The organism is Bartonella sp. AC10YNML (assembly GCF_042196825.1).
GTDB lineage: Bacteria > Pseudomonadota > Alphaproteobacteria > Rhizobiales > Rhizobiaceae > Bartonella.
In genome coordinates this window covers 1-57671 of sequence record NZ_JBHIRA010000002.1, presented here as the reverse complement: position 1 = coordinate 57671, position 57671 = coordinate 1, and the positions used below count along the sequence as shown (strand labels likewise).

47 protein-coding genes, 3 tRNA genes and 2 pseudogenes (1 of these 52 running past the window's edge) are annotated in these 57671 nt (G+C 36.9%); 43 read left to right on the top strand and 9 right to left on the bottom strand.

The features are described from left to right. Both bafA and ndk read left to right on the top strand, forming a co-directional pair. On the top strand, positions 1 to 269 hold the end of the coding sequence (gene bafA, locus ACFINA_RS01440; protein WP_375614958.1) for a BafA family autotransporter. Its footprint begins 2299 nt before the window's first position; only the last 269 of its 2568 coding nucleotides appear in the window; its start codon lies beyond the left edge, outside the window; it ends in the stop codon at positions 267 to 269. A gap of 267 nt (positions 270 to 536) precedes the next feature. Next, positions 537 to 959 (top strand): nucleoside-diphosphate kinase, encoded by a 423-nt coding sequence (gene ndk / locus ACFINA_RS01435; RefSeq protein ID WP_375614957.1) that lies wholly within the window; start codon positions 537 to 539, stop codon positions 957 to 959. A 317-nt stretch (positions 960 to 1276) separates the two neighbouring features. Here the strand turns inward: ndk and pgsA are convergent, their stop codons facing one another. From pgsA to ACFINA_RS01420, 3 genes are all read right to left on the bottom strand, one after another. Further along, a complete protein-coding gene (gene pgsA, locus ACFINA_RS01430) occupies positions 1277 to 1858 on the bottom strand; it encodes a CDP-diacylglycerol--glycerol-3-phosphate 3-phosphatidyltransferase (RefSeq protein ID WP_273723320.1) in 582 nt (193 codons plus the stop codon). Between the two features lie 72 nt (positions 1859 to 1930). Further along, positions 1931 to 3910, bottom strand: coding sequence for an excinuclease ABC subunit UvrC (gene uvrC, locus ACFINA_RS01425; RefSeq protein WP_375614956.1), 1980 nt, complete (start codon positions 3908 to 3910; stop codon positions 1931 to 1933). A gap of 391 nt (positions 3911 to 4301) precedes the next feature. Next, positions 4302 to 5165, bottom strand: a complete 864-nt coding sequence (locus ACFINA_RS01420) for a 23S rRNA (adenine(2030)-N(6))-methyltransferase RlmJ (protein WP_375606270.1) — start codon at positions 5163 to 5165, stop codon at positions 4302 to 4304. Between the two features lie 1642 nt (positions 5166 to 6807). Between ACFINA_RS01420 and tatA the strand changes: the two genes are divergently transcribed. The 9 genes from tatA (at position 6808) to ACFINA_RS01375 (ending at position 15541) form a co-directional block, all read left to right on the top strand. Further along, positions 6808 to 7110, top strand: a complete 303-nt coding sequence (gene tatA, locus ACFINA_RS01415) for a twin-arginine translocase TatA/TatE family subunit (protein ID WP_375606269.1) — start codon at positions 6808 to 6810, stop codon at positions 7108 to 7110. A 55-nt stretch (positions 7111 to 7165) separates the two neighbouring features. Then, entirely contained in the window at positions 7166 to 7570 is a 405-nt protein-coding gene (locus tag ACFINA_RS01410) for a twin-arginine translocase subunit TatB (protein WP_375610177.1), read from the top strand. Continuing rightward, positions 7567 to 8349: a twin-arginine translocase subunit TatC gene (gene tatC / locus ACFINA_RS01405; RefSeq protein WP_375606267.1), complete on the top strand. Its 783-nt coding sequence runs from the start codon at positions 7567 to 7569 to the stop codon at positions 8347 to 8349. The genes ACFINA_RS01410 and tatC overlap by 4 nt, the downstream gene beginning before the upstream one ends. Before the next feature lie 61 nt (positions 8350 to 8410). Next, on the top strand, positions 8411 to 9688 hold the full coding sequence (gene serS, locus ACFINA_RS01400; protein ID WP_375610178.1) for a serine--tRNA ligase: 1278 nt from the start codon (positions 8411 to 8413) through the stop codon (positions 9686 to 9688). Between the two features lie 133 nt (positions 9689 to 9821). After that, positions 9822 to 10481: a protein-L-isoaspartate(D-aspartate) O-methyltransferase gene (locus tag ACFINA_RS01395; RefSeq protein ID WP_375606265.1), complete on the top strand. Its 660-nt coding sequence runs from the start codon at positions 9822 to 9824 to the stop codon at positions 10479 to 10481. A gap of 155 nt (positions 10482 to 10636) precedes the next feature. Next, positions 10637 to 11818 carry a peptidoglycan DD-metalloendopeptidase family protein gene (locus ACFINA_RS01390; RefSeq protein WP_375606264.1) on the top strand — a complete coding sequence of 394 codons (1182 nt, stop codon included), beginning with the start codon at positions 10637 to 10639 and terminating at the stop codon, positions 11816 to 11818. Between the two features lie 684 nt (positions 11819 to 12502). After that, positions 12503 to 12955 (top strand): preprotein translocase subunit YajC, encoded by a 453-nt coding sequence (gene yajC, locus ACFINA_RS01385; protein ID WP_375606263.1) that lies wholly within the window; start codon positions 12503 to 12505, stop codon positions 12953 to 12955. Between the two features lie 462 nt (positions 12956 to 13417). Beyond that, positions 13418 to 13804, top strand: a complete 387-nt coding sequence (locus tag ACFINA_RS01380; RefSeq protein ID WP_375606262.1) for an Mth938-like domain-containing protein — start codon at positions 13418 to 13420, stop codon at positions 13802 to 13804. An 876-nt stretch (positions 13805 to 14680) separates the two neighbouring features. Then, a complete protein-coding gene (locus ACFINA_RS01375; protein WP_375610181.1) occupies positions 14681 to 15541 on the top strand; it encodes a phytoene/squalene synthase family protein in 861 nt (286 codons plus the stop codon). Positions 15542 to 16358: 817 nt separating this feature from the next. On the opposite strand, the gene ACFINA_RS01370 is transcribed toward ACFINA_RS01375, so the two are convergent. After that, on the bottom strand, positions 16359 to 18248 hold the full coding sequence (locus ACFINA_RS01370) for a peptidyl-prolyl cis-trans isomerase (protein ID WP_375614955.1): 1890 nt from the start codon (positions 18246 to 18248) through the stop codon (positions 16359 to 16361). Between the two features lie 154 nt (positions 18249 to 18402). Between ACFINA_RS01370 and tpiA the strand changes: the two genes are divergently transcribed. The 15 genes from tpiA to ACFINA_RS01295 all read left to right on the top strand — a co-directional run bounded on the left by tpiA (position 18403) and on the right by ACFINA_RS01295 (position 33391). Then, complete coding sequence (gene tpiA / locus ACFINA_RS01365; protein WP_375614954.1) at positions 18403 to 19167, top strand: triose-phosphate isomerase; 765 nt, start codon at positions 18403 to 18405, stop codon at positions 19165 to 19167. Positions 19168 to 19249: 82 nt separating this feature from the next. Beyond that, positions 19250 to 19702: a preprotein translocase subunit SecG gene (gene secG / locus ACFINA_RS01360; RefSeq protein ID WP_375614953.1), complete on the top strand. Its 453-nt coding sequence runs from the start codon at positions 19250 to 19252 to the stop codon at positions 19700 to 19702. Between the two features lie 127 nt (positions 19703 to 19829). After that, positions 19830 to 21458 carry a CTP synthase gene (locus ACFINA_RS01355; RefSeq protein WP_375614952.1) on the top strand — a complete coding sequence of 543 codons (1629 nt, stop codon included), beginning with the start codon at positions 19830 to 19832 and terminating at the stop codon, positions 21456 to 21458. Between the two features lie 36 nt (positions 21459 to 21494). Further along, entirely contained in the window at positions 21495 to 22331 is an 837-nt protein-coding gene (gene kdsA / locus ACFINA_RS01350; protein ID WP_375614951.1) for a 3-deoxy-8-phosphooctulonate synthase, read from the top strand. A gap of 69 nt (positions 22332 to 22400) precedes the next feature. Continuing rightward, positions 22401 to 23672 carry a phosphopyruvate hydratase gene (gene eno / locus ACFINA_RS01345; protein WP_375610187.1) on the top strand — a complete coding sequence of 424 codons (1272 nt, stop codon included), beginning with the start codon at positions 22401 to 22403 and terminating at the stop codon, positions 23670 to 23672. A gap of 112 nt (positions 23673 to 23784) precedes the next feature. Then, entirely contained in the window at positions 23785 to 24192 is a 408-nt protein-coding gene (locus tag ACFINA_RS01340) for an NINE protein (protein WP_375614950.1), read from the top strand. Between the two features lie 380 nt (positions 24193 to 24572). Beyond that, positions 24573 to 24983, top strand: coding sequence for a TM2 domain-containing protein (locus ACFINA_RS01335; RefSeq protein WP_375614949.1), 411 nt, complete (start codon positions 24573 to 24575; stop codon positions 24981 to 24983). A 377-nt stretch (positions 24984 to 25360) separates the two neighbouring features. Then, a complete protein-coding gene (locus ACFINA_RS01330) occupies positions 25361 to 25804 on the top strand; it encodes a TM2 domain-containing protein (protein WP_375614948.1) in 444 nt (147 codons plus the stop codon). 184 nt (positions 25805 to 25988) lie between these two features. After that, a complete protein-coding gene (locus ACFINA_RS01325) occupies positions 25989 to 26300 on the top strand; it encodes a septum formation initiator family protein (RefSeq protein ID WP_012754998.1) in 312 nt (103 codons plus the stop codon). 136 nt (positions 26301 to 26436) lie between these two features. Next, positions 26437 to 27477 (top strand): pyruvate dehydrogenase (acetyl-transferring) E1 component subunit alpha, encoded by a 1041-nt coding sequence (gene pdhA / locus ACFINA_RS01320; RefSeq protein WP_375606251.1) that lies wholly within the window; start codon positions 26437 to 26439, stop codon positions 27475 to 27477. Positions 27478 to 27493: 16 nt separating this feature from the next. After that, positions 27494 to 28861 (top strand): pyruvate dehydrogenase complex E1 component subunit beta, encoded by a 1368-nt coding sequence (locus ACFINA_RS01315; protein WP_375606250.1) that lies wholly within the window; start codon positions 27494 to 27496, stop codon positions 28859 to 28861. 14 nt (positions 28862 to 28875) lie between these two features. Further along, a complete protein-coding gene (locus ACFINA_RS01310; RefSeq protein WP_375606249.1) occupies positions 28876 to 30219 on the top strand; it encodes a pyruvate dehydrogenase complex dihydrolipoamide acetyltransferase in 1344 nt (447 codons plus the stop codon). Between the two features lie 217 nt (positions 30220 to 30436). Next, complete coding sequence (gene lpdA, locus ACFINA_RS01305) at positions 30437 to 31897, top strand: dihydrolipoyl dehydrogenase (protein WP_375614378.1); 1461 nt, start codon at positions 30437 to 30439, stop codon at positions 31895 to 31897. Between the two features lie 67 nt (positions 31898 to 31964). After that, the gene (gene lipA / locus ACFINA_RS01300) at positions 31965 to 32927 is read left to right on the top strand and encodes a lipoyl synthase (protein ID WP_375614947.1); all 963 of its coding nucleotides are present in this window, start codon (positions 31965 to 31967) and stop codon (positions 32925 to 32927) included. A gap of 2 nt (positions 32928 to 32929) precedes the next feature. After that, the gene (locus ACFINA_RS01295; RefSeq protein WP_273791149.1) at positions 32930 to 33391 is read left to right on the top strand and encodes a type II toxin-antitoxin system RatA family toxin; all 462 of its coding nucleotides are present in this window, start codon (positions 32930 to 32932) and stop codon (positions 33389 to 33391) included. 599 nt (positions 33392 to 33990) lie between these two features. Here ACFINA_RS01295 and ACFINA_RS01290 read toward each other — a convergent pair. The 3 genes from ACFINA_RS01290 to rirA are packed head-to-tail and all read right to left on the bottom strand — an operon-like array spanning position 33991 to position 36134. Continuing rightward, on the bottom strand, positions 33991 to 34479 hold the full coding sequence (locus tag ACFINA_RS01290; protein WP_375610192.1) for a CinA family protein: 489 nt from the start codon (positions 34477 to 34479) through the stop codon (positions 33991 to 33993). After that, positions 34476 to 35666: a bifunctional 2-C-methyl-D-erythritol 4-phosphate cytidylyltransferase/2-C-methyl-D-erythritol 2,4-cyclodiphosphate synthase gene (locus ACFINA_RS01285; protein ID WP_375614998.1), complete on the bottom strand. Its 1191-nt coding sequence runs from the start codon at positions 35664 to 35666 to the stop codon at positions 34476 to 34478. The genes ACFINA_RS01290 and ACFINA_RS01285 overlap by 4 nt, the downstream gene beginning before the upstream one ends. Before the next feature lie 24 nt (positions 35667 to 35690). Continuing rightward, a complete protein-coding gene (gene rirA, locus ACFINA_RS01280) occupies positions 35691 to 36134 on the bottom strand; it encodes an iron-responsive transcriptional regulator RirA (protein WP_375606245.1) in 444 nt (147 codons plus the stop codon). Between the two features lie 173 nt (positions 36135 to 36307). Here rirA and ACFINA_RS01275 point away from each other — a divergent pair, with 173 nt between their 5' ends. The 8 genes and pseudogenes from ACFINA_RS01275 (at position 36308) to ACFINA_RS01240 (ending at position 47491) form a co-directional block, all read left to right on the top strand. Then, complete coding sequence (locus ACFINA_RS01275) at positions 36308 to 38575, top strand: ATP-binding protein (protein WP_375614946.1); 2268 nt, start codon at positions 36308 to 36310, stop codon at positions 38573 to 38575. Position 38576: 1 nt separating this feature from the next. Beyond that, entirely contained in the window at positions 38577 to 39935 is a 1359-nt protein-coding gene (locus ACFINA_RS01270) for a sigma-54-dependent transcriptional regulator (protein ID WP_375606243.1), read from the top strand. Positions 39936 to 39939: 4 nt separating this feature from the next. Further along, the gene (trkA, locus tag ACFINA_RS01265; protein ID WP_375606242.1) at positions 39940 to 41316 is read left to right on the top strand and encodes a Trk system potassium transporter TrkA; all 1377 of its coding nucleotides are present in this window, start codon (positions 39940 to 39942) and stop codon (positions 41314 to 41316) included. 10 nt (positions 41317 to 41326) lie between these two features. Further along, positions 41327 to 42134 (top strand): annotated as a pseudogene (locus tag ACFINA_RS01260) (hypothetical protein). 146 nt (positions 42135 to 42280) lie between these two features. Then, complete coding sequence (gene clpP, locus ACFINA_RS01255; protein ID WP_375614945.1) at positions 42281 to 42913, top strand: ATP-dependent Clp endopeptidase proteolytic subunit ClpP; 633 nt, start codon at positions 42281 to 42283, stop codon at positions 42911 to 42913. 183 nt (positions 42914 to 43096) lie between these two features. Next, positions 43097 to 44371: an ATP-dependent Clp protease ATP-binding subunit ClpX gene (gene clpX, locus ACFINA_RS01250; protein WP_375606240.1), complete on the top strand. Its 1275-nt coding sequence runs from the start codon at positions 43097 to 43099 to the stop codon at positions 44369 to 44371. A gap of 183 nt (positions 44372 to 44554) precedes the next feature. After that, a complete protein-coding gene (lon, locus tag ACFINA_RS01245) occupies positions 44555 to 46981 on the top strand; it encodes an endopeptidase La (protein WP_375606239.1) in 2427 nt (808 codons plus the stop codon). Positions 46982 to 47212: 231 nt separating this feature from the next. Next, entirely contained in the window at positions 47213 to 47491 is a 279-nt protein-coding gene (locus tag ACFINA_RS01240; RefSeq protein ID WP_273791158.1) for an HU family DNA-binding protein, read from the top strand. 1183 nt (positions 47492 to 48674) lie between these two features. On the opposite strand, the gene trmFO is transcribed toward ACFINA_RS01240, so the two are convergent. Next, positions 48675 to 50087 (bottom strand): methylenetetrahydrofolate--tRNA-(uracil(54)-C(5))-methyltransferase (FADH(2)-oxidizing) TrmFO, encoded by a 1413-nt coding sequence (gene trmFO, locus ACFINA_RS01235; RefSeq protein WP_375614944.1) that lies wholly within the window; start codon positions 50085 to 50087, stop codon positions 48675 to 48677. Between the two features lie 133 nt (positions 50088 to 50220). Between trmFO and ACFINA_RS01230 the strand changes: the two genes are divergently transcribed. The 6 genes from ACFINA_RS01230 to ACFINA_RS01205 all read left to right on the top strand — a co-directional run bounded on the left by ACFINA_RS01230 (position 50221) and on the right by ACFINA_RS01205 (position 56193). Further along, positions 50221 to 50303 (top strand) — tRNA-Leu (locus tag ACFINA_RS01230). A 134-nt stretch (positions 50304 to 50437) separates the two neighbouring features. Then, positions 50438 to 51865 (top strand): trigger factor, encoded by a 1428-nt coding sequence (tig, locus tag ACFINA_RS01225; protein WP_375609616.1) that lies wholly within the window; start codon positions 50438 to 50440, stop codon positions 51863 to 51865. 127 nt (positions 51866 to 51992) lie between these two features. After that, the gene (gatB, locus tag ACFINA_RS01220) at positions 51993 to 53492 is read left to right on the top strand and encodes an Asp-tRNA(Asn)/Glu-tRNA(Gln) amidotransferase subunit GatB (protein ID WP_375614943.1); all 1500 of its coding nucleotides are present in this window, start codon (positions 51993 to 51995) and stop codon (positions 53490 to 53492) included. A gap of 181 nt (positions 53493 to 53673) precedes the next feature. Continuing rightward, positions 53674 to 54072, top strand: a complete 399-nt coding sequence (locus ACFINA_RS01215) for an NADH:ubiquinone oxidoreductase subunit NDUFA12 (RefSeq protein WP_375614942.1) — start codon at positions 53674 to 53676, stop codon at positions 54070 to 54072. Between the two features lie 91 nt (positions 54073 to 54163). Then, a complete protein-coding gene (locus ACFINA_RS01210; RefSeq protein WP_375610204.1) occupies positions 54164 to 54589 on the top strand; it encodes a DUF2155 domain-containing protein in 426 nt (141 codons plus the stop codon). A gap of 872 nt (positions 54590 to 55461) precedes the next feature. Next, entirely contained in the window at positions 55462 to 56193 is a 732-nt protein-coding gene (locus ACFINA_RS01205; RefSeq protein ID WP_375606234.1) for a rhomboid family intramembrane serine protease, read from the top strand. On the opposite strand, the gene ACFINA_RS01200 is transcribed toward ACFINA_RS01205, so the two are convergent. Next, positions 56190 to 57020, bottom strand: coding sequence for a TrmH family RNA methyltransferase (locus ACFINA_RS01200; protein WP_375614941.1), 831 nt, complete (start codon positions 57018 to 57020; stop codon positions 56190 to 56192). The two genes, ACFINA_RS01205 and ACFINA_RS01200, sit on opposite strands and share 4 nt — an antisense overlap. Positions 57021 to 57225: 205 nt before the next feature. On the opposite strand from ACFINA_RS01200, the gene ACFINA_RS01195 reads away from it, so the two are divergent. The 3 genes and pseudogenes from ACFINA_RS01195 to ACFINA_RS01185 all read left to right on the top strand — a co-directional run. Next, positions 57226 to 57309 (top strand) — tRNA-Tyr (locus ACFINA_RS01195). Positions 57310 to 57340: 31 nt separating this feature from the next. Beyond that, positions 57341 to 57414: transfer RNA gene (locus ACFINA_RS01190), tRNA-Gly, on the top strand. Positions 57415 to 57595: 181 nt separating this feature from the next. Further along, positions 57596 to 57671, top strand: a pseudogene (locus ACFINA_RS01185) (elongation factor Tu); the annotation flags it as partial.

Sequence of the window (57671 nt, the reverse complement as noted above, 5' to 3'; positions counted from 1 at the left end):
GATATGAATTTGGTTCTCACATGGATTCCTCATCGTTTGCGTATATTACAGCAGCATGGTTGCGTGAGAATAAAGATGACAATCAAACGTTAATTAATCAACGTCATCCATTTACCACGGACTTATCGGGCAATGCAGGTAAGTTAGGATTAGGTTTAAGCAGTTTTGTGAGTGAGAAGTTAAAGTTATATGGTGAGGCCCATTATGTTAAAGGACATAAAACAAAACAGTCCTTTCAGGGTATTTTAGGTGTACGCTATAGTTTCTAACGATATGGTTATTTTTTGATTGATTTCAATGATAATTTTGATAGGAAGCATTTAAAATTATGGAAGAAGATTCAATATTTATTAAGAGTCGGTAGCGCATTTTTATGATGGGATGAGCAATTGCAGGATTTTTATTAAAGTTTTCTTTATAATTTATTCTATATTTTTGAGAATTTGTGTAGATTTTTGCAGAGCCACTTGGCAAAGGGTTCCTTGCTCGCTATAGGAATGGCTAGAGAATATTATCAATGAAATAAAGGTGGTTAAATGGCTTTAGAGCGTACTTTTTCGATGATTAAACCAGACGCAACCCGTCGTAATTTGACTGGCGCAATTACTAAAATGCTTGAGGATGCGGAGCTACGTGTTATTGCGTCTAAACGTGTCTGGATGAGCAGACGTGAGGCTGAAAAATTTTATGCTGTTCATAAAGAACGTCCTTTTTTTAGTGAATTGGTTGAATTTATGTCTTCTGGTCCAACCGTTGTACAAGTTTTGGAAGGTGAAAATGCAATAGCTAAAAACCGTGAAGTAATGGGGGCTACGAATCCTAGTGATGCAGAAGAAGGGACAATTCGTAAGGTTCATGCTTTATCGATTGGCGAAAATTCTGTCCATGGATCCGATAGTGCTGAAACGGCAAAAACAGAAATCGCCTTTTGGTTTCCTGAGGTAGAAATTGTTGGTTAATAAAGCGTATATAAGAAGCAAAAATCCGAAACACTATATTTCGGTTTTTTGCTTATGAGGTTATAGATTTTTTTGAAAGCATATGGAGCCATTAATCATTTTTTTAGCTTTTAATATTGCAGCTGCTTTTACGAAAATATAAAGCCTATTTACTCTTTTCTGAAGAGTTTTTATCTACACGCTACCCTTACTTGTAATGTGCAAAAAAGTGTTTTATTGATTTATCATTAATAGATTTAAAATAAATCAATCTTATGCTATTCTCATCTCTTATTTAAGTACAAAAAGATAAATCATTTTATAAAATTCCATACTATTCATAGGATAACGTGTTTTAAACCTGCACGAAAATAATCCCACCCTGTCCACAATGTAAGGAGGGCAGAAATCCACAGCATAGTAATACCAAACTCTACTGTGTAAGGGAAAATTTTATTACCGGCTGGTCCAGCTAAAAGAAATACAATAGCGATCATCTGTACAAAAGTTTTCCATTTTGCAAGACGAGAGACAGGAACACTAACTTTTAACTCAGCCAAATATTCACGTAATCCTGACACAAGAATTTCTCTGCAAAGAATGATAATAGCTGCCCATAGAGTCCATCCAGCGATGGTACTGTCTGCGGCAAGCAAGAGCAAACAAGCAGAGACGAGAAGTTTATCGGCAATTGGATCTAACATGCGACCAATATTGGATGTTTGTTCCCAAATACGAGCAAGGTAACCGTCAAGAAAGTCAGTAATGGATGCAACGATAAAAATGGAAACAGCAATCCAGCGGGTGATATCACTTGATTGTAGCCGCCCTTCTAAAAAAAAGCATGCAACAACCATTGGGACTGCAACAATTCGTGCATAAGTTAAAATATTTGGAAAAGAAAAAGTATGATTTTTCATGGAGCCATTTTTAATTCTTGTGAAAGAGAATATATTTCCTAAACGTAACAAGGCGAAGGTTATGAAACAAGCTTATTTTTCATGAAAATGGTTATGAATTTTTTGTGCAATTGTCATAGAGATTCCCGTAACTTTTTTTAAATCTTCAAATGAGGCACTAGCAACAGCTTTGGCACTTCCAAAATGATGAAGCAACGCACGCTTTCTTGTCGGACCGATATTTTCGATTTCATCAAGTGGGTTTTTGAATGTTGCTTTTTTTCGTTTTATCCTATGAGTTCCAATCGCAAAACGGTGTGCTTCATCACGCAGACGTTGCAAAAAATAGAGGATAGGATCACGTGGAGGAAGTGTAAAGGGCGGAATACCTTTTATAAAAAATCGTTCACGTCCCGCATGACGGTCAACACCTTTGGCGATTCCAACAACTGTGAAGAGATCATTTAATTGTAATTCAGCAAGTATTGCATGTACGCTGTTGATTTGTCCTTCACCACCATCGATTAAGATAAGGTCAGGCCAAATGGGAAAAAGATCATCATCTTTTATGTTATGACTTCTATTTGGCAGATCATGCTCTTTGATAAGGCGTGAAAATCTTCGTTTAATCACTTCTTTCATCATACCAAAATCATCGCCAGGCGTGATATCTGTTGAGCGAATGTTGAATTTTCGATATTGATTTTTAATAAATCCCATTTGACCAGCAACAATCATAGCCCCTACAGCATTTGTTCCCATGATATGAGAATTGTCATAGACTTCTATCCGGCGTGGAGGAAAAGGTAGTTGGAATGTTTTAGCAAGACCTTGAAGCAATTTTGTATGGGTGGCTGTTTCAGAAAGCTTATGTTCAAGTGCTTCATGAGCATTGAGATAGGCACGATTAACAAGAGTTTTCCGTTCACCTTGTTTGGGTAAAGAGAGGGATACTTTGTGGTTTGCTTTGAGACTAAATGCTTCTGTAAGAAGTGCCTTTTCTTCAATTTCTTCAGATAAAAGGATGCTTTTGGGAAGTGGTTTATCATCATAAAATTGGGCAAGAAAACTTGCTAAAATTTCAGTACGGGAAAAAGAGGGATCTGCTTTAGGAAAATAAGCACGGTTTCCCCAATTTTGCCCCATGCGAAAAAAGAACACTTGAATACAGGTCATTCCTTCTTTTTGCGCAATCGCAAAAACATCCGCTTCTTTTATCGTTTGAGGATTTATACCTTGATAGCTTTGTATGTGAGAAAGGGCTGATAGGCGGTCACGATAGGAAGCTGCTTGTTCAAAATCAAGATTTTCTGCAGCTTTATGCATAGCTTGAACCATATCGCTTTTAATAGATTGATCTTTTCCCGAAAGGAACGCTTTTGCTCCTTTCACCAGTTCTTTATAATCACTGTCGCTAATTTCATGAGTGCAAGGTGCAGAACATCGCTTAATTTGATAAAGCAAACAGGGGCGTGTACGGTTTTCAAAAACTGAATCAGTACAAGTTCGTAATAAAAAGGCGCGTTGTAAAACATGAACTGTTTGTGTCACTGCACCAGCAGAAGCAAAAGGACCAAAATAGTGAGCTTTTCGTATTCGAGCACCACGATGTTTGTAAAGTGCAGGCACTCGATGATCATCTGTAATCATAATATAAGGAAAACTTTTATCATCACGCAGGAGTACATTAAAATGTGGATGCAATCTTTTGATGAGATTGGCTTCTAAAAGGAGTGCTTCTGTTTCTGTATGGGTGACGATAAATTCCATATGATATGTTGCACGAATCATGCGGGTAATACGATTATTGTGTCCTTGTTCACGTGTATAGTTTGAAACACGTTTTTTGAGATTACGGGCTTTGCCAACATAGAGAATATCACCATTTTCACCAATCATCCGGTAAACCCCTGGCTTATGCGGAAGGTGTCTAACAAACTCTTGTATGAACTTGATACCTTGGAGCTGATTTTTCTCATTGCTTTGATTGGCATTATGCCATGTAACATTAGAGAGAAAAGAAAGTTTTTCCCGTTCATTTTGCGGACAATTTGTATTATTTTTCAGGACCATTCCGTTTATTACGAATATGTTGTTTGTTTAATATATGAAATATTCTTTTTTATTAAATAATGATTATTTATGTCTTTATAATTTTTTTTATAAATATATCTTATAGCATAAGAGTATGATTTTAGAGAGCCGATCTTTCATAAAAAAATATGAGAGTTGTTATTCTAAGACAGCTTTATGAATTTGGCCAATTTATCCATTAAAATGATTGAAATAAGAAATCCATGATGATTAAGAGGATAGGCTTTCTAAAAAAATAATTCACGCTGATCGTTATTAGCTTATCATGATAATATGTTGATATTATCCAAAGAATCAAAGAACTTTATCATTTAATGCATTTGTATTTTACAACATGATATTTGATTTAGGAAAGATATCAGAAAAAGATCTAAAATAATAGATGTTCTTTTTGAAGCCACTTATGCGTTATTTTGGCATTTTCATCTTGTCCAAGACGGTTGATAAGAAAGGGGCTGAGTTTTTTCATTTCTTCTTCCAAAAGGTAGGGAGGGTTAATAATAATCATACCGCTTCCATTCATTGTAGGTGATGTTGATTTTTTTCGGATACGCATTTCAAGCTGGAGAATTTTAGGAATTCCTGTTTGATAAAGCGCGTGAAGAAAACTTTCAATTTCTTTGTCATATTTAACAGGATACCATAAAGCGTAGATTCCTCCAGAAAAGCGACGATAGGCTTTCGTTAATCCCTCAATAAGGCGGGAAAACTCTCCAGCTTTTTCAAAGGGAGGGTCAACAAGGATAAACCCACGTTTTTCTTTTGGTGGTACATGAGCATTTAAGGAAAGCCAACCATCTAAATGCAGAACTTTTGTCTGATAATCTCCTGCAAAGTTTTTTGCTAAAATATGATAATCTTCATTGTGCAATTCTATTGCGGTGAGGCGATCTTGTTTCCGTAATAATTGACGAATAAGAACAGGAGATCCAGGATAAAATATAATTTCTTTTTCCCCTTTATTGAGGGCATCAATGATGTCACACCATGGACAAAGAAGTGTTCTTAAATCTTCTGGGATAGGAGTTGAAAAAAGTCGTTGGACACCTTCGCGCCACTCTCCTGTTTTATGTGCTTCTAAAGAAGAAAGGTCATAAATACCGATTCCAGCATGCGTATCTATAACGCGAAAAGCTTTTTCTTTGCGTTTGAGATATTCTACAATGCGAGTGACAATAATGTGTTTAAAAACATCAGCAAAATTGCCAGCATGATAAATATGCCGATAATTCATGGAGTAAACTCTATCATATGTGTAACTGTACCGGATTATTAGCATAGAATAATAGAATTGATATCCATAAAAATACTCTTGTAGAAATCAAACAATGCCCTCACTTCCAAATTATACACTACAGAAAAAATATTAATGTCATGGGAGCATTTATTCACAGGGCTATTTTTATATTATGAGCTTAATCGTTAAAATTTTAAATTTTTTATATGAGAGATAGACAAGAAGAGATCAAACATCTCAATAGAGATATTTATGTTGTAAGAGAATTTTTTTATGATCGCGGTCTCTTCCAGGAATACTATAAAAAAACCTCAATCAACGAGAATATTAGTGAAGTTTGTTGAAAAATTGAAGAGTACCTTTCAAATTCATTCATAAATTTTCTTGTTTAAAGATTAAAGAATTTCAAATACTTGATAAAAACATTGTTACATTTATAAGTTTTTTAGCAAGCGTAAAATTATGGATAGAGCAATAAAGTGCTGGTGTTATAGTGATAGATTTTTGTAAAAGTATGAATGAATCTCATTGCTTTAAGCAGAGCCAAAGCTTTACATTATACACGCTAAATGGCTAGGTTATTGTGTATGATGCTAAAATAAAACTTTTGAGAATTGATATGTGCTCTGCAAGCTATCTCAATAAAATGAGGAATTTTAAACTAAAGCAAATAGGTTTATCTATCTCTAACACTGTATTATCGAGCGGCTTTATAAGGTAATCTTATAAAAAAGGCTAGGATAAGAAATTCTTTTTACATGGATTATGCTTCGATGCCATGCTTTTGATTGAATGTAATTTTCTATTAATGCCCATTCTGGTTTCAATACTGAGATAGGTTAAACACATGATATTATGAGAACGCATGCCCAGAATCCAGAGACTTGTAATAGTTAGAGCATGCCGTGGCTTAGAGAGCTGGTTATATGGAGGTATTTTACTGAATAAAGGCACAAGCTGGTACCTTTTTTATTTTTTAGCAGTATTGCCATACCTCTTGGCACTTGCGTTGGTTCATAAAGTACATTTTTACTCTTTCCGCTAATAGTTTTTATTTACACGACAGATATTTAATTGAATACGATGATGGCTCATATTTCGTATTGTGTATGGAATAATGGATGATAAAATTCCCACCCCAACGCAAAGAATAAATGTTGTGCGTAAGATGATCGTTTTTGAAGAGACTGATGATGTGTTAAGAAAGTTTTTTAGAGATTTTTCTTTCTGATTTTTTTAATTGAATACGTAAAATGTTTTACAGCATTATGATTTTTATCAGTAACGGATAATTTGGCGGAAATATTTGTAATGATACGTACAACATTGTTTAAAAGGAAAGACGTTGGCTATAGTCTTTACAGGAAGATGAGTAACCTAAGAGATCAGATGAAGTTATTTTAGAAAAGTTTTTAAGTGTTTTGAATTTTGTATGAAGCGGTTTATCATTGTTGAATGGTTTGTGTTATAGTACGCTAAAAAGCGATAAGAGGATAAAAAGCTCTTTTTGCAATAAAAGCGTGTAATTGCTTTTAAGTTAAGAAGAAAATATATAAGTAAGATATTATATTTGATACATTCTTCAGAGGAAGCATGAATAAATGAAATCAAATTTAAAAGCATAAAGTTAGAGAGAATAATGGGTAATATTTTTTCACCAACGCATTTAATTATAATTTTATTGATTATCTTTGTGCTTTTCGGTCGCGGTAAAATTTCTGAATTAATGGGCGATGTTGCTAAAGGAATTAAAGCCTTCAAAAAAAATATGAAGGAAGAAGATGATAGCATTGAGGATAAAGTTGAAATGGCTCCTACTTCCCAAATGATTGATGTAGAATCTCAACAATCTCAGCCGTTATCGGTAAAACATGCAACAGTGCGCAGAAAGGTTTCTTCTGCTTCTAAAAAACGCAAAACATCTGTTGCTAAAAAACAGTAACAAAAACGCAATCATCATTGTGCAATATTTTTTGATGAGAAAGTCGAATTAAGAGATGTTTGGGATTGACGGACCAGAGTTTATCGTAATCTTACTTGTTCTCATCATTGTCGTTGGACCAAAAGACTTACCTAAAATATTAAAGACAGTAGCAAAGATAAGAGCGTATGTGTATTCAACAGCAAATGAACTTCGTCATCAGTTTGATAATTTAATAAAACAAATCGAGCGCGATGATTTGCAAAAAGTATGTTCGGATATTAGCGATTCAAGTAAGAAGTTGGCAGAAACTTTTGATCCCACTCAAAATATATTAGAGGATATCCACGATAATTGGGATGTTAAGGAAACACACTATAAATCAAAAAAAGATAAAGAAATTTTGGAATGCGATCAAAACGTAACCAATAAAGATACGACAGTATCTATCGCTTCTAAAGATAAAGAAGATATGTCATGAATGTTAAGAAAGATGAAGTTGATGCCCATATGGCACCACTTTTAGAACATTTAATTGAACTTCGTCAGCGAATTATTGCTGCCTTGGTTGCATTTATGATCGCTTTTATGATGTGTTTTCTTGTTAAAGATTATATCTTAAATTTTTTACTATGGCCATATCAGTGGGCAATGAAAATAGCAGGGGGTAATCCTGAGGGAATTCGTTTGCAATCAACGCAAGTATGGGAAACTTTTTTAACGAAGATGAAGCTTTCTGCTTTTGGGGGAATTATTTTATCTTTTCCCTATACGGCTTTTCAGTTTTATAGTTTTATTGCACCAGGGCTTTATAAAAATGAGCGGATGGCTTTTTTACCATTTCTCATTGGGGGGCCTATTTTATTTTGTATTGGAGGAGCGTTTGTTTATGGTCTATTCGCGCCAATAATACTATGGTTTAGCCTTTCTCAACAATTTCTTCCAGATGTTCATTTAAAAATAGAGTTTATAGTGCGTATTTCTGATTATTTGGGCTTTATGACATCATTTATCCTAATTTTTGGTTTGATTTTTCAATTACCTCTTGTCATCAGTCTTTTAACAAAAATTGGATTTTTAACATCTCATGATTTGGCGTCTAAACGAAAATGGGCTATTTTGCTCTCTTTTATCATTGCGGCAATCATAACGCCGTCGGATTTTTTTACGATGTTTGCAGTGGCTTTACCAACGATAGCACTTTACGAGATTTCAATTTTAATTGCTTACAGTATAGAAAAGAGAAGAAAATCCGCTTAAGAAAAGTGTATAATCTTATGCGATAAGGAATGAATAAAAACAATATAAATGAGGAATTTTTATGCTTGATATTAAGTGGATTCGTGACAATCCTGAGAAATTAGATAAAGCACTCGTAAGTAGAGGTCTTGAGCCACAAGCTAAAAGGTTAATACAACTTGATCTTGCACGTCGGTCGCATATTGCTAAGGTGCAATTGGCGCAGGAACGTCGCAATGCTGTTTCAAAGGAAATAGGACAGGCTTTGGCTGTATCTGATCAGCAAATGGCTGAACGTCTTAGAGCTGAAGTTGAAGAGATTAAAGCTTTTCTTTCCTCTGCAACAGTGGAAGAAAAGCAACTGACGGAGAGTCTTGAGAAACTTCTTTCAGCACTTCCAAATATTCCATTAGATGATGTTCCAGAAGGTAAAGATGAAAGTGATAATGTCGTCATTCGACATTTTGGTACACCTCCAACATTTAATTTTACACCAAAGGAACATTTTGATCTTGGTCAAGATCTCAAACAAATGAACTTTGAGCGAGCTAGTCGTTTGTCTGGAACACGTTTTACAGTGCTTTCAGGGGCGTTAGCACGGCTAGAACGAGCATTAGGACAATTTATGCTTGATGTGCATGTGAATGAGCATGGTTATACAGAAGTCTCAGTACCTCTTCTTGTTCGTGATGAGATTGTTTACGGAGCAGCACAATTGCCGAAGTTTGCAGAGGATCTTTTTCAGACAACAGATGGTCGATGGCTTATTTCTACTGCAGAAGTACCATTAACTAATTTGGTTAACGATGAAATTCTTGAAATATCAGATTTACCACTGCGATTTTCTTCTTTATCTCCTTGTTTTCGTTCAGAGGCTGGAGCAGCCGGTCGTGATACGCGCGGTATGTTGCGTCAGCATCAATTTTGGAAAGTTGAAATGGTCTCGATTACCAGTGAAGAGCAGTCTTTAATTGAATTGGAACGTATGACTGAATGTGCAGAAGATATATTAAAACGGCTTGATTTGCCTTTTCGCACAGTGGTTCTTTCTACGGGTGATATGGGGTTTGCAGCGCGTAAAACCTATGACATCGAGGTTTGGCTTCCTGGTCAAGAATGTTATCGTGAAATTTCTAGCTGTTCAGTTTGTGGAGATTTTCAAGGTCGTCGTATGAATGCGCGCTATCGTAAAGACGGCGATAAAAAATTGCATTTTGTTCATAGCCTTAATGGTTCTGGTACGGCTGTTGGACGTTGTCTTATTGCCGTACTTGAAAATTATCAACAGGCTGATGGATCAATTATTATTCCAGATGTTTTACAACCTTATATGGGAGGCATGCGCTGTATTACTGCTTAATTTTACGAAAGGAGAGACAATATGCGTTTATTGCCAAGAGGTGATGATACACAGGCGCAAGTTTTTGCCATTTTAAAAGAAGCAGTTTGTCAGTATGATAAAAGTGCACCTTCATTGGAGATTGAATGATACTATGGGGCAAAAGGGTATTTTACAATTTCGTGAGGAGTTAGCCGCTCTTGTACTGAAAATGCGTAGCAAAGGCATTGATGACGTGCGATTTTTTTCTGCATTAGAGAAAATTCCGCGTCAACAGTTTGTTGCTGCTCCTTGGTTCAATAGTGCTTATGATAATAAAGTTATTCCCCTTGAGTGTGGTGAATATATGGAACGTTTGGAAGAACAACTCTTAATTCTTTCGGCATTATCGTTGAAAAAAAGGCATCGTGTCTTAGAAATTGGTACAGGATCTGGTTTTTGTACTGCTCTTATAGCATGTCTGAGTGACCGTGTGACAACGATTGATCGTTATAAAACGCTTGTTGATTTAGCACGACAAAAATTTCAAACTTTAGGAATTGAAAATATTGTTATACGGCAAATTGATGGAAGTCATAGTGTGACAGGCTTAGGATCATTTGATCGCATTCTTATTTGGCCATCACGTTTTGATGAACCCAAGGAATTTTTAGAACTTTTAGCTGAAAATGGAATTCTCATTCAGGCGATAGGACCTGACGAAGGGGTACAAACGGTGACGCGCTATACAAAAATCGGTAGTCGATTTGAGTGTTTAGAACTGTTCCAAGTGCGTTACCAACCTTTTATTAAAGGCATTGCAGAGATACTTTAATTTTTAAAAGCTAAGAAATTTCTGCAAATTGCCTACGTTAAATTCATTTTGATCTTATATAAAGATATTTATGAATAAAACATCTCATTTTAACTCTTCGGTAATTTAAAAAAGCTTTAATGGAGTGAGTTGATTATTGATGAGTGAGCAAAACGATGTGTCTAAAAGCTTTGGATAATATTTTCCAGCATAATTTTCAGAGAATAACTTTGTTAGCGGTGGTAACTATTGTTGCTGGTTGTAGTTCTGGTACACAGCGTTTTTCCGATACGTTCTCTCATCGTACGGTATCATCTCAATCAAATATATCAAGTACTATGTATACAGATCCGCGAATGCTATCATACGGTAGTGGTATGATACAAAGCACTGAATTGCCACCTGTGGAATCAAGCGATGATTCGTGGGGAGATGATAATTCCCCCTATAATTTTCCACATCAAGGTAGGATAACTTCTTCTGATGGTCGCGTTATGGGCGCCCCTCCACGTAATCTTGGAACACTTTCTCGTTCAGAAATGGATAAATCTCCTATTTTTCGGCGGAATTCTTATATTGTTCAGAGTGGAGATACACTGCTCAGTATTGCACGACAAGTAGGGGTTAGTGTTGAGGCATTAAAATTAGCAAATGGTATAAACGGCAATTCCATTTATATCGGTCAGGTCCTTGTTGTTCCAAGCAGGCGTACATTAGCAGCTTCAAATGCACACAATAATAACGATTGGGCAGTGTCAACAACAGAATCTGCATCCCAATCTCAAGTGATGTCCTCTATAAAAAACAAGAAGTCCTCTCCTATATATAAAGCCCCTGTAACAACGCCACTCTCTGCAAAGATGAACAAATCAAGTTCTGAGAAAAAAATTTCTAGACAGATGATGCAATTGAAACATGAGACTGGTTTGTCAAGTACTGTTACGAATACAGATAATATGATGACTCCGCAAGCCACAGGAATTTCTAAGATGCGTTGGCCAGTACGAGGGCGTTTATTAAGCCAGTTCGGTCAAAAAAAGGGAACAGTAATGAATCGAGGAATAGATATTGCAGTGCCTGAAGGGTCTTCGGTAAAGGCGGCAGAAAATGGTGTGGTTATTTATGCGGGAGATGGACTAAAAGAGCTTGGTAATGTTGTGATGATTCGACATGAAAATGATATTATCACTATTTATGGATGTAATAGTAAGCTTGTTGTTAACAAAGGACAAAGGATAAGGCGCGGTGATGAGATTGCTAAATCTGGTGTTTCAGGAAATGTTAAAACGCCACGTGTCTATTTTGAGATGCGTAAGAATTCATTACCTGTTGATCCCCTTAAATATTTAGAAAACTAATTTATTGATGACTTTTACATTTGAATAGTCTTACAGTTTATAGAAAATTCATGAAAAATAATTGATTTTCTTAAATCAATAACATTGCAGCAAAAAATCATTGGTTTCAGGAAAGTAGTTCGTTGGGGTCGTTAGGTATTACCATCTTTGTATTTATGAAAGTGTAAGACAATAGTATCATACTATTTGTCAGCTTTGAGTGTTCCAATTTCTCTTGCATTTGAGAGAAGCATGAAAAAAATATTTCACGCCTTTCTTAAAAAGTTTTTATCTACAGGCTCATTTCATATGTGTGACGTGCAAGAAAATCGTTTTGATTAATTCAGAAAGTTTGAAATGAGAGCGTTTTATTGTATTTAGATCTGTCATTTGATATCAAAAACGATAAATTATCTATATAAATTAAGTTTGTTCATTAGAAAAATTATCTTGTATAATTTATTGAGTTAGTGAAAAGATTTGTATTGTAGGATATACAATAGGGGAAAGTGAATCTATTTTTTAAGATTTTTCTCATTGTATTTTGGTATTCTGCCTCTTAAGGATTTATTGTATTTTTGTAAAGCTGTGATTAGATTATGTAGTTATTGCTTTTTATGATAAATTCTTTAGGAATTTTTTCTGTATCGGAATTTCATTTTAATAGAGTGGGAAATAACTGAGGTTTAACTATAGGAGATAAAAATGTTTATTACGAACGCTTATGCTCAAATTGCAGGCGATGTTTCCGGTGGAATTTCATTTGCTAGCGCTGTCCCATTCATTTTAATTTTTGCAATTATGTATTTTTTTATCGTTCGTCCACAGCGTGCCCAAATGAAAAAACGCCAAGAAATGCTTAATGCAGTACGTCGTGGTGATACAGTTATAACGGGTGGTGGTATTATCGGCAAGGTTACGAAGGTTCACGACGAGAGTGATGAATTAGAGGTTGAAATTGGTGAGAGTATGAATATTCGTGTTATTCGCTCAACATTAGCTGATGTGCGCATTAAAGGTGAGCCGATTGCAGAAAAAAAATCAAAACTTAATGCTAAAGCAAAAAGACCACAAAAGTCTAAATCTAAAACGGCAACGAAAGAAGATATGAGTATCTCTAAAGAGAAAAAAGCTATATCAAAGGAAAATGCATCTTAAGGTGTAATGGCAGTTTATTACATTTTTTAAGCATTTTTATAAAAAGCTTGGCAAGATCAAGACAATTTCATTGAAAAATGGGCTTTTATAGTGGCTACAGAAAATGGAGTTTTTGTTTTCTTTAGATTATTAAAATAGTTGTTTTATTTATAGAATATTACGCAATTTTTTTCTGTTTTTTTAACAAGATCATTGTTTTTATAAAAAGAGATTTGTGAGTAAATAAGCTGAGGAAACTTTTTAAAAAATAGATTTATTTAAGCAAGTATAGCATTTTACTGCGGTTTATTCCCAAATTTTCATATATTTGTTGTATGATAAGATTAGGGTATTATATAAAAATTTTCACTTCAATACTAGGCTATGTTTAACATATCAATGTTTATATCATCCTTACTTTAATTTTTATGGTGAGAAGTAGCAAAGACAATTGGATTATTCAAAAATAAAAGGTGCATATTCATGTTCGATGCAATTCAAATTCGTGAAGCACATTTTCCAAGTCGCGCACCTATTGATGCTTATGGAAATGGTGGGTTTCGTTTTGCTGATATGTCTCATAGAGGTTCTATTATTTGTGTACCATCAGGCATTTATGGCATTGAGATGGCAGGGCCTGTTCCCACTCAAGGGGATATATCTCGTATTTTAGAAGAAGCTTCTGAAATCGAAGTTTTATTAATAGGTACTGGAATTGAATTATTACGATTACCTGAAGAGTTACGGGTGCTTTTATGGGAAAAACGTATTTCATCAGATACAATGAGTACGGGAGCGGCGGTCCGTACATTTAATGTTTTATTGGCTGAAGATCGCGCTGTTGCGGCGTTATTATTTGCGGTAGAATAGAGTATTGTTTAATAAAAAAAAGGCTCTGGTCTAGCATGAAAGACTTGTGTAATTATTTCCTGCGCTGTAAAATACTGTCGTTTAAGGCGGTGATATAAGGGTATAGAATGTACATAACTTAACACATTAAGTGTTTTTAAATACAGCAGCAAGTATTCAGGACAAAGTTTGCTCGTAGTTCCTAATGAATCACATGAGTGATCAGCTCTTGGCACTTGAGACAGTTCATAAGAGGCATTTTAATTCTTTCTTATACAGTTTTTGCCTACAAGCCAGTTCCGCTTGTGACGTGCAAGGGAATAGTTTTTATTGATGTAACATGAAATTGGTTTGAAATGAAAGCATATCTACGATATTTGGGATTCTAATTTAACATACAAAACACAAAATTGTCATTATAAATCAATGCATTTATAGTAACAGAAACGCACCGAGAGCAATTGGATTTTTTACAAATTGGTGTTGGTAAGAACCTTTGTCTTTTAGAGTGGGGAGGAGGTCAATGATTTGATGAAGTTTTTGTGATCAGTGCATTTTTTATAAAATAACATTGTCATCTATCCACTGAAAAAGTGTTTTGCGTTGTTTGTTGTTCAAGTTTTACTATGCATGTTACGATTGGTTTTTAGCTTTTTTACTGCAAATGAAAACTTGAAGTCCGATAAGATAAGTTTTATCAGAAAAATTATTTATTTAATTTTTTCTTTCTAAAACGAAAAGGGACTAGAAAAGAAATTTTAATTCATAATACAGTTAAGAGACGCATTTAAAAATCTTATTTTCTGAACTGTATTTGCCTATCTTTCATTTTTTAATATGAATAAAAAGAGGGTATTAATTTAATTGCTAAAAAAGGGACGTTAATAGGTTCATAGAATGATAGGCTCTCTTCCTTATTGTCTTGATATTTTACGTACCATAGATCGTGATCGCTATATATCGGTTTTATTTGCGCCTAAAAAAAAGCGCCAAGCATTGGCTGCTCTTTATGTATTTAATGCTGAAGTTTCTCGTATCCGCGAAAGTGTACATGATCCACTTATAGGAGAAATACGGTTACGTTGGTGGTATGACGCTATTGCTCATGGTGAAATGCAAACGAGTGGAAACAATCCGATTTTGAATGATTTATTAAAAGCAATGACTCTTTTTAATTTACCTAAGACAGCTTTTTTACGTTATTGTGATGCGCAAATTTTAGATCTTTATCACAATCCAATAGAAACACTTCATGATCTAGAGCATTATTGTAGTGAGACAGCAGGCATAATTTTACAGCTTTCTTGTCAGATATTAGATCCTGAAACTGCACAAGAGTTTACAGATATCTATGAACACGGAGGGATTTCTCAAGGATTAAGCGGTGTATTGCGTCTTTTATCATTCATGCAATCACGATATCAATATTATTTACCCACTGATATATTAAAAGCTGTAGGAGTGAATAGGGAAGATTTGGAATCTCATCGTCTCAGTGATCAACAAAAGAATTGTATTGTTGAAGCTATGGTAGCATTATCGCGCGATCATTATAACCGATTTTACGAGTATTCTTGTACTTTACCGAGAGTTCTTAAGCCAGCTTTTCTTCCATTGGTCATTGTACCGGCTTCTCTTCAAAAAGCTATACAGCTGGGGGCAGCAATTTTTCAAGAGAGCGCAACTTTGCCATTGATGTATCGCTATTGGTTGATAACAAGGGCAGCAATAAGCGGCAATTTTCCAAAGATATTGTAAAAGAATATTACTATGTTGGAATACGTGACATGTAGACTGATTTTCTCATATGAAGATAAAGGAGCTATTGTGATTCCAAACCATTTTTTTGTTATAAAAAATGTTGATGTTTTGGTTGTTATGAACACAAAAGAATAAGAAATTTTGTGATCTTGAAAATACGGTATATTTCTTAATCAGTAGTATGTTTTATTCAGTGTATTGGATAGGTGAGATGCAGAGAAAGAAAAACATGAAATAAAATTTCTATTTTATGAGACAAGTTATCTTAGCAGTCTATAAGTCTATAAAAAACTCTTATTTTTGAGAAATTATAACATCATAATTGATGACTGTTATGATTTATGAATATATTGATTTATAATGATAATTCGTTTTTTCTCATATTGAATGAGAGTCTTGAATAGAACAAGATTTCTCCATTTTTATAATGAATTTTAAAAATAGTTTTTTTATCTATTATAAGTTGGGTGTGTAAATGAAATCATTTAAGGAAGAAGCAATACGCTCCCTATGAATGAATATTAAGAGTAGCAATATGAGCTATGAATGAATGACGATAGGGATGACATTTATAGCTTAATGGGCGACAACCTTTGGATGGATAATGTTTTTTAATGCATTGCAAAAACGATTCTACATTCCATTGACTATTTTCTCGCAAATCCATACATGCACTGTTTTGCGAGAAAATGAATCATTATAAAAACGCTGATACTAAGATATGCAGACAAGAAACCTGTCTCACCTCTTTAACGATAAACGAAGAGCGATAGACACTTTATCAAATAAGCCCTTTAAATTATGCACAATCTTTTTATTGGAGAGCGTTAAAGATCTGATTATAATTTGTGCTATTAATTTCCAAAGGATGTTCTTTATTGGCAACTTGGAGCATTTCTAGCTTAAGATCTTCTCTTATCATCATATCTATATTGGCGCGGACCTCAGTTGAAAGAGTATGAGACGTGATATCTTTAGGCATTGTTACAGTCTTTATTTGATAAATGATACGGTTTGTTGCAACCGGTCCTTTTATGACACCATAATGACCTTTGGGACCAGAAAACAAGGCTTTAACACCTTCAGCACCAAGGACTTCAGATGAATCTTGACGCCGGAGGGCTGGTGTTGTTTGTTTTGTAACACCAAGGGTATGAGCAAGAGCAACAAGACTTTTTCCTTCCGTGAGCTGTTTGAGAGCATTTTGGGCTTTTTCATCAAGAAGACGTTGGATTTCCTCATTTTTCCATTGAGAAAGAACATCTAGCTTAGCTTCTTCAAGTGTCTTATCGCGGGCAGGAATAATTTTATCGACCTTATACCAGAGATACCCACCATTTTGAAAAGAGAGAGGATCAAGATCGACACCTTCGTTTGATTGATAGATGGCATTCAGTAAAATATCTTTTTGAGGTAAATCCGTGAGTATTGCACCTTCAAGCGTTTTCCCCGTTTTATCAATGGTAATCGTGCGCAAAGATAACTTGTATTGGTCAGCTAACTCTTTGAGAGAAGCACCCTCAAAACGAGCATTTTCAATGGCTACATAATTATTACGAATATCATCCGTAGCACGATTTTTGGCAAGTATTTGGCGAATATTTTCTTCTACACTTTCAAAAGGAAGAGAGCTTGAGGGTTCAATATGTATGATGCGAATGATAACAGGTCCCTGTAAGTCATTGATTACAGCACTGACTTGCCCTTGTTGGAGTTCAAAAATTTCGGATGCTAGATGGCTAGGAAGTTCATTTTCTGCGAGAGGCCCTTTTTGTATGTCATTAAGAGTCTTTTTTTCAGCTTTTACCAGTTCATCAAAACTCAATCCATCGGCTATTTTTTTTGCTGCATTATCGGCTTCTTCGCGTGAGGGGAATCGCAGTTCTTCGAATGTACGCTTTTCAGGGGTTACAAAACGTGAAGCATTTTGGGTATAATAAGCTTTTGCCTCATCTGTTGGGATATCTTTAGGTTTTACGAAATCATTAAGTTCCATAGATAATAAAGAGACAGTGCGGTATTCTGGAGTACGAAATTCATTTTGATGTGTTTCAAACCATTTTTGCAGTGTTTCGTCATCAGGATCAGCTGTTATTTCCTTTTCTTTTAGATCAATCATGAGATAATCTGCGATACGCATTTCTCCTTGATAAAGAGCAAGTGCTTTATAGAAGAGATCTGGTGCTTTCATATCAGAGAATAAAGCTGAAATAATTTGGTTACGCTTTTCTTTTCTGGTGTAATAATTAAGAAAAGCACTTTCACTGATACGTAAATGCTGAAGATAGTTATAAAATAAATTTTTATCAAAAGTGCCATTTATTTGGAACATATTATCAGTTCCAATCATACGCGCTATTGTATCTTTTGAAAGACTTATTTTCATTTTACGGGCTTGTTCATCAAGCAGTGTATTTTGTTGTAATTGATTAAACACAAAAGCGGGAATTTGGTATTGCTGCATTTCATTTGGCGTAAACATTCGTCCAAGATGAGCGGCATGTGCTAAACGTGCGCTTTGATCGGCAAGAGCGAGACGATAATCATCGACAGTTACTGTGGATTTTCCAGAAGTAATAAGGCCTCTTTCATTTTTGGTGTGTAACTGTGGTATCCCCCATAAAAGAATGAAGCATAAGAGTAAAATAGCAAGGAAAATTCTGGCAATCCAAGAATTTGCAGCATTTCTTACGATGTCAAGCATTGTTTAATTCCACTTTTAACATGAGTTATTATCAAAGCAGTAACGGAATTTGCAACAAAGACACGAAAGATGCAAGCTTTAAAGACTTGCTTTCACTTTATAATTTGGTACTTACAGATAAATAATATATTATAATAGCTCTTGAGGTGAAAATATGTCTCCAAATATTCGGCCTTTTCTTGCTGGAAATTGGAAAATGAATGGAACGAGTGAATCGCTTGGAGAGTTGCGTGCTATTGCTACAGGCGTTAGCTCTGATCTAGGTCATTTGTTTGAAGCTTTAATTTGTGTTCCAGCAACGCTTTTATCGCGTGCTTCTGATACGCTGGATGGTGAAAATCTCCTTTTAGGAGGACAAAGTTGTCACTTTGATGACTATGGCCCTTATACTGGAGATATTTCAGCTTTTATGCTTAAAGAAGCGGGAGCAAGTCATGTTATTATCGGGCATTCAGAACGTCGTACAGTGTATCAGGAAAATGATGCTATTGTCTGCGCCAAAGTGCAAGCAGCGTGGCGAGCAGGGCTTGTGGCTCTTGTATGTATTGGTGAAACATTGGAAGAACGCAATAATAATAAAGTGCTGGATGTTCTCGCACAGCAGCTTGAGGGATCTTTACCAGATGATGCAACAGCAGAGAATATCATTATCGCTTATGAACCTGTTTGGGCGATAGGCACCGGCAATACAGCAACTGTAGAAGATATTGCAAAAGTGCATCATTTCATTCGTGATGAGATGTGCTCTCGTTTTGGGGATGAAGGGAATAATATGCGCCTTCTTTATGGTGGATCAGTAAAACCCTCCAATGCATTTGAGCTTTTAAGCATTGCTCATGTTAATGGTGCTTTGATAGGTGGAGCAAGTTTAAAAGCGACTGATTTTTTAACTATTTGCGATGTTTATCGTAAATTATAGCGGAGAAATTTGAGTTACCCCTTGGATTGTGTGTTATTTATGTGTAAATAACCATGAAAGAGTTATTTGAAGAGCAGGGTTTATGCAAACAGTACTTATTGTTATTCATTTTTTGATTGTGATTACTTTGGTTGGTATTATATTAATTCAACCTTCAGAAGGTGGTGGGCTCGGTGTGAGTAATAGCTCAGGGTTGATGAAAACTCGTGGATCTCGAAACCCTTTAACACGTTTGACTGCTATTTTAGCCTGTTGTTTTTTTGTTGTGTCTATTGGACTTACCGTGGTGAGTAATATATCAAATTCTAGTTCTGATATTTTAAAGCGTATACCGGTTAATTCCGAGCAGAATTCTACCAATAAAGGCTCAGGATCAGTCCCATCATCAGATGGTGAGTCTTCCCCTTCTATTCTTGAGCAGCTAGGAGGTCCTTCGAATTCTCCGCAGGAACAGAAACAGTCCACAAATCCTGAAGCAGAAAGCCCAGTTCCACCGGTTCTTGAAAATACAGTTCCGGATAACAGTACAAAATAGTTTTTTAAGAAAGTATAGACTTTTTAAAAAGGTGATTTTTTCACCTTTTTTATTTTAGAAGAAAAATTGTTTCTTTTTGCATTTTTTGCTGGAAAAATCATTATAAATTGCTTATCACCATAAGCCCATGGCACGTTATGTTTTTATTACTGGTGGTGTGGTTTCTTCCCTTGGAAAAGGCATCGCAGCAGCGGCGTTAGCAGCGTTATTACAGGCTCGTGGCTATCGCGTACGTCTTCGCAAACTTGATCCTTATTTAAATGTTGATCCAGGTACGATGTCACCTTATCAACATGGTGAAGTATTTGTGACCGATGATGGTGCAGAAACGGATCTTGATCTTGGTCATTATGAGCGTTTTACTGGGCGTTCTGCAAATAGCCAAGATAATATTACAACAGGGCGTATTTATCGCAATATCATTGAACGAGAGCGGCGTGGTGATTATTTGGGGGCAACAGTCCAAGTTATTCCTCATGTTACAGATGAAATTAAGAGATTCATTACGATGGGAAATGAAGAATTTGATTTTGTTTTGTGTGAGATAGGTGGAACGGTTGGTGATATTGAAGCAATGCCTTTTCTAGAAGCGATTCGTCAGCTTCGCAATGAGCTACCGAGACAAAATGTCGTTTATGTCCATCTCACCTTAATGCCTTATATTCCTTCGGCAGGTGAATTAAAAACGAAACCAACACAACATTCTGTCAAAGAATTGCAAGCAGTTGGTATTTCTCCTGATATTTTGCTTGTACGTGCAGATCGATCTATTCCAGAAACAGAACGATGCAAATTATCACTTTTTTGCAATGTTCGCTCCAATGCAGTCATTCAGGCATTAGATATGCCAACAATTTATGATGTTCCTATGGCATACCATAAGGAGGGTTTGGACTCTGAAGTTCTTTGCGCTTTTGGAATCGATTCGGCTCCTTCCCCCAAGATGGATCGTTGGGAAGATATTACGCATCGCATTCACCATCCTGAAGGAGAAGTTACGATTGCTGTTGTAGGAAAATATACGGGCTTAAAGGATGCTTATAAATCCCTTATCGAAGCGATTGCGCATGGTGGTTTAGCGAATAAAGTGAAGGTTAATATTGAGTGGATTGATTCGGAACTTTTTGAAAAAGAAGATTCTGTTTCAGCTTTACAAAAAGCCCATGGAATTTTGGTTCCAGGTGCTTTTGGGGCACGAGGGTCTGAAGGGAAGATTCGAGCAATTCAATTTGCACGAGAGCGTAAAGTTCCATTTTTAGGAATTTGTTTTGGAATGCAATTAGCTTGTATAGAAGCTGCACGCAATATTGCACAGATTGAGAATGCTTCATCAAGTGAATTTTGCGAAACAGACAATCCAATTGTAGGTTTAATGACAGAATGGCTTAAAGGAGACGTTCTTGAAAAACGTACAAGAAATGGTGATCTCGGCGGTTCAATGCGCCTTGGTGCTTTTGCTGCTGAATTAAGGGAAGAGAGTCATATTGCTCAAATTTATGGGATGACCAAGATTGTCGAGCGACATCGTCATCGTTATGAGGTCAATATTGATTATAAGGATAAGTTAGAACAGTGTGGTTTGATTTTTTCTGGGATGTCTCCTGATGGTATTTTACCAGAAACGATAGAATATGTAGATCATCCATGGTTTATTGGTGTTCAATATCATCCAGAATTAAAATCTCGTCCTTTTGATCCACATCCGCTTTTTTCTTCTTTTATTGAAGCCGCTGTAGAACAAAGTCGATTAGTTTAATGCATAAATTTGGTTACTTTGCTTTTGAGGGATAAAATGACTAAACCAAATGCCCGTGTGAAAGTTGGAAATATGATTTTTTCAAATGAAATGCCTCTTTCATTAATTGCAGGGCCGTGTCAGATGGAAAGTCGAGATCATGCTTTTGAAATGGCTGGTCGTATTAAAACAATTACCGATCAGCTTGGTATCAGGTTTGTTTATAAATCAAGTTACGATAAAGCCAACAGAACCTCTTTGAGTGCGGCACGCGGCATTGGTCTTGAAAAAGCAATGGCTATTTTTTCTGATTTAAAAAAAGAGTTTGATTGTCCCATATTAACTGATGTGCATACAGAAGAGCAATGTACAATTGTTTCTTCTACAGTTGATATTTTACAAATACCGGCTTTTTTATGTCGTCAAACAGATCTTTTGGTAGCAGCCGCTAAAACAGAATGTGTTATTAACATTAAAAAAGGTCAGTTTTTAGCGCCGTGGGACATGGAGAATGTTTTAAAAAAGGTTGTTTACAGTGGTAATCCGAATGTTATGCTTTGTGAGCGAGGCACGTCATTTGGTTATAACCGACTTGTTTCTGATATGCGTTCGTTGCCTATTTTGCGTTCATTGGGTGCTCCTGTTATTTTTGATGCAACGCATTCTGTTCAAGAACCTGGGGGGCAGGGGGCTTCATCTGGTGGACAGCGTCAATTTGTTGAAATTTTAGCGCGTGCGGCTGTTTCTGTTGGGGTCGCAGGTATTTTTTTAGAAACGCATCAAGATCCAGATAATGCGCCTTCTGATGGACCCAATATGATTAAAATTGATGATTTACAAAGATTGCTTGAGACTTTAATGGAATTCGATTATCTGTCAAAGAAACTGAATTGAGAAGAAAAAGTATTTCATTAATAGGTTGTTAGAAATGAATCGCGACTTTTATCGGATAAGGAAATACATATGACTATAATTGTCGATATCATTGGACGTGAAGTTCTTGATAGCCGTGGTAATCCAACGGTAGAAGTTGATGTTCATTTGGAAAATGGTGCGTTTGGTCGTGCTATGGTTCCTTCGGGAGCTTCAACGGGAGCACACGAGGCTATAGAACTTCGTGATGGTGGTTTGCGCTATCAAGGAAAAGGTGTTGAAAAAGCAGTTGCTGCAGTCAATGGCGAAATTCTTGAAGAACTTGGTGGTCGGGATGCAACAAATCAAATCGCTATTGATCAAGCCATGATTGCTTTGGATGGAACGCCAAACAAAGCCCGTCTTGGTGCCAATGCACTTCTTGGTGTTTCATTAGCTGTTGCAAAAGCAGCTGCGGCTTCATTAAATTTACCTTTGTATCGTTATATTGGGGGTACACAAGCGCATATTCTTCCAACACCTATGATGAACATTATTAATGGTGGCGTTCATGCTGATAACTTGATTGATTTTCAAGAGTTTATGATTATTCCTATAGGAGCGCCTACTGTTCGAGAAGCAATTCGTTATGGTGCTGAAATTTTTCATGCGTTGAAAAAGCGTTTAAAGGGTGCAGGTTATAATACCAATGTTGGTGATGAAGGTGGTTTTGCACCTCAATTTAAAAGCGCTGATCAAGCAATTGATTTTATTATGGAATCTATCATGATATGTGGTTATAAACCAGGTGAACAAATTGCCATTGGTTTAGACTGTGCTTCAACCGAATTTTATAAAAATGGCTCGTATTTTTATAAAGGTGAGGGAAAATGCCGTGACACCCAAGAGCAGGTAGAGTATTTAGCGCAGCTTGTGAAAAATTATCCTATTATTACAATTGAAGATGGAATGGCAGAGGATGATTGGGAAGGTTGGAAGCTACTCACGGATACAATTGGAGAAAGATGTCAGCTTGTTGGTGATGATTTGTTTGTAACGAATTCAGCACGTTTGCGTGATGGTATCAAAATGGGGGTAGGCAATTCTATTCTCATAAAAGTTAATCAAATTGGTACATTGAGTGAAACACTTGATGCTGTAGAAGTAGCACATAAAGCAGGTTATCGTGCCATTATATCTCATCGTTCAGGCGAGACAGAGGATTCTTTCATTGCAGATCTTTCGGTTGCAACGAATTGTGGACAAATTAAAACAGGTTCTCTTGCACGTTCGGATAGATTAGCAAAATACAATCAACTTATTCGTATTGAAGAAATGCTAGGAGCTCAAGCGCATTATGCTGGTGATTTATATCGTGTATAGTTGTGAGCAAAAAATATGAAAGTATAAGATCATTTAGATTATGAAATTGAGATTTCTTATCAAAGGCATATGCATAGTAATTTTATAGGTATTTAAATTTATAGGGATTAAGATGAGAGGTGTGATTATTACTCAAGATCAAGGAATGTATCTCGTTTCTGGTGATGACGGTAAGCGTTATCAGTTTGCGACTTGGGATTGGTTGGGAAAGAAACCACCAAGGATTGGTGATACTGTTGATTTTGTCTATGAAGGCGGTGTGGTCAGTTCTGTTTTTCCGTTGTTGAGATCAAGTACAGAGAACTCAAAGATAATGTTCGCACTTCTTTGTTGGGTTGCAGGTATCTTTGGTGTTCATCGCTTTATGGTTGGGAGAGTTAGGACAGGTGCTTTAATGCTGATTCTATCTTTATCATTTTTTGGATTGATAATTACCGGAATTTGGGCAGTTGTTGATTTTATAGTCATTGTTGCTGGAAGATTTACGGATAAAGATGGGAATCAAATTACAGATTTTTAAAAATCTTATAATAAAAAGGAGGTAATTTAGCCCGCTTTTTATTTTTATCAATATATTAAGTTCATAATAGCTCTGCGTTATTGTATTACATGTATTTAATGTAAAATATTAAAAGGCTATGCACAGTTGAACGAAAATATTGAAAAACTGTGCTATTTTTATAGGTAAAACAAAAGCGCAAATCAATTACAGCGTAATTTGAGTTGCTGTTTATAGAAGCGGGAAATATTAGATTATTGGGGGCAAGACTATTCCAATTACACGTTGATCATGTTTTTTATGCGTTTTATTTATACCGTGAGGTTAATCTGCATATTATCGAATTAGAAATAATCTCTTTATGAATAACACATGAGGAGTAGCTTTATAGGTGGGCAAGGATGAAGGGTAAAATTATTGGTCAAGATCAAGGAGATTATTTCGTTTCAGGAGCTGACGGTAAGCGCTATCAATTTACGAGTTTCGATTGGTTAGGAAAAAAAATACCAAAGGTAGGGGATACCGTTGATTTTGTATATGAAGATAATGTTGTTAAATCTGTTCTCCCTCTTTTGAGTGAATCGCAGTCAGAAAAATCAAGATTAGCGATAGCACTTGTTTGTTGGTTTTTTGGTTTATTGGGAATTCATCGCTTTATGGCTGGTAAAGTTGGGACAGGCATTGTAATGCTTCTTATAACGATAACAGGTGTAGGATTGCTCGTTACTATACCGTGGTCATTCATTGATTTTATAGTTATTTTATCCGGATATTTTAGGGATGAAAATGGGGATAAAATTATAAATTGGTAGAAATTTTAGAATAATATAAAATGTAAAGAGCTAGAAACTTTCTTTACTTTTAATGTTGTCAATATATTAATTTAATAATGTAAATTATTTTAGGCTATGTCTTTAAATGTGAAATATTAAAGAAAATTATGAATATTTAAATAAAACTATTGAAAAAGATTGTACTATTTCATATGAAAAAAGCAAAAGTGCAAATCGAACAGCGTACTTACCACTTATAATTGCGGGAATTTTAAGTTGTTGGGGGATTTTAAGCTTTTTAAATTGTCATATATCACGGTGAATACAGATTGTATTCATGCTGTGAGGTTTATCCAATATATTATCATATTAGAAGAAAAGATTCTTTATGAATAACAATTTTATAGGTGGTGAAGATGAAAGGTAAAATTATTGGTCATGATCAAGGAGATTATTTTATTTCAGGGGCTGATGGTAAGCGCTATCAATTTGCGAATTGGGATTGGTCAGGAAAAACGCCGCCGAAAATTGGTGACGTAGTTGATTTTGTGTGTGAAGGGGATACCATTAAATCTATTTTCCCTATCTTGACTGAAGGTCAGTCACAGCAATCAAAAGTGACGTTAGCGGTCGTTTGTTTTTTTCTAGGTGGACTAGGAATTCATCGTTTTATGGTTGGTAAAGTTGGAACTGGCATTGCAATACTTCTTATAAATATAATAAGTATGATAACTATACCATTTTTTGGGGTAGGGCTTATAGGGATTATTTTTATAATTATACCTTGGGTATTGATTGATTTTATAGTCATTTTAACAGGAAATTTTAAAGACAAAGATGGGTGTAAAATCACAAGTTAGTGGGATATCCAATATTTGTCATATAACAAAGTGGGGCATTCAGCTTACTTTGATTGTTTTGAGGGGGGTAAATTGGTGATAAAAAATTGTTTACGTTTCTAGATTGAGTAATGAGGTGTTAATCAAAATCGTGCATATTGAGCTGAGTATTGAGGAATTTGTGCTGTAAAGACTGTGCTATTTTATGTGGACAAAGCAGAAACGTCGATCAATCAAAGTACGCTTTGTACTACCTCTTATGACGGTGGGAGTCTTAAGCTATTTCAGTTATCACATTTATCATGGTGAGTATGGATTGTATTCACGCAGTGAAGTTAATCAGCATATTAGTGAATTAGAAAAGGAGCTTCATAAAATAGAAGCTGAGCGGATATTCATGGAAAAGCGTATTTCTCTTTTACGCAACGGGCATATAGAAAAAGATATGTTGGATGAGTATGTCCGAAAGAATTTGAACTTCTCTAAGCCAAATGAACTGACAATCTTAATACCTTGAAATTGATACTAAAGGTAAATGAAAAATCGCTTAATTTAGACAACAATCAGCAATGATATTGTTTAAGCCGATTGATAAGGCTTGTAACTTTTGTTCGTAAAGGTTATTCCTAGATAATCATAAAAGGGAGTTTAATATGGCAGAACGACTTAAAAAAAATTCTGCGTCGGTAGCGCACACTGTATTATCAAGCACTACAAAGAAAGCACCAATAGCCTCTTTTACAAAAGAGGAAGAAATTGTTGCCTATCGTGAAATGCTTTTAATTCGCCGTTTTGAAGAAAAAGCAGGACAACTTTACGGTATGGGGCTTATTGGGGGGTTTTGTCATCTTTATATTGGACAGGAAGCCGTTGTTGTTGGAACATTGAAAGCGGCAAAAGAAGGTGATCAGGTTATTACGTCTTACCGTGATCATGGACATATGTTAGCGGTTGGGATGAGTCCGCGTGGTGTTATGGCAGAATTAACGGGGCGCCAAGGGGGCTTTTCCAAAGGGAAAGGTGGCTCGATGCATATGTTCTCTAAAGAAAAAAACTTTTATGGGGGACATGGTATTGTTGGGGCACAGGTTCCCATTGGTTCAGGCTTGGCATTTTCGAATCAATATCTTGATAAAGATAATGTGACATTGGTTTATTTTGGTGATGGTGCTGCAAATCAGGGGCAGGTTTACGAGAGTTTTAATATGGCTTCACTTTGGAAGCTGCCTGTTGTTTATATTATTGAAAATAATCAGTATGCTATGGGAACGTCCGTTTCACGTGCATCTGCAGAAACTGATTTTTCCCGTCGTGGTCTTTCTTTTGAAATTCCAGGTATTGTTGTTGACGGTATGGATGTTCGATCAGTAAAAGGAGCTGCTGATGAAGCAATTTCTTGGGCACGCTCAGGTAAAGGGCCGATCATTCTTGATATGCAAACCTATCGCTATCGTGGTCATTCCATGTCTGATCCAGCGAAATATCGTTCAAAGGAAGAAGTCCAAAAAATAAAAGAGGAACACGATCCGATTGATCAAGTAAAAAGTCGGATTCTTAAAAAAAATTGGGCGAGCGAGGACGATTTAAAATCTATTGAGAAAGAGGTCCGTGCAATTGTTGCTGATGCGGTAGATTTTGCACAAAGTGATCAAGAGCCAGATGCTTCTGAGCTCTATACTGATATTTTAGTTTGATGCGAGGGAAGCAAGTATGTCTATTGATATTTTGATGCCGGCGCTTTCACCAACTATGGAAGAAGGTAAACTGTCTAAATGGCTCAAGAAAGAAGGTGATAAGGTTAGCTCTGGCGATGTTATTGCTGAAATTGAAACGGATAAGGCTACAATGGAAGTAGAGTCCGTTGATGAAGGTACTCTTGGTAAAATTTTTGTGCCTGAAGGTTCAGAAGGCGTAAAGGTTAACACTGTTATCGCAATTTTGTTAGAAGAAGGTGAGCGTGCTGAGGATATTTCGCAACCTACTGATACAGCACAAAAACCTAAGGAATCTTCTCTTTCTCTGCCTTTGTCAGTTCCGCAGGCTGCTCCTACTTTTGATACATCTCTTAATTTTGATATTCCAGCGGGAACACAAATGGTTACAATGACAGTTCGTGAAGCGCTTAATCAGGCTTTGGCTGAAGAAATGCGGCGTGATGAAACAGTTTTTCTTATGGGGGAAGAAGTTGCGCAATATCAAGGTGCCTATAAGGTTAGTCAAGGTTTGTTGGAAGAATTCGGAGAACGCCGAGTTATTGATACCCCAATTACAGAGCACGGCTTTGCTGGGCTGGCTGTCGGGGCTGCTTTTGGTGGGTTACGTCCTATTGTCGAGTTTATGACCTTTAATTTTGCGATGCAGGCGATGGACCAAATTATTAACTCAGCAGCCAAGACACGTTATATGTCTGGTGGACAAATGACCGCTCCTATGGTTTTCCGAGGTCCCAATGGTGCGGCTGCCCGTGTTGGTGCTCAACATTCTCAATGTTATGCAGCATGGTATAGTCATATACCAGGTCTGAAAGTTGTTATGCCTTATAGCGCTGCAGATGCAAAAGGTTTGCTGAAAGCTGCTATTCGTGATGATAATCCTGTTGTTTTCCTTGAAAATGAGATTTTGTACGGGCATCAATTTGATGTTCCTCAACTCGATGATTTTGTTTTACCTATTGGTAAGGCGCGTATTCATAAGTCTGGACAAGATGTGACAATTGTTGCATGTGGGATTGGAATGCATTACGCGGTTGAAGCATTACCAGAAATTGAAAAACTTGGTATTGATGTTGAATTGATTGATTTACGAACCATTCGCCCGATGGATCTTCCAACAATTCTTTCTTCAGTTAAAAAAACAGGTCGTTTGGTAACAATTGAAGAGGGATTTCCTCAGTCATCCGTGGGAACTGAAATAGCAACGCGTGTTATGCAGCAGGCTTTTGACTATCTTGATGCGCCAATTGCTACGATTTCTGGCAAAGATGTTCCGATGCCTTATGCCGCTAATCTTGAGAAGTTGGCTTTGCCTAATACTGCTGAAATTATTGAGGCCGTTAAGGCTGTGACATACAGAGCATAACGGAGGAAAGCATAATGCCCATTAAAATTACAATGCCAGCGCTTTCCCCTACGATGGAAGAGGGAAATTTAACAAAATGGAATATTAAGGAGGGAGATAAGGTTTCCTCTGGTGATGTTATTGCTGAGATTGAGACGGATAAAGCGACGATGGAAGTCGAAGCTGTTGATGAAGGTAGGGTTGCTAAAATTGTTGTTCCTGCTGGAACACAAGGCGTTAAAGTAAATGCTTTAATTGTTGTTTTAGCAGAAGAAGGTGAAGATTTAGCTGAAGCTGCAAAAGTTACAGAAGAAATCTCTTCTTCTACAAGACAAAAACTAGAGGGTATCAAACAGACAGATTCTCTGAAACAGACGGACTCAAAGGGAATAAAAATGTCTCATGAATCATCAACTGGGCAATTAATACAGCAAGATAAAAAGGGAGCTCGTCTTTTTGCTTCTCCCTTAGCGCGGCGATTAGCATCTCAGGCAGGTCTTGATTTATCCCTTATTTCTGGGAGTGGGCCGCATGGGCGTATTATTAAGCGTGATGTAGAAAAAGTTATGAGCGGTGATATTTCTAAGATTTCTTATTCGTCACAGACAGGAGAGCCAGTAGCCGCAGGTGCTTCTGAGAAACAGATATTGAAACTCTTCAAAGAGGATGAATATGTCTTCACACCCCATAATAATATGCGTAAAACAATCGCGACACGTTTGGTGGAATCAAAACAGAAAGTCCCACATTTTTATGTAACGGTAGATTGTGAACTTGATGCGCTATTAGCGCTGCGTACACAATTGAATGTTGCTGCACCAATGGTTAAGATGCAGGAAGAAGCTAAGCCTACTTATAAGATTTCTGTTAATGATATGGTGATCAAAGCTGTTGCACTTTCTTTGAAAGCGGTTCCTGATGCGAATGTCTCTTGGCTTGAAGGTGGAATGCTTCATCATAAACATTGTGATGTTGGGGTTGCTGTTTCTATTCCCAATGGATTAATTACGCCGATTATTCGCCATGCAGAGGAAAAGCCGTTATCGCTTATTTCCAAAGAGATGAAGGATTTTGCAAAGCGTGCGCGTGAGGGCAAGTTAAAAATGGAAGAATATCAGGGTGGAACAACAGCTGTATCCAATATGGGGATGTATGGTGTGAAAAGTTTTTCTGCTATTCTTAATCCACCGCATGCGACAATTTTTGCGATTGGTGCAGGGGAGCAACGTGCTGTTGTTAAAAATGGTGCTTTAGCCATTGCGACAGTTATGTCAGTTACAATTTCTGCGGATCATCGTGCTGTCGATGGTGCTTTAGCAGCAGAGCTCGCGCGGACTTTTAAGAAGATGATTGAAAATCCATTAGCAATGTTGGTTTGAACTGTTTAACAGTTCTTCACGTAAATTGTGAGAGAGTGTATTTAAGAGAATAAAAACAAATTTAAAGAGTTTGAAGAGCAGAGGTATTGCTGTTTCTAGTTTGGGTAAAGCATTTATAGAAAGCTTAGAGTATAAAGACATAAGATAATTCTGTTATGTTCATTTTTAAGTTCAAAAAATGCATATCCATTTTATATATATCCATGGAGGAATTACTGTGGCAAATCTTTATGATGTAATTGTGATTGGATCAGGTCCAGGCGGATATGTAACCGCAATTCGTGCAGCGCAATGTGGCTTTAAGACTGCGATTGTTGAACGTGAACATTTGGGAGGGATTTGTTTAAATTGGGGATGTATTCCAACAAAGGCTCTTTTACGTTCAGCGGAAATGAAACATTTTGCTGAACATGCAAAAGATTATGGACTAAAAATTAATGGTTCAATTGAGGCAAACATCAAAAATGTTGTGGCACGTTCACGCGGTGTTTCAGCACGTTTAAATGCTGGTGTTGCTTTTTTAATGAAAAAAAATAAAATTGATATTATCTGGGGTGAAGCAAAGCTTACTAAAGAAGCAAAGGGAAGCCAGCTTGCGGAAATTATGGTTTCTTCATCCTCCAAACCGGTTATGCAACCACAAAATCCAGTCCCTAAAGGGACCTTGGGAGAGGGAACTTACCAAGCAAAGCATATCATTATTGCAACGGGTGCACGTCCTCGTGTCCTTCCTGGTATTGAGCCAGATGGAAATCTCATTTGGACTTATTTTGAAGCTATGATACCGCCAGAAATGCCAAAATCGCTTTTGGTCATAGGGTCTGGGGCTATAGGCATTGAATTTGCCTCTTTTTATCATGATATGGGAGCGACAGTCACTGTTGTTGAAATAATGCCCCACATCATGCCTGCTGAAGATATTGAAATTTCAACATTTGCTTGTAAACAATTAGAGAAAAAAGGTTTACGTGTTCTTCGTCAAGCAAAAGTAACAAGGGTTGAAAAATCTTCCGATTCTGTAACTGTACATATTGATATTCAAGGTAAAAAAGAGACAATGACTGTTGATCGGTTGATTTCTGCTGTTGGGGTGCAGGGTAATATTGAGAATCTTGGATTAGAAGCTTTGGGAATAAAAACCGATCGTGGGTGTATTGTAACTGATGAATGGAGTTGGACAGGAGTTTCGGGTATTTATGCTATCGGTGATGTGGCTGGTCCTCCTATGTTAGCCCATAAAGCAGAAGAAGAAGGCGTAATATGTATTGAACATCTTGCTGGTTTAAAGAATGTTCATCCGCTTGATAAGAAAAAAATTCCAGGATGCACCTATTGCACACCGCAAGTTGCTTCTGTAGGGCTTTCAGAAGCGACAGCAAAAGAAGCAGGGTATGATATACGTATTGGTCGTTATTCTTTTTCCGCGAATGGCAAAGCGATTGCTCTGGGTGAAGATCAAGGGTTAGTAAAAACAATTTTTGATAAAAAAACAGGACAGCTTCTTGGGGCCCATATGGTAGGAGCTGAGGTAACAGAACTAATACAGGGTTTTGTCATTGCCATGAATCTTGAAACAACAGAGGAAGAATTAATGCATACTGTTTTTCCACATCCGACTTTATCGGAAATGATGAAAGAAAGTGTATTGGATGCATATGATCAAGTTTTAAACGCTTGATGATTAGATTGTATGAAAGATCTTAAATTTTTCATTGCTCCTTCGTATTTATAAGGCAAAGGCTTAAATGGTTACGGTTGTTGATAGAGTTACGAATAGACGTTTGCGCCATCCTGAAAAGGCGCATCGTCCGGATACAAGCGTTCAAAAAAAGCCGGATTGGATTCGTGTAAAAGCGCCAACATCACCAATTTATAAGGAAACACATGGTATTGTACGTACGCATAAGTTAGTGACTGTATGTGAAGAAGCTGGTTGTCCTAATATTGGCGAATGTTGGAGCCAGAGGCATGCTAGCTTTATGATTTTAGGTGAAATATGTACGCGTGCTTGTGCTTTTTGTAACGTTGCAACAGGTATTCCACTTGCCGTTGATCATAATGAGCCAGAACGTGTCGCTGATGCTGTTGCACAGATGGCACTAAAACATGTTGTCATTACATCTGTTGATCGTGATGATCTTGCTGATGGTGGTGCTGAGCATTTTGCAAAAGTTATTTATGCGATTCGTCAAAAAACTCCTAAAACAACAATTGAAGTTCTTACACCTGATTTTCGTCATAAGGATGGCGCTTTAGAAGTTGTTGTTGCTGCTAAGCCTGATGTTTTTAATCATAACTTAGAAACAGTTCCTTCTAAATATTTGAAGGTCCGTCCAGGGGCACGTTATTTTCATTCAATTCGTTTATTACAACGTGTTAAAGAACTTGATCCAACAATTTTTACAAAATCGGGAATTATGGTTGGCCTTGGGGAGGAGCGAAATGAAGTTTTGCAATTGATGGATGATTTGCGCGCTGCTGATGTTGACTTTATGACAATTGGACAATATTTGCAGCCTACACGAAAACATCATCCAGTTGTTCGTTTTGTGCCTCCTGAAGAATTTGAGTCTTTTGCCAAGATTGGTAAAGTAAAAGGATTTTTACATATGGCCTCCAATCCTCTAACGCGTTCATCTCATCATGCTGGAGATGATTTTGCCATTTTGCAAAAAGCGCGTGATGAAAAATTTTCCTTACAGAGATAATTATGCCGATTTTTACAATACATCGGCAGATCACCCATAGTGCCAGTGAAATGTTTGATCTGGTTTCAGATATTGAGCGTTATCCTGAATTTTTGCCAATGTGTGAGTCTTTAATAATACGTTCTCGAAAAGAATATGGAAAAAAAATATTGCTTCTTGCGGATATGACCGTTGGTTATAAGATTATTCGTGAAACTTTTACGACTCAAGTATTTCTTCAGCCGGAAAAAAGTCTTATAGAAGTTAAATATATTGATGGTCCATTCAAATATCTTGAAAATCGTTGGGCTTTTCATGATATTGAAAATACCAATGCATGTAATGTAGAGTTTTTTATTGATTATGAATTTAAAAGTAAAACGCTTGGATTAGTGATGGGCTCAATGTTTGATATTGCGTTTCGTAAATTTACCGAGGCTTTTGAGAAGCGTGCGCATCAGATTTATGGCTCTACGGTAACATAGTCTATTCTGTTATTTTTTAACAATACGTATTGCTTAAACAGCGTGAAGGTGAAAACGGGTTTCCATCTTTACTATTTGTTTTTAATTCAGCTTTCAAAAGCATATTGAAGGAATATCATTTTAAATGATGAAGATGATGCACAGCTTCATGCTTTTGTTTTTCTCTTTTTTAATGGATGCACACTCGTTAAACGAAACGCCCAAATAGAACATGCTTGCGTCATACCCATTTCATAATAGTGCTCATAATAAATAGTATAGATTCTCGTAAAAGTATATAAAATCTACATCTGTACACTTATGAAGAAGTCCTCCTGCATCATTTATTTGCTATCTCTCAAGATGTTGCGCGCCAGCTCTTAGCACTTGAGAGAAGTACAAGTGTCTCTTTCTTTAATTATTTTATTTATACAGTTTTTTCTCTTGTGGCGTGTAAGTGAATAAATTTGATTAATTCAACCTACACAGGACTAAAGTGAGATAACTTTACGCTATTGAGATCTTTCATTTTCAAGTTGTGATACAATAAAATTTTTTCAAGATATTGACGATTATAGACTCGATGGCGAATAAAGAATTTTGAAATTAATATGGGGAATTCAGTGAAGCAATTCCAGAATCATTTTAAAAGCATTTTCAACAGTTGCATGGCGGATAGCATTGCGATTAAGATGAGAAAAGTGCATTTCTTTGTGCAGGGGGGAGTGGTTTTTATAAGCTACTGCGCAATGCACAAGTCCTACAGGTTTATCAAAACTTGCACCTCCTGGACCAGCAATTCCTGTTACAGAAACTGCAATGTCAGCTTGTGAATGTTTTAATCCACCCTCAGCCATTGCAAGAGCAACTTCTTTTGAAACGGCACCATAGGTTCTTATAAGTTCAGCACAAACGCCAACAAGGCGTGTTTTGGATTCATTTGAATAAACAACAAATCCACAATCGAGAACATCTGACGATCCTGCAATATTTGTGAGGCTTGCAGCAATGAGTCCTCCTGTACAAGACTCTACAGTTGTTAACAGCAAACCTTTTTGGCGAAAGGTATTAAGGACTTCATGTGCGTGTTTTTCACAAAGATATGTCATTGGGGAATTTCTCCTGAATAAAGGACGCTCACTGTTGCAAGAGCAGCAATTCCCTCACCACGACCAATAAATCCAAGCCGTTCATTTGTTGTTGCTTTGATAGAGATTCGATCAGGTGTCATTGCAAGTATTGTCATAAGATTTTCTGTCATGGCATGACGATAGGGACCAATTTTAGGATTTTCAGCGATAATTGTGATATCAACATTGGCAATACGACCACCTGCTTGTTTTATAATATCAAGAGCATGACGGAGAAAAATTTCTGATGATACATTTTTCCATTGAGGATCAGAGGGAGGAAAATGTGTACCGATATCTCCAGCACCTTGAGTTGCAAGAAGGGCATCTGTTAATGCATGAAGAGCAACATCCGCATCGGAGTGTCCATTTAATTTTTTATGAAAAGGAATTTTTATACCACATAATATAAGAAAATCACCATCCTCAAAAGAGTGAACATCATAACCATTGCCGGTACGAATATCAGGAAATATTTGCATTTTCTTTTGGAGATATAAATGGGCAGTATTAAAATCTTCATGCCATGTAATTTTTATGTTGTTAGGATCCCCAAGAACGGTACGCATAGGAATTCCAAACCATTCGGCAATTGCAGAATCGTCAGTGAATTCTTGTTTGCAAGCTTGTTTTGCTTGTTTATGAGCCGCTAAGATATGTTCAAAGGGAAAACACTGTGGAGTTTGTGCTCTATAAAGATGGGTACGGGGAATTGTTTCTAAAACATGCTGATTATTTACACGTTTAAGGGTATCAGAGATGGGTAGAACAGGAAGAACACCTTCTTGAGGCGTGATAGTGTTGTGAATGTTATTAAGAAGCTTGTTTTCTATAAAAGGGCGTGCACCATCATGAATATGCACATATTGGGGGGCAAATTTTTTGAGTGCCTGAAGTCCATATAAGGTAGAGATTTGACGTGTATTGCCTCCTTCAACGATAATAAGGCGCTCTTTAAAATCGTCAATAGCTTGTTCACAGATTTGACGATCTTCTGGATGAATAACAAGAATAATTGTTGTGATAGCTGGATGCTGCAAAAAACAATGCAAGGTATGACAAATAATTGGCTTTTGTCCTAGAAGCCGATATTGTTTTGGAATTTTATGGGGAGATCCTGCTCTTTCACCGCGTCCAGCGGCTAATATTATTGCTGCAATAGAAATACTTAATCTCCTTGTATTATAATCTTAGTTTGCTTTTTTGTCATTAATTTTAAAATGATTTTGAAAGGGTGATCGTTGTAGATCAGCCAAGGATATCACTGATAATACCTCAAAAAAAGCATTTAATGCTTTTTGAAGTGCGGTATTTAAACCACAAAAATCAAACAAGGGGCAAGTTGGTTCTGCAGTATCGAAACATTCTGCGAGGGAAAAGTTGTCTTCTGTTACTTTCACAACATCCGCGACTGAAATCTCTGCTGCGGGTTTAGCCAATCTAACTCCACCATTGCGTCCACGCACTGTTTGGATAAAACCTGCTTGAACAAGCAGCTGAAGGATTTTAAATAAAAAAAGCTCTGAAACGGCATATGCTTTAGCAATTTCTGGAACACGACTGAGAGTTCCCTGATTATCTGCACAATACATGAGCATTCGAAGAGCATAATTTGTTTGTTTTGTTAATCGCATCTCATTTCCTTCGTAAAGTATTGTCGAACACAGTCTATTTTAAAGATATTTTGAAAAATGTAGAAGTTTTTTCTCGTTGACTATATTTGCCCTATTGTAAATGTAGTATTAGTATTGTCAATTTTTGCTACAAAAGGTTATATGATAATAATGAGATAAGGGTATGTAAGCTCATGACGAATATAACATCTGTGACGAATCTTCAAGACATAGATAAAAATACTTATAACGATGAGTTGTATCGTTTAAGTAAGGTATATATTTTTTTAGGGATTACAATTATTGTATTGGCTTTACTTACGGCCTCTGTTTCGTTCATTATTCTTATTGGCTTAACTCCTGTTGTTCCCAGTAGAACAGTAACCCTTATTCTTATAGGAATTAATAGTTTTTGGGTTTTAGGGCTTATTGTCATCGTTTTTTATGAGATGATTCCGATCATTCGTGCTTGGCGTTCAAGGCGTGCAGGCTCACGTCTTCATGTACGCCTTATTTCATTGTTTGCACTTGTTGCAACAATGCCAGCTGTTGCTGTAGCTCTTGTGTCAGGGCCAGCACTGAATTTGGGACTTGATCGATGGTTTGATACAACAACGCGGCAAATTGTGGGCTCTTCTATTGATTTAGCAAATGCTTATGCAGATGAAATGCTTCAAAATTTAAAAAATTTATCCTACGCGATGGCATTTGCACTTGATAACAAAAAACTCTTAGAACGTAATCCAGCTGAATATAGGATGCAATTGACGCGTCATGCTCTAGGACGCAATTTGCGTGGTGCATTTTTGTTAAGTTCTAGCGGAGCTATTTTTGTATCGAGCGCTCTTGGTGATGAAGATAAACTGCCAATTCCTCCTTCCAATCTTATTGAACGTGCAACCAGTGCGAGACCTTTTTCTTTTCAACCAGGCGTTCATGATTATTTTGGTATTATTTTAAAGTTTACCAATATTCCAAACACATTTTTATATTTGGTGCGTGACGTTGATAAAGGTGTTTTATCTGCTTTGCGTTTGACAGAAGTTAATACAGATCGTTATCGTGATTTAAATGAAAATCGCCTGCTGACACAGATTGCATTTGGTATGCTTTATTTGTGTCTTTTTTTTAGTTTATTCTTATCAGCCATTTGGGCTGCTATTGCTGTTGCTGATCGCTTAGTACGTCCTATTCGTCTTCTCATTAGTGCTGCCGATGATGTTGCTTCTGGAAATATGGAAATTTTCGTGCCAGTACGAGCAAAAGATGGCGATATTGGGCAATTATCCAAAACTTTTAATTACATGGTCAGTGAATTGAAAAGTCGGCGTAATGAATTGATTGCAGTGCGTGATCAAATTGATGAAAGACGGCGTTTTTCTGAAGCTGTATTATCGGGTGTAACAGCGGGAGTAGCAGGGATAGATGATAATGGTGATATCACCATTATCAATCGGTCTATTGAAGCGATGTTTGATATTCGCTCTGAGCACGTTGTTGGAAAAAGTCTTTTATCTTTAAGTGCTGAAATTTGGCAGGTTTTTCAGTTTGTGCGTTCATTGGATCGGAAAAACCATCGTGAGCAGGTCACTTTAAACGTTGCAGGAAAAGAGCGTGTCTGTAATGTTCAAGTTACGATGGAGGAGGATGATGGACAGGGGCAATCTTGGGTTCTAACAATTGATGATATTACAGACCTTGTTGCAGCGCAACGTACAGCGGCGTGGGCGGATATTGCGCGACGTATTGCACACGAAATTAAAAATCCTCTTACACCTATTCAGTTATCCGCTGAACGCATTCGTAAACGTTATAACAAAGCTATTACACAAGATAGAGAGGTCTTTGAGCGGTGTATTGACACAATTATTCGGCAGGTTGGAGATATTGGGCGTATGGTTGATGAGTTTTCCTCTTTTGCACGTATGCCCAAACCCAAAATGCATATTTTAGATATACGAGAATTGTTGCGCGAAGCATGTTTCTTGATAGAAGTGACGCGACATGATATTCATTTTGAGCAAGATTTAGGAACTCTACCACTTATGGGTGCATTTGATAACCGTCTCATTGTACAGGCTTTTTGCAATGTGATCAAAAACGCGAGCGAATCCATAGATTCAGTTATGCGAGAGGAAAATATTCACGGTCATATTCTTGTCCGTTCTTATCATCAAGAAGAATGGGTGGTTGTGGATGTTGTTGATAACGGAAAAGGACTTCCTAAAGAGCAAAGACAAAAGTTATTAGAACCTTATATAACAACACGGGAGAAAGGAACAGGACTCGGGCTGGCCATTGTGCGCAAAGTTATTGAAGATCACGGTGGTTCCATGGAGCTTCATGATGCACCGGAGAGTTTTTATGAAGGTCGTGGTGCGATGATCCGTTTGATGTTTCCGACGGTTGGGGGTAAGCAGGGTAGTATTATACAAGCTATAAATCATAAGATAGGGGAATAGTATGGTATCAGATATCTTGATTGTTGATGATGAAGCGGATATTCGTGAACTTGTTGCTGGTATTTTGGATGATGAAGGCTATGAAACGCGTGTTGCTTGTAACTCTGATGAAGCATTAGCTCAAATTAGTGAACGTATTCCAAAGCTCATTTTTTTAGATATTTGGTTACAGGGGAGTCGCCTCGATGGTTTAGCACTGCTTGATGAAATTAAAACACACTATCCAGCTCTTCCGGTCGTTATGATCTCTGGTCATGGTAATATTGAGACGGCTGTTTCCGCTATAAAGCGAGGAGCCTATGATTTCATTGAAAAACCTTTTAAAGCTGATAGACTTGTATTGGTTGCAGAGAGAACACTTGAAAATTCAAATTTAAAACGTGAGCTTTTAGAATTGCGAAAACGTTCGAACGAGACATTAGAGTTGCTCGGAAAATCGACAGTTATAAAAAATTTGCGTCAAATCATAGAAAAAGTAGCACCAACCAATAGTCGCATCATGATAACAGGTCCTTCAGGGGCAGGAAAAGAGACTGTTGCACGAACTATTCATGCGCTCTCCACGCGTTCGAATGGGCCATTTGTTACAATAAATGCTGCAACGATTACTCCGGAAAGAATGGAAATAGAGCTGTTTGGCAGCGAAATGGAGGGAAGAGAGCGTAAAATCGGTGCCTTAGAGGAAGCCCATGGCGGAATACTTTATCTTGATGAAATTGCTGATATGCCACGTGAGACTCAAGGTAAGATTCTTAGGGTGTTAACGGGGCAAACATTTGAGAGAGTTGGCGGTACAAAACGTGTTAAAGTAGATGTTCGTATCATTTCTTCGACAGCGCAAAATCTTGAAAACCTCATTTCTGACGGGCGCTTTAGAGAAGATCTTTTCCACCGTCTTTCCGTTGTTCCCATTACTGTTCCGCCCCTTTCTGCTCGTCGTGAAGATATTCCAGAACTTGTCCATCATTTTGTAAAAACAATATCACAGCAGGTTGGGATTAAGCCACGTGAAATCAGTGATGATGTGATTGCTATTTTGCAAACGCATGCTTGGCCGGGTAATGTAAGACAATTACGTAATAATATTGAGCGTCTTCTTATTCTTGTGCGGGATGGGGATGGTCCTATAACAGCGGATTTTCTTCCCAGTGAAGTGAATGATTCTTTGCCACGTCTTCAAATGGATTCGGATGAGAGTATAATGGATTTACCGTTGCGTGAAGCACGAGAATTGTTTGAAAAGAGATATTTAGTGGCGCAGATTGGACGTTTGGGTGGAAATATATCGCGTACTGCTGAATTTATAGGCATGGAGCGTTCAGCTTTGCACCGTAAACTTAAAGCGCTTGGAGTTTCTTAAAGCGATGCGTATTATTATTTGTGGAGCAGGACAGGTTGGTTATGGGATAGCAGAGCGTCTTGCTGCTGAAAATCACGATGTTACTGTTATTGATATTGAAACAAGATTAATTGAAAAGATTCGCGATACATTGGATGTGAGAGGTTTTGTTGGTCACGGTTCACGGCCTGAAGTTCTTTTGGCTGCAGATGCAGACAAAGCTGATATGTTGATTGCTGTCACTTTGTTTGATGAAGTTAATATGGTAGCTTGCCAAGTAGCACATTCATTATTTAATGTGCCCACAAAAATTGCTCGTATTCGCTCACAATCTTATTTAGAACCACGTTATAAGACGCTTTTTTCTAGAGAAAATATTCCTATTGATGTGGTTATTTCGCCAGAAGTTGAAGTTGGGGAAATGGTTTTGCGTCGTATTGCTTTACCTGGTGCAATAGATGTTCTTTATTTTTGTAATGATGATATTGTTGCGTTAGCCTTGGAATGCATGGAAGATTGTCCCGTTATTAATACACCTTTGCGTCAATTAACAGAGCTTTTTCCAGATCTTCAAACAACGGTTACCGCTATTAAACGTGGCTCGGAATTATTGATTGCACATTCAGAAACGCAATTACGTGTCGGTGATATAACCTATCTTGTTGTTGCTCGTGAACAGATGCGTCGTGCTGTTGGGCTTTTTGGTCATAAAGAACAAGATGCCCACCGCATGATTATTGCAGGGGGTGGTCACATTGGCCTTTATGTTGCACAGGCTATTGAAAAGCGTTTCCATAAATTAAAATTGAAGATTATAGAAGCGCATAGAGAAAGAGCCCTCACAATTGCTGATCAGCTTGAAAAAACAACAGTTTTATACGGTAATGTGTTAGATCCAGTGATTCTTCAAGATGCGGGAATTGATCAGTCCGATTTAATGATTACATTAACCAATCAAGATCAGGTTAATCTCTTAAGCGCTATTATTGCTAAAAGATTGGGCTGCAAAGCCAATATGGTATTGATTAATAATGTTGCCTATCAAGAATTTAGTCGTGCTGTTGGTGTGGATGCATATCTTAATCCCCATAGCGTTACAATATCGAGAATTTTGCAACAAATGCGCCGTGGGCGTATTCGTTCTGTTCATTCAGTTTTTAATGGCCGAGCAGAAATTATTGAAGCTGAAGTGATGCAAACATCTTCATTGGTTGGTAAGTCATTATCAGAGCTCAATTTATCAGATGGTTTGAGAATTGGTGCAATTTATCGCAATAAGACAATAATACAGCTTTCGGCAGATACGCGTATTTTATCTGGTGATAGAATAGTGATTTTTGCTCTTGCTGAGTTCGTTCGTGATGTTGAACAACTCTTTCGCGTAAGTTTAGAATATTTTTGATATATTATCTATGGATATTTGTACTTTTTGGTATAGTGGACAATTAAGATTGTTGGATAGGCTTTGTTTGTCCTCAATGGTTAAAACTGGACAGCGCGTTAAGCTTTTTAGTTATGATAAAAAATAGATAATCTTCCTGCTGGTGTTGAGCTGCATGAAGCCGAATCAATTTTACCACGCTCAGCAATTTATCGCCTTGACCCCGATTTTTCTGATGATAAACTATGGTGTACAATTGTTCAGTTCTCGGATTTTTTTCATGTTATGCTGATGAAATATCAACAAGGTGTTTGGTTAGATACAGATGTTTACCTTGTTAAACAATTTCAGCCAGATACGGAGAAGGTTTGGTTGGCAAGAGAAAATAATATAAGAGTGGGCGTTTCTGCACTTTATTTTCCGCCCGATAACCCTATTATAAAAGTATTTGAAGATTATTGGGCAGGCGCAGAAATTATTCCTCATTGGCTTGGGTTTAAGCGTCGTGTTTGGAGACCGTTCTGGTTAAAGAGGAAAAAATGCCGATTTTACCGGGAAATTTTGGCGTTACGATATTTGGTAATGATGGTATTTCACGATTAGCAAAAAGATATGGTTTTTTTCATGAAGCAAAGGAAAAGGAAACTTTTTATTATTGGACTGGGCGAAAGTCTGAATATATCTTTGAACCAGCTTTTGGCGTAAAACCGCTCACCGATTCACGCTTGATAGGATTTCATATTCACAGAAAGATAAAGACGACGCAAAAACCTCAGGAAGGAAGTTTTTACCATTGGGCGGTATCTCGCATTCCTGATATTCATGATTTTTTTAGGTAGAGTTATTATTGCTATTTTAATAATTGGGATTTTAATCTATCCTAAACAGCTTTTGATTGTAGCTTGCACAAGAGAGTAATGTTAACAAATGGATAAAAACATTGAATGTGTAAAGAGCGATTGTTATATGAACGGAAAGTAAAAATATGAGTGATCTAATGAAAACGACATTAAGCCTTGTTCCTATGGTTATTGAACAAACCAATCGTGGTGAACGGGCCTATGATATTTTTTCCCGTCTTTTAAAGGAGCGGATTATTTTTATTAATGGTCCTGTTGAAGATGGTATGGCAATGCTTGTTTGTGCACAATTGCTTTTCTTGGAAGCGGAAAATCCTAAAAAAGAAATTAGTCTTTATATTAATTCTCCAGGTGGTGTTGTGACATCTGGTATGGCTATTTATGATACTATGCAGTTTATTCGTCCTCCTGTTGCTACGCTGTGCATGGGGCAGGCGGCATCTATGGGGTCTTTATTGTTAACAGCTGGAGCAAAGGGGCATCGTTTTACATTGCCAAATGCGCGTATTATGGTGCATCAGCCATCTGGTGGTTTTCAAGGCCAGGCTTCAGATATTGAGCGACATGCACAAGATATTATAAAGATGAAACGGCGCTTAAATGAAATTTATGTTCAACATACAGGTCAAGATTATGAGGTCATTGAAAAAACTCTCGATCGCGATCATTTTATGACAGCAGAAGAAGCTAAAGCGTTTGGCTTAGTTGATGATGTTATACAATATCGTGCAGAAACTGAAAAAGAAGAAAAAGATTAAGAATTTTTATAGAAAAAATAGCTACTTTAAAATAAAGAGTTTTATAAAAATATCGCAAAGTTTAGAGAAACACCTAAAAATATTGAGACATGCATGGTTTTCTATATGTCTTTTAGTTTTCATGATGAAAAGCTTCCTTTGAAAAGGCGAAGTGTTCATATATCGTGGTGAAAGGAAAGAAAAATGAGCAAAATTAGCAATAGCGGGAACGAATCAAAAAATACTCTCTATTGCTCGTTCTGCGGCAAGAGTCAGCATGAGGTGCGTAAGCTCATTGCGGGGCCTACTGTATTTATCTGTGATGAATGTGTAGAGCTTTGCATGGATATTATTCGGGAAGAAAATAAGTCTTCTGGGGTTAAGGTGCGTGATGGTGTTCCTACGCCACAGGAAATTATAACAGTTCTTGATGATTATGTTATTGGTCAGCAGCATGCAAAGCGTGTTCTTTCTGTTGCTGTTCATAATCATTATAAACGGTTGGCGCATCAGTCTAAAAGCAATGATATTGAGTTAACTAAATCAAATATTCTTCTTGTTGGTCCAACGGGTTGTGGTAAAACTTATCTTGCACAAACATTAGCACGTATTATTGATGTGCCTTTTACGATGGCGGATGCGACCACTTTGACTGAAGCGGGTTATGTGGGAGAAGATGTTGAAAATATTATTTTGAAGCTTCTTCAAGCAGCAGATTATAATGTTGAACGTGCGCAGCGTGGTATTGTTTATATTGATGAGGTTGATAAGATTTCTCGTAAAGCAGATAATCCTTCTATTACAAGAGATGTTTCGGGAGAAGGAGTTCAGCAAGCGTTATTAAAGATTATGGAAGGAACGATTGCTTCTGTTCCTCCACAAGGTGGACGTAAACATCCGCAACAAGAGTTTCTTCAGGTTGATACCACAAACATCTTATTCATTTGTGGGGGAGCTTTTGCAGGTTTAGAACGGATTATTTCAGGGCGTGGTGAAAAAACTTCTATTGGTTTTTCTGCGACTGTTAAGGCTCCGGATGAGCGTTGTGTCGGTGAAATTTTTCGTGATTTAGAGCCTGAAGATCTTATAAAATTTGGTTTAATACCAGAGTTTATTGGGCGGCTTCCTATAGTCGCCACCTTAGAGGATTTAGATGTTAACGCCCTCATGCAAATTTTATCCCAACCTAAAAATGCGTTAGTAAAGCAATATCAGCGTCTTTTTGAAATGGAGAATGTTGAGTTAGCATTTCATGAAGATGCTTTACGTGTTATTGCAAAGAAAGCAATTGAACGTAAAACTGGTGCTCGTGGTTTACGTTCTATTATGGAGAAGATCCTTCTTGAGACGATGTTTGAGCTACCGGCTCTTGAAGGCGTTCAAAAAGTGGTTATTTCGAGTGATGTCGTTGATGGGAAAGCGCGTCCTCTTTATATTTACTCAGAACGTGCAGAAGATAAAGAAAATGTATCAGCATGACATTGTGCGATGCGCAATATAAAAGGTGGTAATGAACGGTATTTGATAGGTATTTCTAATAATATCATTATAATGCTTGATTTATGTATGAGTAATTACCACTTCATGTACAGTGAAGAGCTGAGATTTTCTACAGGTGGGCTAATTGTTGTAGATAGCTCATAGGCTCCAGAAAGGAGAGTTATGCAATATATTGATGAAAAGACAGATGAAGTAAGAGATGGGGTTTATGCTGTTTTACCTCTTCGTGATATTGTTGTCTTCCCCCATATGATTGTTCCACTTTTTGTGGGTCGCGAAAAATCAATTCGTGCTCTTGAAGAAACGATGGCGGTTGATAAGCAAATACTCTTGGTGACACAAAAAAATGCTTCTGATGACGATCCAAAATCAGAGGATATTTATCATATTGGTACATTTGCTAATATTCTTCAACTTTTAAAGCTTCCTGATGGTACTGTAAAGGTTTTGGTTGAAGGAACTGCACGTGCAAAAATTAGTCAATTTGCTTTAAGTGAAGGTTATCATCAGGCTTTTGCGACTGTTACAGAAGAACCTAGAGAGAGTGATGTTGAGATTGAAGCTCTTTCAAGGTCAGTGATTGCTTATTTTGAAAACTATGTAAAGCTTAATAAAAAAATCTCTCCTGAAGTTGTGAATGCGATTGGCCAGCTTGATAATCCTTCTAAGCTTGCCGATACGATTGCTTCTCATTTGATGATTAAACTTGCAGAAAAACAGGAGATATTAGAGCTCTTACCTGTGCGGGCCCGTCTTGAACGTGTTTTGTCCTTCATGGAAGGAGAAATTTCTGTTTTGCAGGTTGAAAAACGTATTCGTTCGCATGTTAAACGGCAAATGGAAAAAAACCAACGAGAATATTATCTCAATGAGCAGATGAAGGCTATTCAAAAAGAGTTAGGAGCAGGTGATGATAGCCGAGATGAACTCTCTGAATTAGAAGAACGTATCAAGAATACAAAACTATCCAAGGAAGCACAGGAAAAAGCTGGAGCAGAATTGAGAAAATTACGGAATATGTCTCCTATGTCTGCAGAAGCGACAGTTGTACGTAATTATCTTGATTGGTTATTAGCAATGCCTTGGGGTAAAAAATCTAAGATTAAAAACAATTTAGATTTTGCTGAAAAGGTCATGAATAATGAACATTTCGGTCTTGAAAAAGTTAAAGAGCGGATTATTGAGTATTTGGCTGTACAAAGTCGCGCATCAAAGATAAAAGGTCCCATTATTTGTTTGTTAGGTCCTCCTGGTGTGGGGAAAACATCATTAGCGCGCTCTATTGCAAAGGCAACGGGACGTGAGTATGTTCGTATCTCATTGGGAGGTGTCCGAGATGAAGCAGAAATTCGTGGACATCGCCGAACATATATTGGATCGATGCCTGGAAAAATTATCCAGTCTATGAAAAAAGCAAAAAAATCTAATCCACTTTTCTTGCTTGATGAAATTGATAAGATGGGCCAAGATTTTCGTGGCGATCCTTCATCCGCTTTATTAGAAGTTCTTGATCCTGAACAAAATGGTACATTCATTGATCATTATTTGGAAGTTGAATATGATCTTTCTGATGTCATGTTTATCACGACGGCAAATACGCTTAATATTCCAGGTCCATTAATGGATCGAATGGAAATTATTCGTATTGCGGGTTATACTGAATGTGAGAAAATGGAAATTGTTAAACAGCATCTTTTACCAAAGGCACTAAAAGATCACTGTTTGTCTAAAAAAGAACTCAGCATTTCTGATGGAGCGCTCAGGTCGATTATTCAGTTTTACACACGTGAAGCAGGAGTTCGTAACCTTGAGCGTGAACTCATGAAAGTTGCCCGTAAATCTGTTACAAAAATTCTCAAAACAAATCAAAAATCTGTAAAAGTTACAGAAAATAATATCAATGATTTTTTGGGTGTTAAACGTTACCACTATAATCAGATTGAAGGAGAAAATCAAATTGGTGTTGTGACAGGCCTTGCGTGGACAGAAGTTGGTGGAGAGTTATTGACCATTGAAGGGGTCATGATGCCTGGAAAAGGCAAGATGACTGTAACTGGAAATTTACGTGACATTATGAAAGAGTCCATTTCAGCAGCAGCATCTTATGTACGTTCTCGTGCTGTTGATTTTGGTATTGAACCTCCACTTTTTGAAAAACGCGATATCCATGTTCATGTTCCAGAGGGGGCGACACCCAAAGATGGCCCATCTGCTGGGATTGCAATGGTGACAGCAATTGTTTCTGTACTTACAGGGATAGCGGTGCATAAAGATATTGCAATGACTGGTGAAATTACTTTACGTGGACGTGTTTTACCAATTGGTGGATTAAAAGAAAAACTCTTAGCAGCTCTTCGAGGAGGGATAAAAAAAGTCCTTATTCCTGAAGAAAACGCAAAAGATTTGGTTGACATTCCTGATGATGTCAAAAATAACATGGAAATTATTCCGGTAAGTCATGTGAGTGAAGTTTTGAAACACGCTTTGGTTCATTTTCCTGATACTATTGAATGGAAGGAGCCTTCTGCAGTGGCTGTCCCCATCAGATCAGAGGGCAGCGATAGTGAAGGAATACAGATTGCACACTGATTCACTTATCTCATTTATAACGGCATTTTTTAGGTGGTAGAAGGTGTTTTTGAGGTTATTATTCTGTTTTTTGTTGGAAAAAGTGAAAAATTCCGTGAATAACTATGATTATTGCTAAAAAAACAATGTTTTGGATAAAAATAAGACTTCTGTTTGCTGTACTTTTCAATAAACTGAGCAATAACATGATTAAGTCATGTTGTCAGGTAATATAGGGAAAGGAAATATTTTATGAATAAAAGTGAATTGGTTAGCTCCGTTGCTGAAAAGGCAGGTGTTTCGAAAGCGCAAGCTGGTGCTGTTGTGGATGCTTTTATGGCTTCTGTAACAGAAGCTTTAGCTTCAGGGGGAGATGTTCGTCTTCCAGGTTTTGGCACTTTTGAAGTTTCTCATCGTGCGGCAACAAAGGGGCGTAATCCTTCAACGGGTGCTGAAATCGATATTCCAGCACGTTCTGTACCCAAGTTTTCTGCAGGAAAAAGCCTTAAAGAAGCAGTTAATAAAAAATAATTTAGGCTACATTAAAAAAACCCGATTTATTTATAAGCGGGTTTTTTTAACACATGTGTTATGCTCGCTTTTCATATAAAAATTCTGAATCTTTGCGGTATTTTTCTTATTTATATATTTTGGTATTTTTAAATGATTTTAAATATTGCGTAAAATACCGTAGATTTGGAGTGGGTTGTTTTTAGCCATTTTTAATGGAATAGAGTACTGTATCGTTTATAAAATGTGATGGGAGCTTTTATTATACTTAAAGTTCTTGGTCTTTATTTAAAAATAAAGACCTGTAAATAGTGTAAGACGAAAAGCTCTATGAAGTGTATAAAAGCTATTATATAGCACCATTTTTACGCTTAATAAAAGAGTAAGGTTGGTGTCATCATGCTATTTTTCAGTTCCTATACTGTTATGACGAGCTTTCAGCATTTAAGATGAATTCACAAGGAGTAGTTTTATTCATTTTTTCATAGTTCTTTATTTACACACTAACTTCGCTTGCGAAGCACCAAGCGGATGATTTTCATTGTTTTACTATAAGATGAGTTTGAAATAAAAGAATTTTACGATATTCAGGTTTTTCATGCAATATAGAAAGATACAAATTATTATTATAAATCAATTCATTGTAAATTGATAAAGTAGCATCATCATTCTTTTTCTTTTTTAATATTGTGATTTTTCTTGGTGCTTGAAATGAAAGAGAGATTGGGCTCTGTCTTAAAATATTTTTTCTTCCTGTCTTTATTTTACTTGTGATATGCAGGCGAGCGTTTTTTTTCATCATACAAGAGTTAAAATGAGAGAATATCACAAATTTTGAGGGAGGAAGTTACAAAACAGAAAAATGACTCTTATAAAATAATATACATTACATAATATAAAAACTATTAGTAAAGATAATACAGTATTAATTGTGTATTTTTCATCTATTTATTTTTTTGATTATTCATAATATATTTATATGATTATTTTGTTTTTAGTCATTAAATCATATTAAATTGTTGATAGCAGTAAAGTTTTTTTATAGCAAAAAGTTATTTTACAGCACCTGCAAAATTGAATAAATGATGAAACGTAGGGTAGTATTTATTGATTGGGGGAGACAGTCTTTAAAAGGCTTTAGAATGATTTTTTCACGAGAGTCATAAAGATCTATTCAGTAGGTGAGAGGCGAATCGTATGTTTTTTATAAACAGAAGCTCTTTGATTCTTTATCTGCTAACCATTGAGTACAATCATTGAGAGCTCTCGCTGTTATGGCTTGTTTTTTTACTAATTTTTTTTCTTTACTTGGCAAGCGTTTTCCTGAATGTTTAATAGAAGCAATAGGGGGAAAGAGTCCGAAATTGATATTCATTGGCTGAAAGGATTGTCTTTCTGTTTCTTCTATTACAATATGCCCCCCCGTAATATGATGCAAAAGGGCACCAAATGCAGTGGTTTGTGGGGGGAGGCAAGGACAGTTATGATGATATTCGGCAGCAGCAAAACGTCCAGCAAGAAGCCCTATTGCCGCTGATTCTACATAACCTTCACATCCGGTAATTTGCCCTGCAAAGCGTAGTTGTTTTTTTTGTTTTAAACGAAGGGTTTGATCAAGAATGATTGGCGAGTTGAGGTAGGTATTGCGGTGAAGACCACCAAGACGCGCAAACTCTGCTTTTTCAAGACCGGGAATCGTTCTAAAAATGCGAATTTGTTCACCATATTTCAGTTTTGTTTGAAAGCCGACCATATTATAAAGCGTTCCAAGTTTATTATCTTGGCGTAATTGAACAACAGCATAAGGTTTAACTGTAGGGTTATGGGCATTGGTTAAGCCCATAGGTTTCATAGGTCCATGTCTTAAAGTTTCAAGTCCGCGTTCAGCCATAATTTCAATGGGTAGGCACCCATCAAAATAGGGTGTTTTTTCAAAGTCACGAAACTCTGTTTTGTCGGCATTTTTTAACGCTTGAACGAATGTTTCATACTGTTCTTTATTTAAGGGACAATTAAGGTAATCTTTTCCTGTTCCTTCAGGACCAATTTTATCATAGCGAGATTGATACCAACAAATATTCATATCAATACTATCGGTATGGATAATAGGTGCAATAGCATCAAAAAAAGAGAGCGATTCTGTTCCGGTTATTGCTTGTAATTCTTGAGCAAGTGCAGATGAGGTAAGGGGACCTGTTGCGATGATAACATGTTTCCAAGCTTTAGGAATTTTTTGAACTTCTTCACGTTTGATTGTTATAAGAGAGTGGTTTTCTAGTGCTGTTGTGACGGTTTTTGAAAATCCATCACGGTCAACGGCAAGAGCACTCCCTGCAGGGACTTTATTGGTATCAGCAGCTTTCATAATTAATGATTTCGCTAATCGCATTTCAGCATGGAGAAGTCCTACGGCATTTGTTGATGAATCATCGCAACGAAATGAATTTGAACAAACTAGTTCTGCTAAATAATCGGTTTTATGGGCATCTGATTTTTTTAGGGGTCGCATTTCATGCAAAATAACAGAAATTCCTGACTGAGCGATTTGCCAGCTTGCTTCACACCCTGCAAGGCCGCCACCTATGATATGGATTGGAGTATCAAATGTTTTTAACATAATCGACTTTTAGCGTAAGCAACCGTGTATGAAAAGCGTAGATTTTGTTTTTTTTAATATATTTGTTTGCTTTTTTTCTGTAATTAATGGTATAGAGACGCCGCTTGTATAAGGTTATTAGCTTGTCAGTTTGGCGGATGTGGCGAAATTGGTAGACGCACCAGATTTAGGTTCTGGCGGGAGACCGTGGGGGTTCGAGTCCCTCCATCCGCACCAAAGCAATCCCTTAAGTGCTACGGATTTCTACGTGTCTGGAATTCCGCTTCATGGTAATGTAACACTCGAAGTGTTAGAATGTAATGATTATTAGAGTGGGCATATCCCTCTCCTTAGAAAAATGAAGGTGTTTAATGCAGGTTACCGAGACGCTTAATGAAGGACTGAAGCGCGAAATTAAGATCGTGGTTCCAGCGAAAGATTTAGAAGAAAAGTTGAATGAACGGTTGGATGATACCAAGGGAAAAATCAAGCTTAATGGTTTTCGTCCGGGTAAAGTGCCTAGTGGGCATTTGCGAAAAATGTATGGTAAATCCTTTATGGCGGAGATTCTCAATGAGATACTCAGTGAGGCGCCTAGTTCTATTTTAGCGGACCGTAATGAACGTGCAGCGATGCAGCCAAAAATTGACATAGATGAAGATGAAAAAATTCTAGATGGCAAGGCTGATTTTACTTTTAGTTTAAAGTATGAAGTTTTACCAAAAATTGACATTAAAGATTTTAAACATATTGAAGTTATCCGTGAAATTGCAACTATCCCTGAACAGGAGATTGATGATCAAGTCAAACGCGTCCTTTCTTCTACACGTAATTATTCCCTAAAAGAGGGGGCTTCTGAAGAAGGTGATCGTATTACCATAGATTATCAAGGTAAACTTGAAGGCGTTCCATTTGAAGGTGGGGCCGATAGTGATTCACAACTGATTCTTGGGTCAAAACAATTTATTCCTGGCTTTGAAGAGCAATTGGTCGGTGTGAAGGCTGGGGATGCAAAAACGATTTCTGTTAAATTTCCTGATAATTACAGTGCGGCACATTTGGCGGGAAGAGAAGCAGAGTTTGATATTACTGTTAAAGCTGTTTTTAAACCAGATGAATTAAAAGTTGATGATGAAGCAGCGCAAAAAGTTGGTTTAGAATCTCTAGATCGTTTACGTGAGGTCATTCGTGAACAGATTGAAAGCCAATATGGTTCAATGACACGTCAAAAAATTAAGCGTCAAATTCTTGATGCTTTAGATGCTGATTATAATTTTGAGATTCCTGAAGAGCTTTTAGAAATTGAGTTTAGCAATATATGGGCTCAGGTTAATGATGATTTGAAAAAGGCTGGGCGCAGTTTTGAAGATGAAGGTATTACAGAAGAAAAGGCAAGGGAGGAATATCGTGTACTTGCACAGCGTCGTGTTCGACTTGGTTTAGTGCTTTCTGAAATTGGAGTAAAGGTTGGTGTTAAAGTTAGTGAGGATGAGCTAAAGGCAGCTGTTTTTGATCAGGTTCGCCAGTATCCTGGACAAGAGAAAGAAATTATGGATTTTTTCCGTAAGACGCCAGAAGCTGTTGAAAATCTGCGTGCTCCGATTTTTGAAGAAAAGGTCATTGATCATTTATTGGCACAGATAAAAGTCATAGATAAAGAAGTGACGGTTGAAGAGTTGATGAAAGAATATGACGAATCAGATGTTATTGAAAAAAAGCCAGCAAAGAAAAAATCTGCAGTGAAGGAAAAGTCCGCAGAGAAAACATCAGTTAAGAAAAAGGCTCCTAAAAAAGCTTAATATTTATGCAAACAACACAAGCCCGATAAAATCGGGCTTGTGTTGTAAGATTTATATCCTAAGATTGCACTGAGAATGGTTTTAGATAAGCCATGAGTGAATTTTAAATATTGGTAATGGATTGGCAATGAGCATCATTGATACGCGTATTCCTGATTCTAAGCGTTTTATTTCTGGAGTTACAGGTGATTGGGAAGTCATAATTGGCATGGAGGTTCATGCGCAAATCATATCAAATTCGAAACTTTTTTCAGGAGCATCCACCAAATTTGGAGCAGAGCCAAACAATCATGTATCCCTTATTGATGCAGCTATGCCAGGTATGTTGCCTGTTCTTAATCAAGAGTGTGTTCGTCAAGCGATTCGAACGGGGTTAGGATTAAAGGCGCGTATTAATTTAAAATCTGTTTTTGATCGAAAAAATTATTTTTATCCAGATTTACCGCAGGGATATCAGATTTCTCAGTTTCACTATCCCATTGTAGGAGAGGGGAAGATTATCATATCTGTTGGTCCAGATTCGAATGGCCAATTTGAGGATATAGAAGTGGGAATTGAGAGGTTGCATCTTGAACAGGATGCTGGAAAATCGATGCACGACCAACATCCAACGATGTCTTTTGTGGATCTTAATCGTTCTGGTGTTGCTCTTATGGAAATTGTTTCCAAGCCTGATATGCGCTCATCAGATGAAGCCAAAGCCTATATGACAAAATTGCGTACAATTGTTCGTTATTTGGGCACCTGCGATGGTAATATGGATGAAGGTTCTATGCGTGCGGATGTCAATGTATCCGTTCGTCGTCCTGGTGAAAAGTTTGGAACGCGTTGTGAAATCAAAAATGTTAATTCTATTCGCTTTATTGGCCAAGCAATTGAGTATGAAGCGCGTCGTCAGATCGCAATTTTAGAAGATGGAGGCGTCATAGATCAAGAGACTCGGCTTTTTGATGCCGCTAAAGGTGAAACGCGCTCTATGCGCTCAAAGGAAGAAGCGCATGACTATCGTTATTTTCCTGATCCTGATCTTTTACCATTAGAATTTGATCAAGCATTTGTGGATGCTTTGGCAGCAGACTTACCAGAGTTACCTGACGCTATAAAAGCACGTTTTGTTAAGGAAATGGGATTGACAGTGTATGATGCTTCCATTCTTGTGACAGAAAAGGCTATTGCTGATTATTTTGAAGAAGTAGCGCGTGGGCGTGATGGAAAAATAGTTGCCAATTGGGTGATTAACGACCTTTTAGGGGCTTTAAATAAAAATAATCGTGAGATTGAAGAGTCACCAGTATCGCCAAATCAATTAGGAAGCATTATTGATCTTATAAAAGAAGGAGTTATTTCTGGAAAAATTGCCAAAGATCTTTTTGAGATTATTTGGAATGAGGGGGGAGATGCACGCCAAATTGTAGAAGAGCGAAATATGAAGCAGGTAACGGATACAATGGCTATTGAAAGAGCTGTTGATGAGATCGTTGCCAATAATTCTGATAAAGTTGCGCAAGCAAAGCACAAACCTGCTTTAGCTAGTTGGTTTGTTGGACAGGTAATGAAAGCAACAGGTGGTAAGGCAAATCCCCAAGCTGTTAATGAATTGGTTAAGATGAAACTTGGCATAGATTAAATTTTATGGGGTGGAGAAGAAGCCATACATATGATATCTTCTTGAAATTAAAGGATAGCACGTTAACCTATCAATTGGAATTGTAGTTGAATTTACTAGTAACTTTTTCGATAATTTCAATCGTTAATAATTTTATTCAAACGATTAATTTCATGAGCGCACTAAATGAATGGAATAGCAGATGGCTCGTTTTTTAAAGCAAATCTTCACATGGTGGAATGGAAATACCATTGGTACGCGTTTTTTCACATGGCGCAAAGGTAAGCGGATAGGGGAAGATCAGTTTGGAAATATATATTATGAAGGAGGACTTCATAAGGATGGTTATCCGCATCGTTGGGTTATCTATAAAGACTATTCTGAGGCCTCTACTATTCCACCAGGTTGGCACGGCTGGATTCATCATCGCTGTGAGTGTCCACCAACACAAGAGGATTATCATCCTTATGAATGGGAAAAGCCTCATGTTGCAAATATGACAGGAACAAGTGAGGGCTATCGACCAAAGGGGGCTATCACTTTCAATGGAGAGCATTCTTGTGTGCATGAAGATTATGATTCTTGGTCACCTAAAAAATAACATGTTTTTTAATGTACGTGTGTATTTTTGTCTTATTTGACTCTATGTTATGAAAAGAATTATTTTTTAAGGTGCGATTGATTTTGATATGATGAGATTTTTTTTATTGTTAGGGGTGAGGCATTTTATATATATTTTTTTTATGGGAATTTTAGTGTTTTTATCCTTAAATAATGGAGTGCGGGCTGAGCGTATTAGCAATGGAATTGCTGTTTTTGCAGGTCTTGACAAAATCACGGGACGGACCACACGTTTTGAAGTTACTCTTGGTAAAATTTATCAGTACGGCGCATTACAGGTAACACCACGTGCATGTTATACGAGTTCTAAAGATGAACCCACGCGTACAACTGGTTTTGTTGAAGTCAATGAAGTAACATTAGATAAAAAAATACGGCGTATTTTTACAGGATGGATGTTTGCAGATAGTCCTGGTTTGAACGCTGTTGAGCATCCTATTTATGATGTGTGGTTAAAGGATTGCAAGCAGAGTTCTCAAGATCGTTCTCTTCAATAATTAGTGTGTTATCTATTTATAATACATTGATTTATAATAGTCCTTTATCATTTTACAACTTAATAGCAAATTCCTATGATTACCTCATTTAATTTTTTATATTAAATAATCCAAACTATTCTCTTGCGCGTTACAAGTGGCGGATGTGTCAATAAGACTGTCTGAGAAAGGAATAAAAAATTCCGTCATGAACTGTTTAAATTCAAAGATGCATCATTAGAATCAACATGTTTTTTCAGTGTTTCATAAGAGATAGTTCTTGAATTATATCTGTTAAAGGTTGAAATGAAAGGCTTGTTTATATTTGTTAAAGAGATGAACTGACGCTTTTGCATGTATGAGGGAAACAGACTATCAAGTAAGTAATTCATCATGAAACACCAATTATTATATCTAGAGAACGCTGTATTGGTATTTTTTCTCATAGAGATGTCGTTTTTCGTTCAAAGCGTAGAAGCAATGCAGGCCATATTAATGGAAAAATTGAGATTTAAGATTCTTTAAAGTTTATCAATCGAGGTATAGCTTGTTTAAGAAATGCAATAATCAATATATTTCTAGTAAGAAAAGAATGTTTATATATTTTTATTATACACCACCTCATAAGTGAGTTTGTCTATTCGTAAGTTCTTGTATATTGCATGGTAATTTCACATTTAAGTAAGCAGGATACCACTAAGTTTGTAAATCATATTCTTGATATCCATACTTTTTAAAATCTTTTGTATAAAATACACGTGTTTTCATGTAGAGCTATTGAAAATTTAAAAAGGGGCTTCGGAGGCGTTGAGAAGATTCTGCATCACTGGGAATGGTATATTTATTTTGTATAAAGAATAACCCATTTTCTAAAAAATACGAGATTTTATACAATGAAAGTTTCTAGTCACCAACATAATGATGTTTCCCGATTGCCGAAACAACCTAAAGAACCCTTATTGAATGTTCCATTTATTATAGTTGTTTTGATAGCATTTTGTTTTTGTCTTTATTGCATTTCTCAGTATTTTTTTTCTCATCATGTTTATGTTGAAAGCCTTGAGTTTTTTTCATTTATACCAGCATTGTTTAAGAGGCATCCTGTAGCATTTTGTTATACCATGGTAAGTTATTCATTTATGCATAGTAGTTTTAAACATGTTGCTCTTAATATGGTTTGGCTTTTGGTTTTCGGCTCTCCTTTAGCAAGGCATTTTGGTGTTTTACGTTTTTTAATTTTTTGGGTGTTAACGGCAGTTATTTCTGTTTTGACTTATTTTACATTTCATCAAGAAAGTACCATATCACTTATTGGGGCGTCAGGTGCCGTATCTGGAATGATGGGTGCTATTGCACGTTACGGTTTTCCTAGTGGTAATCTAGCTGTCAATGCGCAGAACGAAAAACTTTTGGGACCTTTATTGTCTGTCAAAAAAGCTCTGTGTTCTAAGGGGGTTCTTGTTTATATGAGTGTATGGCTGACGACTGATTTTATCATAGGTATTTCTTCTATTTTGTTTGAAGAAAATGGCATCTCAATAGCATGGGAAGCTCATATTGGCGGATTTCTTGCGGGTTTTTTGTTGGTTGGTTTTTTTGATGTTTCACAAAAAATTAAAAACTAGAATCTAAGATATTGATGTGCCACATAAAGAGCTATTGTTGCTGCATTTGAAACATTTAATGATTTAATATGTCCAGGCATATCAAGGCGTGTTAAAGCGCAAACGGTTTCGCGTGTTTTTTTACGCAAGCCTTTACCTTCTGCTCCTAAAACAAGAGCAATTTTATTTCCTTTTAATGCTGTTTCTAGAGGTTGTTCACCTTCTGAATCGAGACCAAAGCTTGTGAAACCTGTTTGATGAAGTTCTTGAAGAGCTTCAGCAAGGTTTCGTACGGTAATATAATGAATCATTTCCAGAGCTCCAGATGCTGCTTTCGCAAGAACACCGCTTTCGTGGGGAGAGTGACGGCAAGTTGTAATAAGTGCTTTAGCTTTCAATGCGACTGCAGAGCGCATAATAGCGCCAACATTATGTGGATCGGTAATTTGATCCATGACAATGACCAGATCAGTATTGGTTAGTTCCGACAGTTTGCATGGTTTGAGGGGGAGAGTTTCCAACACAACACCTTGATGAACTGCTTCACTTCCAACAAGCGAATCAAGATATTTGGGCGTGCATAATGTAACAGAGCAAGGATAATCTGATTCGGATATATTTAATCGTTTTAAGGCATTTTGTGTAACGTAAAGACATTTTAAAATTCTTTTTGGGTTTTCTAAAGCAGCCTGAACAGAATGAATGCCATAAAGATGGATGATCTCTTGCTGTAAAGAAGCAGCTTTCTTCTTTGGGTGTGTAAAAGATCGAGAAGGAGAGCCTTTTGTATCGCGATATCGGCGACGCAAACGAGCATAATGAGAATTTTGTGATGTTTTTTCTTTCATAGCTTCTTTATAACGTGTTAATAAGAAAAATAGAGAGAAAAAATCTATGATTTAAAATTATGAGCAGGAAATTTGTACAGAATTGTATTTATTCTGTTGACAGATACAATAGTAATCGTCATAACCACTTCGCAATCAGATTGAATTGAATGGGTATTCAAGATGGTTGTCGTGATGTCTCATTGCGCGACTTTATCGGTGTAATGGAGGGGTGCCCGAGTGGTTAAAGGGGGCGGACTGTAAATCCGTTGCGTATGCTACGTTGGTTCGAATCCAACCCCCTCCACCATTCATCGAAGGAGAGTTAGTACGTGGGTCATGCGGGTATAGCTCAATGGTAGAGCAGCAGCCTTCCAAGCTGAATATGCGGGTTCGATTCCCGCTACCCGCTCCAAATGGTTGTTGATGATTGGGCAAATAGGTATGATGGAGGATATTCCATTTATAGATTTGGTGGGGTTTTCCGTCTAAGAGTTGTGGTGATTGGGCTGTTTACAGTCTGGTCAGACTTAAGTTTTGCAGAACTGTCCCTAGGTGCTAATAAAAATAGGGAATAAAACAAGAGATTAATAGCAATGGCGAAGAGCAAGTTTGAACGAACAAAACCGCATGTTAATATTGGTACGATTGGTCACGTTGATCATGGGAAGA

What these genes read in the sequence shown, in the direction of transcription:
- ACFINA_RS01395 (WP_375606265.1), top strand. Translation starts at nt 9,822, where the DNA reads ATGGGGCAAAAGGGTATTTTACAATTTCGTGAGGAGTTAGCCGCTCTT.
- ACFINA_RS01380 (WP_375606262.1), top strand. Translation starts at nt 13,418, where the DNA reads ATGTTCGATGCAATTCAAATTCGTGAAGCACATTTTCCAAGTCGCGCA.
- secG (WP_375614953.1), top strand. Translation starts at nt 19,250, where the DNA reads ATGCAAACAGTACTTATTGTTATTCATTTTTTGATTGTGATTACTTTG.
- ACFINA_RS01310 (WP_375606249.1), top strand. Translation starts at nt 28,876, where the DNA reads ATGCCCATTAAAATTACAATGCCAGCGCTTTCCCCTACGATGGAAGAG.
- ACFINA_RS01410 (WP_375610177.1), top strand. Translation starts at nt 7,166, where the DNA reads ATGTTTGGGATTGACGGACCAGAGTTTATCGTAATCTTACTTGTTCTC.
- ACFINA_RS01270 (WP_375606243.1), top strand. Translation starts at nt 38,577, where the DNA reads ATGGTATCAGATATCTTGATTGTTGATGATGAAGCGGATATTCGTGAA.
- ACFINA_RS01420 (WP_375606270.1), bottom strand. Translation starts at nt 5,165, where the DNA reads ATGAATTATCGGCATATTTATCATGCTGGCAATTTTGCTGATGTTTTT.
- lipA (WP_375614947.1), top strand. Translation starts at nt 31,965, where the DNA reads ATGGTTACGGTTGTTGATAGAGTTACGAATAGACGTTTGCGCCATCCT.
- ACFINA_RS01335 (WP_375614949.1), top strand. Translation starts at nt 24,573, where the DNA reads ATGAAGGGTAAAATTATTGGTCAAGATCAAGGAGATTATTTCGTTTCA.
- pgsA (WP_273723320.1), bottom strand. Translation starts at nt 1,858, where the DNA reads ATGAAAAATCATACTTTTTCTTTTCCAAATATTTTAACTTATGCACGA.
- lon (WP_375606239.1), top strand. Translation starts at nt 44,555, where the DNA reads ATGCAATATATTGATGAAAAGACAGATGAAGTAAGAGATGGGGTTTAT.
- ACFINA_RS01390 (WP_375606264.1), top strand. Translation starts at nt 10,637, where the DNA reads ATGTGTCTAAAAGCTTTGGATAATATTTTCCAGCATAATTTTCAGAGA.
- trmFO (WP_375614944.1), bottom strand. Translation starts at nt 50,087, where the DNA reads ATGTTAAAAACATTTGATACTCCAATCCATATCATAGGTGGCGGCCTT.
- ACFINA_RS01355 (WP_375614952.1), top strand. Translation starts at nt 19,830, where the DNA reads ATGGCACGTTATGTTTTTATTACTGGTGGTGTGGTTTCTTCCCTTGGA.
- uvrC (WP_375614956.1), bottom strand. Translation starts at nt 3,910, where the DNA reads ATGGTCCTGAAAAATAATACAAATTGTCCGCAAAATGAACGGGAAAAA.
- yajC (WP_375606263.1), top strand. Translation starts at nt 12,503, where the DNA reads ATGTTTATTACGAACGCTTATGCTCAAATTGCAGGCGATGTTTCCGGT.
- ACFINA_RS01205 (WP_375606234.1), top strand. Translation starts at nt 55,462, where the DNA reads ATGAAAGTTTCTAGTCACCAACATAATGATGTTTCCCGATTGCCGAAA.
- ndk (WP_375614957.1), top strand. Translation starts at nt 537, where the DNA reads ATGGCTTTAGAGCGTACTTTTTCGATGATTAAACCAGACGCAACCCGT.
- trkA (WP_375606242.1), top strand. Translation starts at nt 39,940, where the DNA reads ATGCGTATTATTATTTGTGGAGCAGGACAGGTTGGTTATGGGATAGCA.
- serS (WP_375610178.1), top strand. Translation starts at nt 8,411, where the DNA reads ATGCTTGATATTAAGTGGATTCGTGACAATCCTGAGAAATTAGATAAA.
- tpiA (WP_375614954.1), top strand. Translation starts at nt 18,403, where the DNA reads ATGTCTCCAAATATTCGGCCTTTTCTTGCTGGAAATTGGAAAATGAAT.
- ACFINA_RS01210 (WP_375610204.1), top strand. Translation starts at nt 54,164, where the DNA reads ATGAGATTTTTTTTATTGTTAGGGGTGAGGCATTTTATATATATTTTT.
- pdhA (WP_375606251.1), top strand. Translation starts at nt 26,437, where the DNA reads ATGGCAGAACGACTTAAAAAAAATTCTGCGTCGGTAGCGCACACTGTA.
- tatA (WP_375606269.1), top strand. Translation starts at nt 6,808, where the DNA reads ATGGGTAATATTTTTTCACCAACGCATTTAATTATAATTTTATTGATT.
- ACFINA_RS01330 (WP_375614948.1), top strand. Translation starts at nt 25,361, where the DNA reads ATGAAAGGTAAAATTATTGGTCATGATCAAGGAGATTATTTTATTTCA.
- ACFINA_RS01315 (WP_375606250.1), top strand. Translation starts at nt 27,494, where the DNA reads ATGTCTATTGATATTTTGATGCCGGCGCTTTCACCAACTATGGAAGAA.
- tatC (WP_375606267.1), top strand. Translation starts at nt 7,567, where the DNA reads ATGAATGTTAAGAAAGATGAAGTTGATGCCCATATGGCACCACTTTTA.
- ACFINA_RS01325 (WP_012754998.1), top strand. Translation starts at nt 25,989, where the DNA reads ATGTGGACAAAGCAGAAACGTCGATCAATCAAAGTACGCTTTGTACTA.
- ACFINA_RS01240 (WP_273791158.1), top strand. Translation starts at nt 47,213, where the DNA reads ATGAATAAAAGTGAATTGGTTAGCTCCGTTGCTGAAAAGGCAGGTGTT.
- gatB (WP_375614943.1), top strand. Translation starts at nt 51,993, where the DNA reads ATGAGCATCATTGATACGCGTATTCCTGATTCTAAGCGTTTTATTTCT.
- tig (WP_375609616.1), top strand. Translation starts at nt 50,438, where the DNA reads ATGCAGGTTACCGAGACGCTTAATGAAGGACTGAAGCGCGAAATTAAG.
- kdsA (WP_375614951.1), top strand. Translation starts at nt 21,495, where the DNA reads ATGACTAAACCAAATGCCCGTGTGAAAGTTGGAAATATGATTTTTTCA.
- ACFINA_RS01375 (WP_375610181.1), top strand. Translation starts at nt 14,681, where the DNA reads ATGATAGGCTCTCTTCCTTATTGTCTTGATATTTTACGTACCATAGAT.
- ACFINA_RS01215 (WP_375614942.1), top strand. Translation starts at nt 53,674, where the DNA reads ATGGCTCGTTTTTTAAAGCAAATCTTCACATGGTGGAATGGAAATACC.
- ACFINA_RS01295 (WP_273791149.1), top strand. Translation starts at nt 32,930, where the DNA reads ATGCCGATTTTTACAATACATCGGCAGATCACCCATAGTGCCAGTGAA.
- ACFINA_RS01200 (WP_375614941.1), bottom strand. Translation starts at nt 57,020, where the DNA reads ATGAAAGAAAAAACATCACAAAATTCTCATTATGCTCGTTTGCGTCGC.
- ACFINA_RS01275 (WP_375614946.1), top strand. Translation starts at nt 36,308, where the DNA reads ATGACGAATATAACATCTGTGACGAATCTTCAAGACATAGATAAAAAT.
- eno (WP_375610187.1), top strand. Translation starts at nt 22,401, where the DNA reads ATGACTATAATTGTCGATATCATTGGACGTGAAGTTCTTGATAGCCGT.
- ACFINA_RS01290 (WP_375610192.1), bottom strand. Translation starts at nt 34,479, where the DNA reads ATGACATATCTTTGTGAAAAACACGCACATGAAGTCCTTAATACCTTT.
- ACFINA_RS01370 (WP_375614955.1), bottom strand. Translation starts at nt 18,248, where the DNA reads ATGCTTGACATCGTAAGAAATGCTGCAAATTCTTGGATTGCCAGAATT.
- clpX (WP_375606240.1), top strand. Translation starts at nt 43,097, where the DNA reads ATGAGCAAAATTAGCAATAGCGGGAACGAATCAAAAAATACTCTCTAT.
- rirA (WP_375606245.1), bottom strand. Translation starts at nt 36,134, where the DNA reads ATGCGATTAACAAAACAAACAAATTATGCTCTTCGAATGCTCATGTAT.
- ACFINA_RS01340 (WP_375614950.1), top strand. Translation starts at nt 23,785, where the DNA reads ATGAGAGGTGTGATTATTACTCAAGATCAAGGAATGTATCTCGTTTCT.
- clpP (WP_375614945.1), top strand. Translation starts at nt 42,281, where the DNA reads ATGAGTGATCTAATGAAAACGACATTAAGCCTTGTTCCTATGGTTATT.